The organism is Vibrio ichthyoenteri ATCC 700023 (assembly GCF_000222605.1).
Classification (GTDB): Bacteria; Pseudomonadota; Gammaproteobacteria; order Enterobacterales; family Vibrionaceae; genus Vibrio; species Vibrio ichthyoenteri.
The window spans coordinates 1-57,671 of sequence record NZ_AFWF01000149.1 but is presented as its reverse complement, the minus strand read 5'-3'; the positions used below and the strand labels follow the sequence as shown (position 1 = coordinate 57,671).

Below are 57,671 nucleotides of genomic sequence, written 5' to 3'. Positions count from 1 at the left end.
GGTAGATATCACCTCTGATCTGAGGGTTCTCTTGTTTAGTGGCGCTATCTAATGCGTCGAGTAAGTACTGGGTGCCTTGCTCATAATCACCAAGACCAATATAAGATTGGCCAAGACCTAGTTGAGCGTAGGTGATACCAATCAAGTGATTGTAGTCATCGACAATTTGCTTAGATCGTAACAAATGAACAATAGCCGTTTCATATTCACCTTTTTTGAACATTACTTTTCCCATGCTGTGGTGCGATTGGGCAAGCTGTAGCAAAGACATATTGTTGGTTCGCATGGTTAAAGCGATATCAATATATTGTTTTGCTTTGTCATAGTGACCTAGTGTTGAGAGTAATAATCCAGCATCGTTATAGACACCAGAGGAATCAACATAGTCAGGAATATCAGCTAAGAGTTTTTGATAGGTATCTAGTGCCGCTTGGTAATTTCCGAGAAATTCTTGGTTATTGGCGATGACTCTATGCGCCATGTATTTAGGTAAAATGGATGTTGTCGCATCTTGAATATGGGTATTAAGTGAAGAGCAGTAAACATTGGCTTGTTGATACTGAGCCTGTCGATTGAGTACTCGACATAGGTGATATTCAAAAATGATTTGGCCATCAAGGGACTTTTTGCGCTCTGCGTACTGAAGAAGCGAGATATAACGTTGGCTAGCGGCTGAAAAGTCTAGCTGCTCTTCATAATTTAACGCATCAATGAAATTCTTCTCATGTGCGGTAAATTCCGCATCGAAGAGTGTTTTCTTACTATGGTATGGTTGACCATTGAGGATCATAAAGCCATGTAATTTGCTGCTGACATAAAGTTTCTCTATACCGGGCTCAAGTCCATTGTAGCGATCTTGCAACAATGATAATGCTCGTGATTTATCACTTTTTAGCGCACTTGCGTAGGTTTCTTCCCATTGGGAGAGTGAGTCTTGAGCATTGGATGGCAGTGCAGTGAGCAAGGCGACAACACAAGAAAATTTGGCCAGATGTAGATTCATGAAATATGAGAGAGTTAATAGACGATGTATTCGAATCGCTATATTAGGCGAGCTTTTGTTAACGAACAATCGAATGACCAATTAGACCGTTAGTGAAGATAGTAAATGTGATTAAAGTCGCGCAGTGGTGTATCGAGGTTGATTTTTCTGTAATTTAAACACAAAAAAACGCCAGAGATGGCGTTTTTAATTTCATATCAAGGTGTTATAGGTATAACTTAGCTAGGTCGCTAGGCTCTAACTCTTTACCTTCTAATGTTGCATTCCAGTTGGTGCCTACAAGGACGCCATCTTCTGCAAGAGTGAGTAGCCAATCTTCAACAAAAATATCTAGTGGAATTTCTAGCACTTCAAAATCAGCCCACTCTTCAACGTTGTGTGTTTGAGCGTCTTCTTTCGTCGACCAGAAAGGCATAACTTCGCTTTCTTCAAACTCTGTTGAATCACAAGATAACCAACCTTCTTCGTTACGCAAGCCCCAAACAAGTTGAGTTGACTTTGTCTCTTCGACAAAAAGTGCCAAGTTTGCTTCGATATCAGCCGTTAATTTGCTCATAGTTGTACTCTCGTAGATAGAATTGCCGTAAGGTTAGCACTGCATGGCGTGGATACCAATAAAAAAGGGAGCAATTGCTCCCTAATTTGCTTAAATTGCCGTTATTTTGGCAACCGAGTGAAAATAGTCCACTCTTTCAATATATCGCCTTTATATCCGACGACATTGGCAACCACTTTGCGGTTGCGTGCATGGCTTATTTCGTCATCACCGAGGTCCTCAAGATGCGTTTCACCATAGCCCACAATCGTGACTCGATCCGCCGAGATCCCTAAAGATTCAATTTTCTTATCGACAGCAATGGCACGCTGCTTAGACAAAGCGAGATTATAATCAGCATTACCCACTTTACTTGCGTAACCTTGTATTTCTATTGATGTCTCAGGATATTGTTTTAAGAAATCGGCCATTTGACGAATTTGACCTTCAAACAATGGCGATATTTCGCTGGAGTCATTTTCAAACAGTATATGCAGGCCAAGCTCCTCGCTAGAGGTAATAATTAGACCACATCCATCGTTATCAATTTGGGTTTCGATTGGTGTTTCAGTGCATAAATCACGTGCGTTGATGACGCCATCACGATCGTCATCTTGCAGATCGGCAACTTGACTGGCACGCGGTGTTTCGATGTAGTCGTACTGATTGTCACGATTGACACAAGCAGTCAGACTTAAGCTAATGAGTGAGAAAGTCAGGATATTTTTCATCATATTAGTACTCTGCGGCTTGGTTCCATGCTGTTGGTGTATCGACGCGCAAGGCATCGAGCAATTTTCCAGTAGCGTTAAGGACGCGATATTTCGCGAACTGTTCTTGATACTTGGCATCTAAGTAGCCTTTACGGGCTTCAAACAATTCATTTTCGGTATTCAATACATCGAGTAAGGTACGTTTTCCGAGTTTATATTGCTTTTCGTAAGCGATAACCGTTTCAGATGCAGAATCAACATGATCTTCCAGAAATTCTTTTTGTTGAACGGTTAAGTCCAGCGCGCTCCAAGACAGACGCAATCCTTCTTCTACTGAGCGATAGGTTCTATCACGTAAATCTTTTGCTTTATTGAGTTGATAAGCGGCACTTTCAGTACGGTCGGCATCTGAACCGCCATTGAAAAGGTTGTAACGTAATCTCAGCATTGCTGAAAACTCTTCGCTATCACCGACGATACCACCCGCGTCATCTCGCCAAATTTGTGCCGCTTCCACTGAAAGCGTAGGGTAATTGACGCCTTTACTTTGCTCGTACTGGAATCTTGCTGAATCAACATCGACAAGCGCAATTTTGATAACTGGATGATATTGATTTGCCAATTCAAGAGCTTCACCCAAGGTATAGGGAAGTGCAGCTTCATCTGCTCGAGGGAAAACTAGGCCTTGTGGCGCTTGGCCAACGACACGTTTGAACTGTGTATGTATGTCAAACATGTTGTTTTGTGCGGCAATCAAATTTCCGTGCGCTTTGGCGATACGAGCTTCAACTTGGGAAAGATCAGCGGTAGAACCAATCCCAGACTCGACACGGCGTTTAATGTCAGAGTGGATGGATTTATGAACCGCTAAATTTGCTTCTGATAGTTTCAATACATCGTAAGCTTTGGTGGCATCAAGATAGATTTCAGAGACGTGCAGCGCCATGTCAGAGGCATCAGCCAGTAATTGAAAGCGCACAGATTCTGCATCCGCAGCCGTTCTATCCATATCGTTTAGGGTTGCGTTTCCATCCCACAACAGTTGCGTTAGGGTTAGCGTTGCTTCTTTGCGGGTCAATTCATCTTTAGTGCCTGACGCCAAATCAACATTTTCATAACCAATCCCGGCGTCTAAATCAATCTGAGGTAAATACGCACCGCCAGAAGCCTCAGCATCATAATATTTACTTTGGTATTCATTATATGCAGCTTTAATTTCAGGATTGCTAATTAAAGTGATTGAAACCGCCTGTTCTAATGTTTGACTATGAACATTCAAGCTTGCAGCAATCAAAAAACCGAGCGTGCTGAGTTGTGTTATTTTCACCATTATTCTCCTAGAAATGCTCCTTGGTGAAGGATACTACTCAAAAGTGGGTCTTAACTTTGAGAATAACCCGCCTATTGATATTCAAATTAACACTGAGATAGCTTGAGTGCCAACGTAAAAAAACAACATTTACACAACACACATCAAAATTATTACATTTGAGAAAGTGAGAATGGGATTTTAGGCAAAGATGATCTAATGCCAAAGAAATACGTGGCATGCGATACAAGTGATGAGATCCAAATTATCGCTTCGTTTGCATCAAATAGTCTCAATGATGGTAATTTGATGAAGTTTGTTGACATAGATCTTCTTTGACTGTGATTGAAATGTTAATTTTTTCTGCTGAGTGGGGTAAGGCCAGATTACTTTGCTCAGTATTCTTGCGACACAAATAACATTAATTTCAGTTGAGGCTTAATCTATGGGTATTGGTGGTTTTTTGTCATTAGCAAATTTGGCTAGTGGTCAAGTTCTAGTGATCGATATTAATGGTGACATTAGAGTTCTTAATAGCGGCGAGCAACCTCTACCCGGTGAACTAGTTCTTGACTTCCCGCTCGTTCAAAATAGTGCTGAACTCGAGGGGGTTAATGCACAGCAAGTGACGCCTGATGGGCTATTAAATGATGTGTCGCAGGATATTGCCGGTATTATTTCTGCCATTGAACAGGGAGAAGATCCAACATTGTCTGATCCTGATCTCGCGCCTGCCGCTGGCGGACCACAAGGTTCAAGTCTGGGCTTATCTGGCACTATTGGGCGAGATGGTAGTGAATTATTAGCCGAAACACAGTTTGTTACCCAAGGCTCTAGTCCACTCAACCTATCCCACACGCAGAGCCAAGGGCTTATTTCGTTGCTTAATTCGCCGTCAGATTCCTTGCCGATTATTACTCCAAGTGTGCCAACTACTCCCGGAACAGCGCCTATTGCGGTCGATGACCCCATCGGTTTTTCTTTAGTTCAAGGTGATATGTCTATCAGTTCTGATTCAAATCAAGGTTGGAATGAGGTGATTTTGACCGGTAGTTTTAACGGTGATGAAAGCAAGGTTAATATACTTGATGATGATCGTGTTGGTGTTATAGATGGTGCTCCATGGGCCGGGCCTACAGGGCAACTGCAGTACGATCGAGAGTCTGGTCAGTCTGAAAAGTTGAGTATTAAATTTGACCAACCTGCAACAGAAGGGCGCTTTGCTGTTACTAACCTCTATACCAACGAAGGTGAGGGTAAGGTTAACCATGAAAAAGGCACTTGGGTTGCTTATTTGAATGGAGTTGCGGTGGCCAGCGGTGTCATCGAAGCTGCGGATAATGGTGAAAAAACATTTGTTGATATTGATACTGATGGCTATGCCTTTGATGAGGTGATCTTTCAGGCGAATGAATACACCAATGGGTTAGTGGACGATATTCATAATGATTCATCAGATTTTTTCATTGCCGGGATAGAAGTCAGTTCAGACGATACTTATGCCACCAACCAAGGTGAAGAGTTAAGAATTCCAATTGCTGACATTTTAGCTAATGATAGTGACCTCGAAGGCGACACATTATCCATAACATTTGTTAATGCCGACGGTTCACGAGGATTGGTTCGTATCGAAGGTGATGAGATTGTTTTCCAGCCAAACACCAATACATACGGATCAACAACACTTGAATATCAGATTACAGATGGTAATGGAGGTTTTGACGAAGCCAATATTCAAATTCTCGTTAATCCTGCACCAAGCGATGCGCTTGTCGAGGGGGTGTTTCTGCGAGATTCTGATGGTATCGAACAGGACACCAATCAAGTACATGAAGGTGAATCGCTGATCTATACCGTGGTATTAGATAAACCCACTTTCGGCGAGACGACATTCGCCGCGGTTTTCACTGGTGTTGCCAATACCAGTGATGTGTCATTGGAAAATTTAACCTTTACCAACGGTGTAACCTTAATTACCGGCGCTTCTGATGGTGAGTTTCAATTTGTTGTGCCAGTAGGCGTAAAAGAGTTTGATGTTTATGTGCCGACTATCGTTGACAACGAAAATGAAGGCCCAGAAGAGCTTAATCTTACCGTTGGCTCGCTTGATGCAGATGGCATCTTAGTTGAACAAACGGGGACTGGAACCATTCTCGATAATACGGCCCCGACTTTTGATACTGACCCATTTGCTTATCAGTTGAGCCAAGGAGATATGCGTACGTCAGATAATGGTAAAGACGGCCCAACAGATAGTGAATTGCAGTGGCAGGATGTCACCCTTAATGCTCAGTATGGTGATAAATTAGCGAGTGTGAGTGTCAATAATGCTACCGGCCAAGTAGGGATTGAAGATGGGGCAGAAAAAGGTGGACCATTAGGACAAATTCAATATGACCGTGAAACCGGCATATCGGAAAACCTCAGTGTTAAGCTGGATGCTCCTGCGACATCAGGCAGTTTTACCATTTCGCGTTTGTTTGAAAATGAAGGTGCTGGGGACAATAATCATGAATCAGGAAGTTGGATTGCTTATCTCGGCGGCGTAGCAGTGGCGAGCGGCGCATTTGATGGGGCTGATTTAGGTCGTGGAAATCGTGGTGAATTTCAAATTGATACCAATGGTTATGCATTTGATGAAATCGTTTATTCTGCAACAGAATTTACTCAAGGTCTTCAGGGAGATACTTCAAACGATTCATCAGATTACTATCTAGCAGGTTTGGAAGTCGAAGCTAAAGATGGTTTCACCATTGTTCGCGGTAGCACCTTAACTATCCCTGTCGATCTATTGCTTGATAATGCACACGACTTGGAAGGGGACAAACTACACATTGGAGAAGTTTCAGTCCCTTACGAGGCTGGAGGGGTGAAAATTGTCGATGGCAATGTAGAGTTTTACTCTCGCTCCTCTTACAAAGGTGATACCGTCATTTCTGTTGAAATTGTTGATGAACATGGTGGCGTTACAGTAGCGGAAATACCAGTAAGCCTCAAAGGTTCTCCCCACGCCGCAGACGTTGTTTCAGAAGATATGACACCGGTGCTTGTTAATGACGATGAGCAGTTCCAATTTGATGTTGTCTTTGACAAAGTGACTTTAGAACCAACGTTGTACCAATTGAACTTTGCCTCGGTTATTGGGGTGATTGATCCACTTAGCGACCTGACATTTACTAATGGTGTGAAAGCCATTTCAGGAGAGAGCCCTACATTTGTTCTTGATGTCCCCGAAGGAATTAAAGAGTTTGATATTTATATTGACTCAACCAAGTTGCTAGCTGGTGGTGATGCGAACATTATCGCGGCTGATACATTAAGTGCCGGAAAAACGGCAACAGATGGAAATGATATTATTGTTGGCGAAGGTAGCGATGACCAATTAGATGGTCGTTCTGGTGACGATATTCTATTCGCTCGAGAAGGTGACGACGTATTGAATGGTGGCCAAGGCAAAGACATCTTAATTGGTGGTCTTGGTGCTGATATTTTGACCGGCGGTGATGAAGTCGACATCTTTAAATGGCTAGACTTTGACACCTCTAAAGGCAATGTTGATACCGTGACAGATTTTGAATTAGGTTCGGACAAGTTGGATGTGTCGGATTTATTAGAGGTTGATTCAGCTTTGCAAGATGTGTTGGATAATATCGTCATTGAGAAGGATATCGATCTGGATATAACGATTTCCGATGGAAATAGCAGCGAAATTAAGATTACGCTTGAAAATAATAGTAATCAATTTGACGCTATAGATTCTGGAACTGTGACTGGCGATAACTTGAAAGTATTAGTGGACTCATTGTTCATTAATTTACCTGAATAGAAAAATACATTGTTAAAAGGGCCAGAAGGCCCTTTTTTTATGCCTCAAATACCCCCTCGATTTATAAGTGATCTTCTGCCAAAGAACGATATTAATTTATTTAAATTGTCTTAATTTCGAGATGTTAAATTAGTTGATAATAGTGTGGTTAAGACGTTAAACAAGCCGCAGTATGACATTTAGCTCAAGGCATCAATCTCATTAGGACAAGCCTCGTTTTTATATCTGATTTATTGAACAACCAAAACAGATGACAAAATGAGCGTAAGAAGCAATCAAAGGACGGTAAAGTGATTAGTCAATCAGATCAGAATAACCACCAACTCAACACATCGGCAAAAACACCAATTAGTAATTCTCCTGTACAGCAAAGCGTGAATCAGGCGCCGATTGCGATTAACGACCCTGTAAGTTACACCTTAGTTCAAGGGAATATGACAACAGACTCTAAACTCAATGGAGTGGGTTGGGATGACGTGACACTTTCTGGGTTTTACAAAGGTGAGAGCGTTGAAGTTAATGCTGATGATGAGGATCGTCTTGGTGTCACTGAAGGAGCGCCATGGGCCGGCCCTTCAGGTCAAGTTCAATACGATCGCGTTGAAGGACAATCTGAAAAGCTGAGCATTAAATTCGATAAACCGGCAACGAGTGGCAAATTTGCAACGACAAACTTGTATGAGAATGAAGGCGAAGGGGTCCAAAACCATGAATTAGGGGTTTGGATTGCTTATTTAGATGGTAATCCAGTCGCCAGTGGTACGTTTGAAGGTACTTATAAAGGCGAGAAAAGTGTATTTGAAATAGATACTGACGGCAAAGCCTTTAACGAAATTGTTTTTCAAGCCACTGAATATAGTAATGGGGTTCAAGGTGACTCTACTAATGATTCATCAGACTTTTTTCTTGCGGGTATAGAGCTCTCTTCTGAAGGGGCTTATGCCGTAAATCAAGGCGATGTGCTGCGTATTCCTTTGAGTGAATTGTTGGCTAACGACTATGACTTTGACGGTGATTCACTCTCGATTACTTATGTAAACGGAGAGCAACATGGTGTCGCCACTATCGTGGGGGATATGGTCGAGTTTGACCTCGATGATCATTTTGTTGGTAACACCCAGTTTACTTACCAAATTGATGATGGAAATGGTGGTGTCGATTCAGCAAAAGTAAATGTGATTGTAAATCCTCTTCCTGAACCTGCTGAAGTGACGGGTATTACGGGGTCGGCTGTGGATGAAGGCCAAGTGCTTACGTACATGGTCGAGCTAGATAAAGTGACGTTGGAAGAATCAGTTTTTAACTATGCATTCACACCTGAAAACGGCGCTAGCATTTATGATGTTGATTTAACTAAAGTAACATTTTCACATGGTGTTACCGTTAACGAGTTTGGACAACTCGTTGTGCCAGCAGGCGTCCCGCAGTTTGAAGTTTTCTTACCTACTGTTGACGACATCGAATATGAATCGACAGAGAGCTTCCGTCTGAGTGTCGACAATGAATCTGCACTAGGTGACATTCTTGATAATGGTGATACAGCGATCATTGATTTGGTTTCGACTGGCGATCGAGTCGATACCGTCCATTATATGCAGGGGCATGACAAATATTTGTGGTCTGGCTCCGCGGCGGAAATTGGTCAAGCACCAATCTACCAATTGGGTGATTATGAACAGAGCGACGGCTTATTGATCGACGTCGGTGACGCTGGTGATGATGTATTTATGGGCGCAGGGAATGATTACATCAAACTGGGTGATAGCCATGCGCGTTTAGATGAAAATGCGCATTCTTTGGCAAACCAGTTGGATGCCCAAATTAAGATTGATAATTTCATGTCAGGCTCTGATGATGACCAATTATTAGCGCCTGCTTGGGGGGAGGATAGCGCTCTCAATACATCGACGGTAAGCAATGCCTATATTGATGTCGCTCATGCGGGGGGCGGCAACGATTTTGTCCATGGTGAAAACGGTGCAGATGCTATTTTTGGTGGTTCAGGTAATGACACCCTATTCGGTGGTGAAGGAATCGACGGACTGCGTGGTGGTTCAGGTGACGACATCCTTGATGGTGGTATTGGTACGGATATTCTGATTGGCGGTTCAGGTAATGATATCCTCACTGGTGGATTGGATGCCGACATCTTTAAATGGGTTGATCAAGGTAGTGACGCCCGTAACGATCAGGATGTAATCAAAGATTTTGAGTTGGGTGAAGATAAGCTGGATATCTCTGAGTTACTTGGCGATGTTGATTCAATGCAAGATTTACTTGATAACATTTCGATTGAAAAAATTTCGCGTGAAGATGTTGAAATTGTCATCAATAATGGCGCTGACGTCGATATTTCGATTACGTTGGAAGGTGTTGGTTCAGAGTTTGGTGGATACAATAAAGGGCCGCAAACCGGTGAAGCTATTGCACCTCTATTAGATAACCTATTTGTGAACTTACCTGATTAATGTTTAAAGTTAAGTTATGTAGTACTTAAACGATAAAAGGGCCTAATGGCCCTTTTTTTGGTTTCTTTGCAAGCGTTGCTCTTTGCTTAAAGGATTACAACACTTTACAAGCGAAGCCTTTAAGATAAAAACCTTCTGGATAAGCAGTATCCGTTGGGTGATCTGCCGCTTGTTCAAAACGTTCGACAAATTTCACTTGGCGACCTGCATCAATGGCAGCGTCCGCGATGATTTTTTGAAACAGACCTTGTTCCATCAAACCTGAACACGAGTAAGTTAGCAATGTGCCACCTGGATTTAGGATTTGCATCGCCAACATGTTGATGTCTTTATAGCCACGACACGCGCCATTAAGTTGCGCTTTGCTCTCTGCAAATTTTGGCGGGTCCATGATAACAACGTCAAACTTAGTACCTTGATCGCGGTACTCGCGCAGTAGTTTGAATACATCAGCGTTTAGAAAAACAGCGCGCTTCTTAGAGATATCAAACTCATTTAGCTCGGCATTGAACTTCGCAGTATCAAGTGCTGGTTGTGAAACGTCAGCGTTGATCACACGCTTGGCTCCACCTTTTAATGCATACAGACCGAAGCCGCCAGTGTAAGAGAAGCAGTTCAATACATCTTTGTTCTTAACGTATTTCATCGCTTGTTGACGACTGTCGCGCTGATCAAGATAGAAGCCAGTTTTATGGCCACCAATAATATCAACGCTGATCTTTACGCCGTTTTCTTCAATAACGACAGATTTAGGTGGTTCTTCACCATGAAGAACGCCCGTTGTTTCAGCAAGACCTTCTTTCTTACGCACAGCAACGTCTGAACGCTCGTAGATGTTGATGTCAGGGAATACTTCAAGTAATGCCGCAACCAATGTTTCTTTGTTGTATTCAGCACCAGCACTTAGCAACTGACAAACCAAGTAATTTTGGTATCGGTCGATAGTAATACCTGGCAAGCCATCAGATTCTGCGGCGATAAGACGGTAACCAGTTAGGCCATCACGTTCGATAATATCTTCGCGAAGCAGTTGCGCATCACGAATGCGTTTAACAAAAAACGCTTTGTCGATAGGGGTGTTCTCAAAGCTCCAGACGCGAGCACGAATTTGAGAGTTTGGAGAATATGCCGCTTTCGCAAGCCATTGGCCGTTGTCGGCAAACACATCTACCGTTTCACCAAGCTCAGGTGAACCTTCTACTTTGTTAATACCACGGGAAAACACCCATGGGTGCATGCGACGAAGCGATTTGTCGCGGCCTTTAACGAGGTAAATTGCTGGGGTCATGGGTTCACTCAATTGGTTGTTCACAAAGGGGGAGTATTGTCGGGGAAGCGCATGTGAAAAGCAAATAAAAGAGCCGCACTAGGCGGCTCTTTATTACGTCTGTTCACGTGGTTTTAGGCTTTTATACCCTTCAACATCTCTTCCATGGTGGCGCTTTGGTTGCGGAGTTGTTCAATATGCACTTGGGAGGCGTTGATCATTTCACTCACTGTACCAGATTGGTGTCTAATTTCATCAACACTGGCAGCAATGTTATCTGCCACAACGCCTTGCTCTTCAGCTGCCGTGGCGATTTGCGTTGAGCTATCAGAGATGGTTTGATTCTTATCGGCAAGTTCACCAATTTCAACGTTGACTTCAGTCATCAATTGTTGACCTTGATTGGCGCTTAATACCGTTGTTTCCATTAAGCGAGTCAGTGATTGGCTATTACGCTGCAGTGCCTCGATCATGGACTGAATTTCGACCGTGGCCTGTTGCGTGCGACCAGCCAAAGCTCGTACTTCATCAGCCACAACCGCAAAGCCTCAGCCTTGCTCACCTGCACGAGCCGCTTCAATCGCCGCGTTTAATGCTAACAGGTTGGTTTGCTGTGAAATACCGTTGATCGCCGTGACCACTTCGTCGATTTGAGCAGCATTGGCGTCAAGTTCTGCTACCGCTTCTGACGCAGATTGGATTTCTGAAGAAAGGCCAGAGATTGAGGTGAGTGTATTACGAACCTTCGTCTGTCCTAATTGAGCGACGCTGCGTGCCTCATCAGTGTTTGAGCTTGAGTCGTGGGCAAGCGTCGCCACTTCACGAATTGTGGAGGCCATTTGTTCGGTAGCGCTTGCAAGCGAATCGAGGTGCTCTTGTTGCGAAGCTGAAACCTGCGAGCTTTCTTGAGTCGCTTGGTTCAATTCAGAGCTAATTTGCTGCATCAATGCAATAGACTCTTGAATCGATAACACCATGTTTTGTTCGCGTTCTGCAACTTTATCAATAGTAATGGCGATTTCGCTAAACTCATCGCGAACTTTGAAAAAGTTCATACGATTGGTCAGTTCTCCATTGGCAAGGATATTCAGTGCCTTGTTCATAGTGTACATCGCACCACCAATAAAGGTCATGATGTAGTAGACAGATAAAGCCATAATCGTAAGTGTCGCGATGATGAGGCCAATTTGTATAGATGACAATGTCGACCATACATTTTGCTCATGGATTGCAATTAGACTGAACTCGCCGCCATTGACGGCAATTGAACCTTCGCCATATCCCATGGCAATCGTGTCAGAACCTGCAATGAGCTCTGCAACTTGAGTTTTATTGAGCTGGCCGGTTTCAATCAGATTACGAATCAATGTGATTTCATCATGATAAAGGTTATCAACCATTGATTGAGAGGCACTATCAAGAACTAAAGTTAAGATGAGTAGGGCTGCGATAGGCAGCAAAAAGAGGAGATAGAACTTTTCTTGGATCTTTAAATGAATGAGATATTTATCAATCCAACGAAATGGGATTTCTTTCATAATTATAATTCCTTCGATAGACGCAAGGGTAGAAATTGTAGGGAAAATAGAGCAAAAGCACTATACCATCACGCAGAAAAACGAGGTACTAAAATGATAGCTAAATGTATGAAATTTAAGGTGTGTGGCAGAGTTCAAGGTGTTGGATTTCGTTACAGTACCGCTTATCATGGTTTAAAGCTTGGTGTTACTGGATATGCAAAAAACTTGTATAACGGTGATGTTGAAGTGGTTGTTTGCGGTAATGAAGAGCAGATATCATCAATGGAGCAGTATCTACAGCAAGGCCCGAGAAGTGCTCGTGTGGATGAGTTATCGAAAGAAGAGGCAGATTTTAAGGCCTATAAGGGATTTGATATCCTGTAGCGAGGCTACAGGACAAAAATTACAAACATTTGGCGGGTTTAGGTAAACCAGCAAGCTTGGTTGCCTGCTTCGCCGGTCCCTCTTTGAAGAGTTTAAAGAGGTATTTACTGTTGCCTTTTTCTTCACCATGCGCTTTCGCCATGGCTTTGACCAACATTCTTACTGCCGGAGACGTGTTGAATTCAAGGTAAAACTCTCTGACAAAAAGTACCACTTCAAGATGCTCTGCAGTTAAGGTAATGCCTTCTTGCTCAGCAAGTACCTCAATCATTCCTTCTTCCCACTGGGTGTGATCCAATAGATAACCCTGAGCATCCGTCTCAATTTGTATGCCGTTATATTCGAACATTATAGAATTCCAGTCGACTAAATCAGAAATAGGGTAGCTCAGCTCTAGAGTTTGCTCAATAAAAAAGCCCGAGGGCAATATACCATCGGGCTTTTTTTAAACAACCGTGACTAATTAGTCGTCATTCATGATACCAAGAATGCTTAGTAGACTTGTGAACAGGTTAAGAATGTTCAGATACATAGAAATCGTTGCGCTAACATAGTTAGTTTCTTCGCCACGTACAATACGGCTAGTGTCGAACAAAATAAAGCCTGAGAATACGAGTGCTGACATGCAGCTGATCGCTAGTTGACCCATCGTTGAACCAACAAAAATGTTGATGATTGCAGCGACGATAACGATGATTAAACCCGCCATCAGGAAATTACGCATGAAAGAAAAGTCTTTCTTGCTCGTGATGGTGTAAGCCGACAAACCAAGGAAGACCATACCTGTCAAGCCTAGTGCTTGCGCGATGATTGATGGACCGTTCGCGATGGATGCGTAGTACGATAGCATTGGACCTAAAGCGCCGCCCATCAGAGTAGTAAAGACAAATGTCCAAACAATGCCCATTGATGAGTTAATGCTCTTTGGAATAACAAAAAACAGAATACCAATAGCAGCAACTTGCATCACGATGGCCATGATTGGCGAAATGCCCATTGCCATTGTTGCCATCGCAGCGATAGCACTTGTCACTAGCGTCATTGATAACAAGAAGTAGGTGTTCTTGAGTGTTTTGTTGATCTCAAGTGTATTGGTTGCACTTGTTGATCGGGTAAACATAGGGCTGTTCATAATCTTCCTCGATATGGGGTTTATGCTTATAGCTACATTTATGAGGGTGTTCGGAGAAAAGATCAAGCCTCAAGTGGGTAGCAATTAAAATAATAATAAAATTTAGATGCTTATGTACGATTCAAGTTGTAACACAATTTAACCAATCTCTCGTTTGATTGCGAGCAAACCCGTTTGTAGCACGCCATTTATAAGAGATAGGCCATCTTTATGGTTAAATTCCTCAGCAAAATGTTGCATTAAGGGCTCTGCAATCTAAATGTAGAATTTGGTTGTGACGTGCAACGAGCAATCGCTATCCATTTATAACTTCTGGGTTATTAAAGTGATCAATACACCAGAAAAATAGCTAAAGGCTCTAAGATGTGAGTCTTAGAGCCTTTGCTTGTGTTCGCTAAGCGGCGGTATGAACTTTCACCACGCCACAATTTATTGAATCAATGATGGAGTATTTGAGCTAAGAAGTTTTGCGTTCTGTCTGATTGCGGGTTTTCAAAGAAGTCGATGGGGTTGTTCTCTTCAATAATTTCACCGGCATCCATGAATATCACTCGATCTGCGACTTCTTTGGCAAATCCCATTTCGTGCGTGACACATAGCATCGTCATTCCTTCATCAGCAAGCTCAACCATGACATCCAAAACCTCACGAACCATTTCTGGGTCGAGCGCAGAAGTTGGCTCGTCAAACAGCATTACTTGCGGATTCATACACAACGAACGGGCGATCGCTACACGTTGTTGCTGACCCCCTGATAGTTGACCGGGATATTTATCGGCTTGATCGGGAATTTTGACCCGTTCAAGATACTGCATAGCCACTTTTTCCGCTTCCTCTTTAGGCATTTTCTTAACCCATATTGGCGCTAAAGTGCAGTTTTCCAATACGGTTAAATGGGGGAATAAGTTAAAGTGCTGAAAACACATACCGACCTCTCGACGCACTGCTTCGATATTTTTCAAGTCTTCAGTCAACTCAGTGCCGGAGACAAAAATATGACCTCGTTGGTGCTCTTCAAGGCGATTGATACAGCGAATCATAGTTGATTTTCCGGAACCAGATGGCCCACAGATAACGATTTTCTCGCCTTTTTTAACCGTTAAGTTGATGTTTTTTAGGACGTGAAATTCACCGTACCACTTGTTCATGTCGTCAATTTCGATCATGTAATCTTGTTGTTGCGTCATATTACTTCCTTATTCGCTATCGTTTGTGGCCGGTGTGCAGTTTGTTTTCGAGCCATATCGAATATCGAGACATGCCAAAACAAAATACCCAGAACACTAACGCGACAAAAACATAACTTTCCGTGGCAAAGCCCAACCACTCGGGGTCGGTGTTTGCGGCTTGGCCTATGCCTAGTACATCGAACATGCCGATGATTAACACCAAACTGGTGTCTTTAAAAAGACCAATAAACGTATTTACAATCGATGGAATGGTGATTTTCAATGCTTGCGGCAGGATGATCAGCCCCATTTTTTTCCAATAGGAAAGGCCTAGCGCATCGGCGGCTTCATATTGTCCTTTGGGTATCGCTTGCAATCCTCCGCGAACAACTTCTGCCATATACGCGGAGCTAAATAGAACCACCCCGACGAGTGCACGTATCAGTTTGTCTGTCTCGGAACCTTCAGCAAGAAATAATGGCAACATAACGGAAGCCATAAATAGCACCGTGATGAGCGGAACGCCACGCCACACTTCGATATAGACCGTACAGATACTGCGAATAATTGGCATTTCAGACCGACGCCCTAATGCAAGTGCGACACCAATAGGTAGCGATACCACAATGCCCACTAATGCGATGATGAGCGTGACAAGTAGGCCGCCCCATTTATGGGTATCAACGACCTCTAAACCAAAGACACCACCATAAAGTAGCCCAGCGGCAAGGAAAGGGTAAACGTTAACAAAAAACAACCAAATCCAAGTGCGTTTTGGGGTTCTTTCATAGGCTAGTAGAACGGTAAATATGGCTAAAGTTGCGTAAAATAATTTGGGACGCCAAAGTTCAGCTTGCGGATAAAATCCAAACATGAATTGGTCCCAGCGCACATTGATAAACACCCAACACGCGCCGACCCGAGAGCAATCATCACGAGAGCTTCCAAGCCAATCCGCGTCAATAAGCGCCCATTGAACGGCTGACCAAATCCCAACAAAAGCAAAATAACCAAGAACGATGGTCACTATTGAGTTGATTGGGCTGTTGAATAAGTTACGTCGTAACCAACCTATCACTCCAACGGTATTAGACGGTGGTGGAAGGTCTGGTTGAAATTGATGTGTACTCATATTATCTCTCCACCAAAGCGACTTTGCGGTTGTAAACATTCATCAGCGCAGAAGTAAGGAGGCTTAGGCTGAGATAAACCGCCATTGTCATCGCGATGATTTCTATCGCTTGACCGGTTTGGTTCAATGTCGTACCTGCAAAAACAGATACCAGATCTGGGTAGCCAATTGCCATCGCGAGCGAGGAGTTCTTGGTTAAATTGAGATATTGGCTAGTCAGTGGTGGAATGATAATCCGCAAAGCTTGTGGAATAACCACGAGTTTTAGGGTCTTAGAGCGAGGTAACCCTAGTGACATTGCAGCTTCTGTCTGTCCGTGGCTGACGGCATTGATACCGGAGCGCACAATTTCCGCAATAAATGAGGCGGTGTAGATACTCAGAGCAAGCAGCAGCGCGGCCAGTTCAGGAATGATGCTAATGCCACCACGGAAGTTGAACCCTTTCAGTTCCGGATATTCAGCTGAAATAGGAGAGCCACTTAAAAAATAAGCCGCGATAGGCAGCAATACACACAAACCAAGTACGATACGTACCATGGGGGTTTGACGCCCAGTTAGTTTCTGACGGTTCTTCGCCCAAGTATTGATCGCTATAGAAGCCACAATACCGATAACAAGGGTGATAAAGATGAACGACGATCCTGATTCAAAAATAGGGGCCGGGAAATAAAGACCGCGAACATTGAGGAAAATCGCATCGGCAAGATTTAAGCTCTGCCTAGGTGAAGGTAATGCTTGTAGAACGGCAAAATACCAAAAGAAGATCTGCAGTAATAGAGGAATATTACGAAAAACTTCAATATAAACGGCGGCTAAGCGGCTCACTAACCAGTTAGAAGAGAGTCGGGCAATGCCAATGGCAAAGCCAAGGATGGTTGCAAGGATCACACCAAGGAAAGAGACCATTGCCGTATTCAGAAGGCCGATAATAAAGGTGCGGCCATAAGAGTAGGTTTCGTCATATTCAATCAGAGTTAGGCCAATCCCAAAGCCTGCTTCTTGATTGAGAAAATCAAAACCGGTGGCGATACCACGTGATTCTAAGTTGCTTAATGCATTGTTAACTATGGTGTAAAAGAAAAAGCCTAGTGCGCCTACAGCGATAATCTGAAACACGACTGAGCGAAAGGTGGGATTATAAATAAGGCTGGTAGCGGAGTGATTTGCTTTTGGCGCCTCGATTTTCGTAGGTTTCATACAGCAGTAACCTCTAATCCATCGAATGTAATAAAAGGGCGGGAGACCCGCCCAATATAGTTATCGTTATAGTGACTATCGGATTGGTGGCGCGTACATGAAACCACCGGCATTCCATAGTGCGTTAACACCACGAGAGATTTGCAGTGGCGAGTCTTCACCTACAGAACGCTCAAAGCTTTCGCCATAGTTACCCACTTGCTTGATGATTTGGTATCCCCAGTCATCGTTCAAGCCAAGACCTTTACCTTTAGGTCCATCAACGCCTAAGATACGTTTAATGTTTGGATCAGACGATTTAAGCATTTCGTCAGCGTTTTCAGAGGAAATACCGTACTCTTCTGCGTTGATCATGGTATTTAGCGTCCATTTAGATACGTTAAACCATTTATCATCGCCTTGACGAACGACAGGGCCAAGAGGCTCTTTAGAGATAATGTCAGGCAGTACCACGGCAGAACTTGGGTCAGCCAAATTGAGGCGCAGTGCATATAGACCAGATTGGTCTGTAGTTAGGACGTCACAACGTCCCGCATCAAAACCTTTAGAGGTCTGAGCTGCGGTATCAAATACTACTGGGTTGTAGCTCATACCATTGTTACGGAAGTAGTCCGCAAGGTTCAGCTCTGTCGTTGTCCCTGATTGAACACAAACCGCTGCACCATCAAGTTCTTTGGCACTGGTAACCCCAAGGTCTTTTTTGACCATGAAGCCTTGACCATCATAGTAGTTCACGCCAACAAAATTGAGGCCTAGCGAAGTGTCTCGGTGTAGAGTCCAGGTTGTATTACGAGATAGAACGTCGATTTCACCTGACTGAAGAGCGGTAAAACGTTCTTTTGCCGTTAATGGTACATATTTAACTTTGGTTTTATCACCCAAAACCGCGGCGGCAAGTGCTTGGCAGTATTCAACATCAATACCTTCCCATTCGCCTTTAGAGTTAGGGTTTGAAAAGCCCGGAAGACCAGTACTTACACCGCAAGTGAGAAATCCTTGCTTTTTAACTTTATCAAGTGTGCTATCTGCTGCAAGTGCTTGAGTTGACAGTAGGGCGGTAGATGCAACTGCGACTGAAGCAAGAAGGGTTAGTTTTTTAGCCATGTTTATACTTCCTGTATGTTCCATGTTAATCAGGCAATGCCTGAAACAACGTAAAAAACGTCATGTATTGTTAACAGTCTTACTGATGATTGTAAAATTTCACAACATATCAAATCGACCAGTTATAAGCCTAGGTAAGGATCTGATGATTCTCAAATGTATAATTTAAATAGTATTTTGACTAAAATCACAAACTAAGACATCTATCATCATGGCCATATGTTAGATTTATGTAAATTATACTTAAGTATAATTTGACTGAAGTTGTTGGGTGTTTTGCGTCTAACTCGCAGTTGCAGTGTAAAATCAGTATGATAGATTCGATTTAGATTAAATTGTGCGATGTGAACTCACTCTATCTGCTTATTTAGACATATTGCTGGCTTATAGAAGACGAGAGCGTTCAACATTTTAGTGTCAGGGAGTCCGATGCAGTATTTTCCAATTTTTTTAGATTTGAAAGCAAAACCCGTACTGGTTGTGGGTGGTGGTGAAGTTGCCTGCCGTAAAGTAGATAGTTTGGTACGAGCTGGTGCGATGGTAACGATTGTGTCACCAGCGATTGATGGCTATCTAAAGAACTTAGTCGCGCAGAATGAATGTCATTGGATTCAAAATTTCTATTCGAAAGATCAGCTAAGTTCTCGTTATGTCCAAGTCTGGGCTACCACGGACAATCCGACTCTTAATCATCAAGTTCATTATGACGCTAAGCAATTAGGTCTATTAGTCAACGTGGTTGATGATCAGCCGTATTGTGATTTCATTACTCCTTCGATGATCAATCGTGGCCGAATTCAAGTTGCGATTTCTAGTGGCGGGGCATCGCCAGTATTGGTGCGAAACATTCGTCAGAAGCTCGAAGCACAATTACCGCAGAATTTGAATGTCCAAGCAGATTTTGCCGCGTCTAAACGCAATGATATTAAGCAGGCCTTACCGGATGTTGAATCAAGACGAAAATTTTGGGAGCGTTTCTTTGACCTACCGGAAGTTGAGGTGGCGACCTCTTACCAAGCGTTGGAGCTATGTTATCGAAAGTTGATAGATCAACCCGTAACAGATGTAGGTCAGGTTTCTTGGATTGAATTTGGTGATGATGTTGAGTTGCTGTCTCTTAAAGCTCTGCGTTTGATGCAGCAAGCTGAATTGGTTCTGTATGCGCAAGATTGTCCGTTTGTTTTTGTTGACTCAGTTCGACGTGATGCAGAGCGGGTGATGTTTGACAGTGAAGTCGCGCTATCGCCCATGTTGGCCAAAGCACAGCAAGATCAGCAACGCGTGGTCGTTCTTATTCCACAAGCTTCAACTAGATTTAGTTTGTTGATAAAGCAAGCCCTGCATTTGAAATTAGCCAGTCAATAAAAGAAAACCCGCCAATAGGCGGGTTTTTTATGACTTTTAACTTAAGCCTACGGCTAGCTTAGTCGCGGAAGTTCTCAAATTGGAACGGTTGACCAAGTTCTGCGCCACGGATGTGTGCAATAGCGGTTTGCAGATCGTCACGCTTTTTGCCAGTTACACGTACTTTTTCGCCTTGGATAGACGCTTGTACTTTCAACTTGGCGTCTTTCAGAGACTTCACCACTTTTTTTGCTGTTGGTGTGTCGATACCTTGCTTGAAGACGATAATTTGATGCCAACGACGACCTGTCGCTTCAGGCTCTTTTGATTCTAAAGCGCCCGCATCAATACCACGTTTAGCAAGGTGACCGCGAAGCATTTCGCGCATTTGCTTAAGCTGAAAATCACCATCAGCACTCAGTTTTACTGTTTCATCTTTTTGTAGCTCAAATTCAGCATCAACGTTTCTAAAATCAAAGCGAGTCGTTAGCTCTCGTGATGCGTTGTCTACCGCATTACGTAATTCAACGGTGTCAATCTCAGAAACAATATCAAAAGATGGCATGTAGATGTCCTCTAAGTAAATTTATGGGCGCGCTTTTACTGCGTTCGCCAATAGTTCCAACATGTTCGCTGTATCTTCCCAACTTAAGCATGGATCTGTAATAGACTGACCGTAGGTAAGGGCAGTCAGATCGTCCATTGGTTGGTTGCCTTCAACAATAAAACTTTCTGCCATAATACCGGCAATGAAAGTGCTACCAGATTTGATTTGTTCGCAGATGTCTTTAGCGACATCGATTTGTTTACGATGTTCTTTCTGGCAGTTTGCATGGCTGAAATCTACCACAAGTCGTTGTGGTAAATCGAATTCTTCTAACTGTTTGCAGGCCGCTTCGATGGATTTTGCATCAAAGTTCGTACCTTGCTCACCACCACGTAAAATGACGTGGCCAAATGGGTTGCCACTGGTGCGGTAAACCGTCATGCGGCCATTTTTATCTGGTGAATAGAAATAGTGCGACGCTTTTGAAGCGCGAATAGCATCAATAGCAATTTTGATATTACCGTTTGTGCCATTTTTGAAGCCGACAGGACAAGATAGCGCTGACGCCATTTCACGGTGGATTTGTGACTCTGTAGTACGAGCGCCAATGGCACCCCAAGTGATCAAATCTGAAATGTATTGCCCTGTTACCATATCAAGAAACTCAGTCGCAGTTGCTAAACCCAGTTTATTGATATCGAGTAATAGTTTACGTGCTTTGTGTAAGCCTGTCTCTAACGCATATGACCCATCAAGATTAGGATCGGTAATGAGACCTTTCCAACCTACAACAGTACGTGGTTTTTCAAAATACGTGCGCATAACAACAAAGAGTTCATCTTTGTATTGTTCTTGAATTGCAGCTAATCGATTAGCGTAATCAAGCGCCGCTTCGGTGTCATGAACGGAGCATGGACCAACAATAACAAGCAGGCGCTGCTTGTCTTGGCCGTTGAGAATACGTTCAATTTGGCGGCGAGAATGAGCTATGCGATCTGCAACGTCGTCCGTGATTGGGTAAGCGTTACTCAGCTCTACCGGAGCTGGCATTGGTCCCAATGGTTGGGTTCTTAGTTCGTCAGTTTTAAGTGGCATACCACAGCCTATTCTTTTTATTACGAAGCGGTAAAGATAACGGAAACGCAATAAGGAATAAACCTATTATACAAATTCTTAGGCTTTAACTTATTCCTAAGTAAATAAAGTAACCGTCACGGGGTGACAATGTAACCTTTAGGCGGTAGTAAGTCTCATAATTGTTAATGCAATGTTGACTTTGTTTGCTGTTGGCATTTAATGGTTAATATTGAAAACAGATCAGACCAGTAACTATGAGCCAAATTCTGACGCCATTGCGCAAAGCCAATTTGTATCTGAGAATGTTTGGATTATTTAAGGTGCCACTGATTTGGTACTGCCGACCCAAAATCATCCATTTGGACCAAAACAAAGTGGAGGTTGTGATCCCACTTAAAAAGCGCAATAAAAACCACTTAAATAGTATGTACTTTGGCGTACTGGCGGTTGGGGCTGATGTTGCTGGTGGTTTTATGGCGATGAGTAAGAGTCAAGCTCGTGGAGAGCGTATATCATTGGCATTTAAAGCGGTACAAGCAGAGTTTATCAAACGACCAGAAGCGGATGTGGTGTTTACTTGCCAAGATGGTGCGCTGATTGATGAAATGCTAGAACAAGCCATTGTGAGTGGAGAGCGCATTAATCGACCCGTTACGATTACCGCCACTTGCCCAACACTGCATGGTGATGAGCCAATGGCGATATTTCAATTGACGCTATCGATCAAAAAGAGCTCGATAAAAAAGCATCATAACTAAGGCAGTGGAATATTCGGGTCGACATCGATTTTTTCAATCGCGACGATTTTTGAACGATTCATGATAATCTTCCAGCGGTAATAACGTGGTTTCCCATCGTAGCGATTTTCACGTGCGATTAAGTTAATCAGGTGACGCTTTTCAACCGATTCTCGACTTACTTGCCCATTATTGAGTAGATAAACCTTATTTGAGCCTTTATCCATTAAACGGGTAAGAGGGCGCATGCTGATCATCATTGACTCGCGAGTTTCCTCGTAACCACTCATGAATTTAGATGTCGCCATTTCAACATGGGAGCGATAATGCAAAATTTGCTCTTCACGTTGGGCTGTACGTTTTTTACGTACGAATTGAATGCGATCAGGGAGTTTGGCTAACTGGGTATAATCCAGCCACTCCGTCTTTTGACCAACGGTTTTATTGGTGGTCGGGTCAATATAACGACGTCGCCACTTTGGTTTGCCTTTGCGGAACCAACGCCAAAGTACGTCGCGCAAGTCATCTTTGAATATTTCGCGTAACGCGTAGACAAACGACATTGCGATAATGAAAGAAGCAGTAATTTCTCCCCAGTAATCACGAGCCATGATCGCGGTGGTTGTCACGAACACCATTACAAAACCAGTCGCAATACCTTTCACCATGCGCTTCATGTTCTTACCAAGCGACATAGTACGTTCTTTAAGAACGATAGGGTGCTCGATGAGACGTCGCAATAGACGCATTTTATTGCTCATTCGCGTGACGTCGTCACGTGTGGTGGCGGAATTATAGTTGTTGAGTTTGCGGTGCGCTTTCTCTTTTTCAACAATAATAATCAAACGCTCTTTCAGCGTTTTGTATTCACCATCACGAGACATATGCGCAACCAAAGAGAGAAACTTTTGCTCGGTATACCAAGAGAGATAGTTATCAATATTGGCGTAGTAACGCTTTAAGTTTTCTTCATAAGGAATGGCGCGACGCAGTTTCTTTAGTATATCGATCGCCAATTCGATAACCGCATCGATTTCTTCATCCGTCACCGATTCTCGATCGTGCTTATTCAATTCATTAACCGCTTTATCGAGCGCTATAACATATTGATAGGCGAACAAACTTAAACTGACGCGGTATTGAGTGGAAGAGAGTCTACCACGCTTTGCCAAGCGGCTATGAACCAAAGGCAATAGTGTCTTATCACTATAATAAGCGCGTTTTTGGACGATCGATTCGTAGTAGAATTCGGTTTCTTTCAATACGTCAGGACTGAGTCCTAACTCGCCAGGGACGAAAAAATAGAGGTCAAGATCGGCCTTCTTGCTGGACGCCATCGAGTGGGAAATCTTGAGGGTGATGCCGTCTAGCTTATCAACGGTAATCAAGAGAAAGCTCCGAAAGGAAAAAAGTTCTAATTATCTGGCGCAAGCATATCAGAGTTTCGCTATAATCGCCCCAAATTAAGTGTTACAGAGAAAAAATACGATGATTAATGTAGGTCAAATAAACCACCTAGAAGTTGTCAAAAAAGCAGAGTTTGGTGTATTTCTAGATGCAGGTGAGTACGGCACCACTATGCTACCGAATCGCTTAGCGCCGGAAGGAATTGAAGTAGGTCAGTTTATTGATGCATTCTTGTATTTTGATTCTGATAACCATATCGCGGCAACCACAGAAACACCGATTGCTCAAGTAGGGCAATGGGGCTTGATGAAAATCCAAGGTGTCAACAGCACCGGTGCATTTGCAAGCTGGGGCGTAAAAGATAAAGATCTTTTAATCCCTTACAGCGAGCAGCGTGGCCGCTTGACAGAAGGTCAGTCAATCTTAGTGTATGTATACACAGATAAAGCCTCTGGCCGTATTGTGGGCACCACTAAATTCAACAAGTGGTTGGACAAAACACCGGCAAACTACGAATCAAATCAGCAGGTTGACCTTTTGATTGCTGAGCGCAGTGAGCTAGGTTACAAAGCGATTGTCAATGGCGAACACTGGGGCATGATTTTCAGCTCTGATGTATTCGGTAAACTGTTTGTTGGTAAGGAGCTTAAAGGCTACGTTAAAGCGGTTCGAGCGGATGGCAAAGTTGATTTGTCTTTACAAAAAATCGGCGTGGCTAAAATGGATGATTTAAGCACACGTATTATCGAGCTGCTTGAAAAGAAACAAGGCTTTTTGCCGTTAAACGACAAATCGACTCCGGAAGAGATTTTTGCTGCGTTTCGTACCAGTAAAGGCACTTTTAAGAAGACGATTGGTGGACTTTACAAACAAGGCAAGATTACGATTGAAAAAGAAGGTATTCGCCTGAGCTAAACCTTTCGTTTACAGCGCCCTAAAATAAGGCCCAGATCTTATCCTGATCCGGGCCTAGGGGAAGGGCTCTTTTATGAGCCTGTGCTAACTGTTTAAAATCTCTATTGATACATTTAATTGTAGTGCATTGTATTGCTTTAGCTAGTAGTCACTAGAATTTGCAACTAACTTCATCCCTTCTAGAATAGGTTTTTATCTCTGACGAGTTCGCGAGGTAGGCCGTTTTTCACTCTGTTGCCAACCCATTTTCCTAGGCCAATCACATCGTTAGCGTAAGTCACAATGACTTCACCTTTACCTGGTTGTACGTCCGGTCTAACATCGCGGCCCATAAACCATTCACGCGCATCGTCAATCGAAAGTGCTACGCTATTGGTTTCATTGCCCGATGCGAGCGTCGTCGCTACTTGGTGTTGCCAACGGTAACCTTTCTTATGCGCTTCTGCTATTTTAATCCCCATGCGTGAGAATTTAAATTCGCTCAGCATAGGTTCTAGAGCGGTAGGGAATAGCCATACATCGTTATCACGTAACCAAACCTGACTTTGCACTGGTAAATCAATATTCAGTGCATCGCGTAACTGCTCAGCAATCTCTTGCTGGATTTTGACATTGGCTTTAGTAAAAGGAAATTTACCAAGACGTTTTTTGACTTGTGGCGCGGTAGCAGAACCCAGTTTGCGAATTCGAGCAACAAAGAAGCCTTCACAATCGTAAACTTGAGGGAAAATGTGCAAGAACCCTTCATCCGTGAGCGCTTTTTCTGCCTCAGGAAACAGATCTTTTAAGCTATCAAACGCGACTAAATCCCCAAATGTCTCTTTAAGGTGATGACAGACTTGCTGGTTTTCTTCAACGCTTAGCGTGCAGGTTGAATACACCATCACACCGCCCGGTTTAAGTGCGTGGAAAGCACTCTCAATTAGATCTTTTTGTGTTTCGGCAATTGAAATGACCGAGGCTTTGTTCCAGTTTTTCATCGCATCGGCATCTTTGCGCACTGTGCCTTCGCCAGAGCAAGGTGCGTCAAGCAAAACTGCATCAAAATGTTCTGGTAGCCAACCACCAAAAACTCGGCCATCATAGTTGCTCAAGGCCGTATTTCTTACCCCACATCGCTCGATGTTGGCGTGCAATACTTTAACTCGACTTGCTGAAAACTCGTTCGCGATTAGAACGCCATCATTTTTCATGCAGGCTGCGACTTGCGTCGTTTTTGAGCCTGGCGCCGCGGCCATATCGAGTACCGCATCATAATTAGAGTCGCCCTTAAACAGCGCGGAAACGGGCATCATCGAGCTCGCTTCTTGAATGTAGAATAGCCCCGTCATGTGTTCAGCGGTATTTCCAAGCGGGACGAGTGATTCATCTGCTTCGATCCAGAAACCTTCATGGCACCATGGCACTGGAAATAACTGCCAACCTTTGCTTGCTGCACGTTGCTTAAATTCATCAACAGAGAGTTTTAAGGTGTTTACTCGAACGCTTTTGCGTAATGGGCGTTGGCAGGCTGCGACAAAGTCATCCATAGTCAGATGGCTTGGAAGGATCGCGGCCATCTCGTTAAGAAACTCTTCAGGAAGATATACGTTCTGATGCAATGTTCTATCTCGACGGGTAATAATTAGTGGGATTATAACCTGTACCCTATGCCTGCGCGAGCATGAGCAAGAGTTCAAGCTTGAATTGATGGAGTAGTGATGAAAAAAAACGCAGCGTCGGCTGCGTTTTAATCGTTTAGATTGATTTGATCATGGTTTCGGGATAGCGGTGCGCCATTGTTTCCAACCATCCTCCGGTACGGGATAGAGATAGAACGCTTGGCCTTCTTGCGCAATCGCTTGTAGCTGCTTTTGTTCTGGGGTTGCGAAGGTAATGCCTCCTCGAACCAAGCTATCAAATGTACCGGCCTTGATATTTGCTCCCGTGATCCCGATAGAGACATCCACTCCGGACGTATTCCAAAATACGCTGTTTTGACGCACAAGATAGGCGTATTTCGCGTCAATAGTGATTGTGGTGACGACGCGATCGGCGAATTCACCCAGCGCTACCTTGACCACATGCCCAACCTCCATTTCGCGATAAAGGACTGGGGTTCCTTCGGTCACAGAACCGCGAGTCTCGCTTTGTAGAGTAAAGCTTACACCATCAATAGATTGTGGTTTTTCATGCAGTTCGAATTGTTCTGCTTGAACGCCATTACCCACAACGACGTTAATCGATTGACTAAGAATACTCTCAAGGTTTTTGACACCGGCTAACCCAAGTTCAGCTTGCGGTAACCAAAAATAGGCGCCTTGACGGGCAACTTGCGAGGCATATTCCGGCAGTATGCGTGCTTTCAAAATAACATCATCTCGGTTGAAGTCAGGAACGACATCAACCACTTCACCTACCTTGATGCTGTTATATTTGATGGCGGTGCCGACTTTTACATTGCTGTTACCCGGAGCGTTAAGCGTAATCGCAAACCCTGATTTACGAGCGCTCTTAAAATCTTTGTAGAGTAGCCACTGTTCATCATGACGGTTCTCAACGCCAGGCAAAGAATCAAAGGCAATCCCACCTTTAATTAAGGTTTTGATTGGATCTGCTTTGATGCTTACGCCGGCTAAACTGGCGTCGACTTCGATACCAGAACGATTCCAGAATACGGTTTGTGACGTCAACAAATGTTTGTATTGGTTCTCAATGCTGACCGTGACACGTACATGGTCATTGTTGAGTTCAAAATTAGAGACACTACCGACCTGCAGGTTTCGGTAGAGGAGTGGGCTTCCTTTGGAAACCGCTGGTAATTCATCGGCGACCAAAACCATCTTATGTGAGCCAGATAAATTGTACTTAGCTAATTCCGCTAACGAACGGTTTTGATACAGCTTGTATTCACCATTGGCTTTTTGTTGTCCTTCGCTGACAAAACTAATCGAACCCGCCAGTAATTGTTTTGCTGGTGGCACGGTGATATTGAGACCAGATTCGGTCAGTTCCGCGCTAGCGCTACCAGTGACAAAAAATCGATTCTGAGTTTTGATCAGTTTTTCGTAACGTTTATCAACCAATACATCAAATCGCACTAGTTCTTGATCGAGTTGGACTCTGGTTACTTCGCCAACTGCGATACCACGATAAAGAACATTTGCGCCCTGATCCAAACCAAAAGAGTTTTCCGCAATAAGTTGAATCGCCACCGATTTTGCTTGTTGTTTATTAAACTCATTTTTACGAATGGCGGTAAATTCACGCGCTTTTAGGCCTTCTCCTGGCACGATAGTCAGGAAATTACCTTTAACCAAATTCCCTAAGTTTTCAACGCCAGTGAGCGATACTTCTGCTTCTTCGAGAATAAAACGACTACCATCGGTGAGCATATCAATGAATGCCGGTTGAATAGCGGCAGCGGCAACAATTTGTTCGCGGTCTTTGTCGAGTTGCAAGTCGGTGATCTGGCCAACTTCAAGTCCGCGGTACATGATTGGTGCTCCCGATGGGCTGATTTTATTGTCATCGGGCAGTACGATGTTGATGGGTATGCCTCGGCCTGCGGTTTTTAGATCGGGATAGAGCCTAAATTCTTGATTGTTTTTCACGGCTTCGCCACGATCGGGTGAATCAACGGCAATCGATCCACCAATTAATGCAGCTAAACTTTCTAAGCGAACATCTACGCCAGAGAAACCGATACTGGCGCCAATACCACTCACGTTCCAAAAGCGGCTTTCATCAGTAATGATAGAGCGGTATTCGTCTTTGATTGAGGCTTGAATGATAACGTTCTTGTTTTCTTGGTCGAGTTGATACGCATAGACTTCACCGATAGGAATTTTACGGTAAAGAATTTGTGAGCCAACCGAAATGCCGCCTAAGTCGCGAGATTTAAGTTTAATATTTAAACCTTCACTGGCAAAAAGGTCAGCAGGAGGCCCCTCTAACGCAACAAAATCGGTCTTGAATTTACCTTTTTCATCACTGGGCTGAATGGCAATGTAGTTACCTGATACCAAAGCATCGAGGCCGGAAATGCCCGATAGCGTGGCCGTTGGTTTTACCATCCAAAATCGAGTTTTATCAGTGAGTAGTTTGGTGGCTTCCGGATAAATGTCAGCTTCTACGTAAATGCTTTGTAAATCATCACTTAAATTGATCGATCGCACCATGCCCACTTCCAAGCCTTGATAGCGCACCGTGGTTCTCCCTGCAATCAGCCCTTGAGCGTCAGAGAAGTGGATTTTCACCTTCTGCCCGGCATCGTGGATAGCTTTAAAGACCAACCATCCGGCAAGCAACATGGTGATAATCGGCAAAATCCATAGGGGAGAAATCCCCTTATTGCGCTTCACATCGGGAGAATAAGAAGTTTGCGAAGACGTAGAATTACTCATTCAAAGACTCTTGTTGTTTAGGCTTGTTTTGCAAAGAATTATCGCGAGAGGTCTGTTTAGGAGCCCGTTCGCGATAATTGTCCCATATAAATCTCGGGTCGAAGCTCTCTGCGGCTAGCATGGTTAATACCACAACGAAACCGAAAGCGACAGCGCCATAACCCGGTGTAAAATCAAGTATTTGGCCTCGGTCAACTAAGGTCATCATGATAGAAATAACAAACAAATCCATCATTGACCATTTACCAATCCATTTCACCACGAAGTAAATCATCATTCGTTGACGATGAAAAATTTGCCGCTTAAATTTAATCGCGAGCAGGATATAAGTGAGGCTAAGAATTTTCGCCACTGGCACGACAATACTAGCGATAAAAATAATCGCAGCGATCCCGGTCATACCATTCTTAATCAACGCTGCCACACCCGAAAAGATAGTGTCTTCTAGGCGTTTACCGTTAGTCAGCAGCACAGAAATTGGCATTAAATTCGCCGGGAAAATGACTATCGACGCAGCCAATAGATAAGCGGCAGTCTTCTGCAGTGAATTGGGCTTGCGATGATGGAGTGGGCTTTCACAACGAATACAGACGCGGTTGTCTGGTTGAGAAAGATGGCAGTTGGAGCAATGTATGTCTTTGTGCTCAAACGTATAGCTGGCTTCTTGTTGGTAAGCTTCCCAATAACGTCTGATACTGACGCGGCTAATCAGCAGCACGGTGAAAAGCTGCAATAAGATCAGACCATAAAGGCCCGGACCAACGAAAATATCTGAGTAATCTTGCAGTTTGAAACAAGAGATAGCCACACTAATCAAGAATACATCAATCATTACCCAATGCTTTAAGTGTTGGATAAGCCAAAGGGAATATTTCAATAACTTGAAATGGTGTAACTTGAGTGCGCTATGAGCGAGAGCGACAGAGCCACACACCAATAAGGGGGCTATTGAGCTACAGAAGAACACCAGCAGAGAAAGAAAAATGAAACCTTCATTAAACAGGGAAAAAACGCCGGATGGCAGCGTAGCTGGGATCATTTGTCCAAAAAGACGAATGCTAATGAAATTAAAAAAATGCGACGGTATAAATAGCAGTAAACAAGTGACCGCAACGGCTAAGTTGCCAGATAGCGATGGTTGCCCGCCGCGATACAGTTGAGTATTGCAGCGAGGGCAGTAAGCGCTTTTGCCAAGTTTTACGTTGACCACATCGACAGGCAGTTCACAACCTTGACATAGTCGCACTTTGTTTGGCGAGCATTGATGGGCGATAGGGCTCATTCGAGCCCCCATAACAAGAAAACGATACGATTAGCCGTGAGACTGTATTGCGCCATAAAGGGTTTGATATAAGCCTTGTTGTTCAACTAACTCTCCATGCGTCCCAAACTGAGTCACTTGCCCATCTTCCAGTACGTAGATGAGGTCTGCTTGTTTTACTGCGGATAAGCGGTGCGCAACAATTAAGGTTGTGCGGCCACTCAAAAATTCTGTTAAAGCTCGGTGTAATGCCGCTTCAGTGGCGGTATCTAATGCCGATGTGGCTTCATCAAGAATGACGAATTTAGGATCGCTCAGCACCATACGTGCGATAGCTAAACGTTGACGTTGACCACCGGACAAACGTATACCATTTCGACCTACTTGAGTATCAAGTCCTTGGCTGAGCTGTGAGATCACATCTTGCATTTGAGCGATTTCAAGCGCCTGCCAAAGTTGGGTATCACTGTAATGACCACCAAGCGTCAGATTATGCCTTAAGCTGTCATTAAATAGTATAGGTTGCTGTAAAACCACGGCAATTTGATCACGAATTACATCAAAACTTATGTCATCGGTCGTTTGATGGTTAAATTTAATATGCCCTGAGTCCTGACGATAGACCCCGATAAGCAACTGGATAAGTGTCGATTTACCTCCGCCACTTGCTCCCACTAATGCCACTTTTTTCCCCGCTGGGATATGTAGCGACAAATTATTTAGTACTTTTGTCTCTTCATTATAGGAGAAGGTAACCTCTTCTATAGAGACATCGACTTCTTGCCCCTCAACGAATGGGTTGATTTTGCTAATAGGTCGGTATTCTTCTTCTAACTGCAACAGAGTATTAATACGGCCTAATGCTGCTTTCGCGCTGTACCAAGAGAACTGGATACCAAGGAGTTCTTGAACAGGGCCTAACATAAACCATAAATAGCCAAACACGGCGAAGATCTGACCAATGGTTAAATCACTAAATAGCACCATTAACATTGCAACGGCACGAAAGAGTTCAAAACCTAACAGGAATAGAAGAAAGGAGACGCGTCCCGCAGCTTCAGATTGCCATGCATATTTATCAGAATCTAAGCGCACTTGATTGGCTTGCAACTTAAGCTCAGTTAGAAATTCACGTTCTTTGTTTGCCGCGCGAAGTTGATAGATTCCATCTAAGGTTTCCACCAAGCGATTTTGAAATTGTTCAAATGACTGGTTCTCACGCTTTTTAAGGTGTTTAACTTTGCTACCTAATTTGCGTGAGAAGTAAATCACAATCGGATTGACCAGCAAAATAAACAAACCAAGGCGCCAATCTAACCATAGCAATACACCTGCTGTACCAAGCACCGTCAATAAACTAATGATGAATTTACTGAGCGTTGAACCAATGAAGAGATCGATGGTTTCAATGTCAGTCACCAAGTGGGCGTTGATGCCTCCACTGCCTTGGGTCTCGTATTGACGAATGCTGATCCGCCCAAGCTTATCGATCATCTTACTGCGCATTTGGTAAGTAATCGTTTTAGACACCAGAGTGAACTGTCGACTTTGTAAAATATTCAACGCTTGTCCAGCACTGCGCATAAGGACAATGAGAAACAGGGTAAAAAAGATGTAACCCGTTGGGGTTTGAATAGAGGCGGGCAGAACCGAATTCATCAGTGCCAAACCTTCGCCCGGTTGCTTAAGTAGCACTTCGTCGACCATTAAAGGCATTAGTAGTGGGATAGGTACACTGATCAGAGTGGCGATAATGGCGATAAGGTTCGCAACAAGCAGTTTTGACTTGTTCTTTTTTACTTGAGTTATCAGCCAAGAACGGCTAATAGTGTTAGCTTCTGCGGTCATTTAAGTGATAATGCTTATTATTAAGAGTTAAATCAATTGTACGTAGAATCGAAGTAGAAGTCTCATGTTTTCAAATGGAAAATCCTCTTGGTAGATAATATGAAAATAGAACATTACCAGCGACTGACCAAACAAGCGTTGGCATTATTAGAATCAGAAAGCAATTTTATTGCGAATTTGTCGAATTTGAGTGCTTTACTCAATATGGAATTGATTGACCTAAATTGGGTCGGCTTTTACTTAATGGAAGAAGGCGAATTGGTCCTAGGTCCGTTTCAAGGAAAACCGGCTTGTGTGCGCATTCCTTTAGGTAAAGGAGTGTGTGGGACGGCAGCGGCAACAAATACGGTTCAACGTGTTTATGATGTCCATGAATTTGCAGGACACATCGCTTGTGATGCCGCAAGTAACTCAGAGATTGTGATTCCTTTCTCAATTAATGGTAAAATAGCCGGAGTTTTAGATATCGATAGTCCAAATATTGGTCGATTCAGCGAAGAAGACGAGCAAGGTTTGACATTTTTGATGGCTGAAGTAGAAAACCTGCTCAATTCACACGCTATCAAGGCATAAATTAGCGTTAGAGTGTGGTTTTTCGCTTTCAGGTCACTATAATACCTGAAATATTTATCTTAATGATGCTCGCGGAACGTCCGCATGAACCAGGAACCCACATGGAAAACACTGAAAAGTTAAAAAACAGCAAAGAAATCATTGCATACGTTGCTGAATGTTTCCCTAAGTGCTTTACTTTAGAAGGTGAAGCAAAACCACTCAAAATTGGTATTTTTCAAGATCTTGCGGATCGTCTATCTGATGACCCGAAAGTAAGTAAAACTCAGCTTCGCGCAGCGTTAAGACAGTACACTTCATCATGGCGTTACCTGCACGGTGCTAAACCAGGTGCAGTACGCGTTGACCTAGACGGTAACCCTTGTGGTGAGCTAGACGAAGAGCACGTTGAACACGCTAAAGCAGCGTTAGCTGAAAGCAAAGCAAAAGTGCAAGCTCGTAAGAAAGAGCAAGCGCAAAAAGCTCGTGAAGAAGCTAAAGCGAAAGCAAAACCTGCAGGCAAGAAGCCTCAGCAAGCTCGTCGCCCACAAGCGAATAAAGCGCCAAAAGCTCAAGCACCTGTAGAAACACGTGCACTAAATGCTGACGAAGTACGCGTTGGTAATGATGTAAACGTGAACATGGGCAAAGGAAACATGGCAGCGACTATCGTTGAAATCAATAAGGAAGATGTGCGAGTTCAACTGTCTAACGGCCTGCAAATGGTTGTGAAAGCGGAGCACCTTCGCGCATAAAGGAGAGTCTCCTACGCATGAAATGCCGTTTAAATATTTCTCTGATTGCTGCTAGCTTATTGCTAGCAGCTAATCCAGCAGCTGCTCTCGAAGCGAATATCGAGATGACCGATTTACCTGTTCTTGTGCCTGAAGCTCAGCATAAGACGGCAAGTAAACGGGTAACGTCTCGATTTACACGCTCTCATTACAAACATTTCACTCTTAACGATGAATTCTCGCAAGAGATCTTTGATCGTTACTTAGAATTGCTCGACTACAACAAGAACATCTTTACTCAAGCGGATATTGATAAATTCTCTGCTTGGGATAAATCTCTCGATGATCAACTGAAATCTGGTGACAATCAGATTGCCTTCGATATATACAATCAATCGATCAAGCGCCGTTATGAGCGTTTTGACTACGCTTTGTCGTTGCTTGATAAAGAGATGGATTTTGATGTCGATGAATCGATTGAACTTGATCGTAGTGAAGCCATGTGGCCTAAATCGACGGCTGAGCTTGATGAGTTGTGGCGTAAGCGTGTTAAGTACGATGCTTTAAACCTGAAGTTAACAGGGAAAAGTTGGGATGAGATTAAAGAGGTTTTAGGCAAACGCTACAACAATGCGTTGAAACGCCTTAGCCAAACTCACAACGAAGATGCATTTCAGATCTACATGAATGCATTCGCTCGTGAAGTTGATCCACACACCAGTTATTTATCACCTCGCAATGCAGACCAGTTTCAACAAGAGATGAACTTATCTCTTGAAGGGATAGGTGCGGTACTGCAGATGACGGATGACTACACCATTATTCGTTCTTTAGTGGCTGGTGGTCCAGCGGCAAAAAGTAAACAAATTGGTGAAGGCGATCGTATCGTTAGCGTCGGACAAGACGGTGAAGATATGGTTGATGTGATCGGTTGGCGTCTTGATGACGTTGTTCAGTTAATCAAAGGGCCAAAAGGCACAACGGTTAAGCTGGAAGTCTTACCGGAAGGTAAAGATGCTAAGAGCCAAATCATCTCTATTGTTCGAGATAAAGTTCGCCTAGAAGATCGCGCTGTTAAATCTGAGATTATTGAGCAGGACGGAAAGAAAATTGGTGTGTTAGAAGTACCAAGTTTCTACGTCGGCCTTGCTAAAGATACTGACAAGTTACTTGTGGATCTGAAGGCGAAGAAGGTTGACGGTATCATTGTCGATCTGCGCAATAATGGTGGTGGTGCACTAACAGAAGCAACGGCATTATCTGGTTTGTTTATTACCAGTGGCCCGGTGGTTCAAGTGCGTGATAGTTATGGTCGAGTTAGTGTCAATAATGATACGGATGATGTGATCAGCTACCAAGGACCATTAATGGTTTTGGTTAACCGCTATAGCGCTTCAGCATCAGAGATTTTTGCGGCGGCAATGCAAGATTATGGTCGTGGTATCGTGGTTGGGGAAAACTCGTTTGGTAAGGGTACCGTCCAGCAACACCGCTCACTTAACCATATCTATGATTTGTTCGATAAAGAATTAGGCTACGTTCAGTACACAATCCAGAAATTCTACCGAATCGATGGTGGCAGTACTCAAAATAAAGGTGTTGTTCCAGACATTGCCTATCCAACACCTATCGACCCTGCAGAAACAGGTGAGAGCGTAGAGGATAATGCATTGCCTTGGGATAGTATCGACAAAGCGAATTATGAAAAGTTACAGCGTAACGAAAGCATCATCGCAACGTTGGATACCAAACACCAGGCTCGTATCGCTAATGATCTAGAGTTTGGTTTTATTGCACAAGATATTGAACGCTACAATGCTGAGAAAGAAGACAATGCACTTTCATTAAATAAGAAAGAGCGTCAACGAATCAGTGATGAAGCCGATGCTTTGCGTTTAACTCGTGTTAATGAACGCCAAGCTGCCGCTGGCTTAAAGCCTTATAAAACGTTGGATGACATTCCGAAGGATTATGAAGCTCCAGACGCATATTTAGACGAATCTGTCGCGATTATGGTTGATATGATCCAATAATCAACAGTATTAATATCAAAAGCGAGCATTAAGCTCGCTTTTTTTGTGTCTATAAATAACGTGATCTAGATCAAAAAACTTAGCTTTATCGAACAGTTGCACCTACGCTTAAAATAAAAGTAAGGGGAAGCGATATGAAGTTAATAGGGATTTTACTAGCATGTTTTAGTCTTACTGTTTGGAGTGCACCTGCAAAAGATGCGGATGCCTTGAGTTATTTTGATCATCCTTTTCTACTTGGTGATTGGTATTTGGTGAATCCAAATCCAGAAAAGTCACAAGAAAATTTTCTCGCCATAAAATTAACACTCGACTCTGAGTACAACTTCCAAATCGATATTCAAAAACGTGACTACAGTATTGAGCATTGGGAAGGCATGTACACCGCCAACGAAGATACTATTATTCTTGGTCTTCATACCGATCAACCTCAGGTGTATCAATATTCGGGAAATCACAATTTACTCAACCTTAATGGGGTTGTTTTCACCAAAGCTTTGTCTAATTCACTCGCGGGAATGTGGTCGAGTGAGCATCTTGCCGGCTACGATTTAGAAGAGAACGATGTAAACCGCATGGATTTAGTGCTGCAACCCGATTTTATTTTCCAGTTTAAAGTCAGTAATAAAGACGGCGATGAAGCTATTCACCAAGGTGTGTATTATACCGAAGGAGAGCATCTGGTATTGTTGTATGAGAATGGTGAACACAACACGCGTTATAAACTCAATCAAGATACCTTAACGATTGAAACCGAAGAAGGTGAAATGTTTGCAGTATTGAACCGAATCCGATAACTCTAAAGATTGGCTAACGAATAGACACTCTGTTGGCAAGACACCAAGATACTAGTAAAAAAACGAGGCAATTATAGAGAATGCCCGTTTTTTTGTTTTCAGAGTTGTAAGCTAACTAAACAAAAATATTCATTAGAAGGATTTAGTTATGGCTCATATTCCTCAAGCCAAATACCGCAAAGACTATCAGTCACCATCTCATACTATCACCGATATTGATCTAACTTTCGATCTGCATGATACCGCAACGATTGTTACGGCAGTGTCGCAAGTAAAACAATTAAAAGAGAGTGCGACTCTTGAGCTGGATGGCGATGCGCTGGTATTAAAGAGTTTAAAAGTTAATGGCCAACCTTGGAGCGAGTTTGAACAAGTTGAAGATGGATTGCATATCCACCAGCTACCAAGTGAATTTAGCTTAGAAATCGTGACTGAAGTTAATCCCGAAGCGAACACTTTATTAGAAGGTTTATATAAGTCAGGCGGAGCATACTGTACACAATGTGAAGCGGAAGGTTTCCGTCGTATTACTTTCTATCTTGATCGTCCTGATGTATTGGCAAAATACACCACCAAAGTCATTGCAGATAAAGCCAATTATCCTTATTTGTTGAGCAACGGTAATCGCCTTGCACAAGGTGAATTGGACAATGGTCGTCATTGGGTACAGTGGCAAGATCCACATCCTAAACCTTCTTATTTATTTGCGTTAGTTGCGGGTGACTTTGATGTATTGCGCGATCAATACCAAACTCAGTCAGGCCGTAACGTTGAGCTGGAAATTTTTGTTGATAAGGGAAATTTAGAACGTGCAAATCACGCGATGCTATCACTGATCAATTCCATGAAGTGGGATGAGGAACGTTTCAATCTCGAATACGATCTTGATATCTATATGATAGTTGCCGTTGATTTCTTCAACATGGGCGCGATGGAAAACAAAGGTTTAAACGTCTTCAACTCGAAATTTGTTTTAGCGAACGACCAAACAGCAACCGATACCGATTATCTTGGTATCGAAGCGGTGATCGGCCACGAGTACTTCCATAACTGGACAGGCAACCGAGTGACATGCCGTGATTGGTTCCAACTGAGTTTGAAAGAAGGCTTAACCGTTTTCCGTGACCAAGAATTCTCATCAGATTTAGGCTCGCGCGCCGTAAACCGTATTGGTAATGTGCGCATTATTCGCGGCCCACAGTTTGCTGAAGATGCGAGCCCAATGTCTCATCCTATTCGCCCAGAGCAAGTGATTGAGATGAACAACTTCTACACCTTAACGGTATATGAAAAGGGCAGCGAAGTGATTCGTATGTACCATACCTTATTGGGTGAAGAAGGATTCCAAAAAGGCATGAAGCTTTACTTTGAGCGCCACGATGGTACGGCCGCAACCTGTGAAGACTTTGTCTCAGCGATGGAAGATGCAACGGGTGTTGACCTGACTCAATTCCGCCTGTGGTACAGTCAATCGGGTACGCCAACGGTTCGCGTCTCTAGCCAGTATGATCAATCAGCCAAAACCTATGCGTTAACGATTGAACAATCAACGGAAGCGACACAAGATCAGAAAGAGAAGCAAGCACTGCATATTCCTTTTGATATAGAGTTATATACGCCACAAGGTGACGTTATAGAGTTACGCTGTAACGGTGAAAAAGTGCATCATGTATTGAATGTAACTCAAGACAAACAAACCTTTGTGTTTGAAAATGTATTGGAAAAACCTATTCCATCACTACTGCGAGAGTTTTCGGCGCCAGTTAAATTGGAATATGAGTACAGCGATGAAGAACTAACGTTCTTGATGGTCCATTCACGCAATGAGTTTGCTCGTTGGGATGCAGGGCAAATGCTGCTGGCAAAATACATTCGTCATAACGTGGAAGTTGTTCAACAAGGTGGTGAAGTTGAATTACCAGTGAGTGTGATTGATGCGTTCCGTGGCGTATTACTTAGCGAAACGTTAGAGCCTGCGTTTATTGCCGAAGTTCTTTCACTACCGAGCCACAATGAAGTATCAGGTTGGTATAAAACCGTTGATGTAGATGCTATCGCACAAGTGCTGAAAGCAATTAAACAACAATTGGCGGTCGAACTGCAAGATGAACTCAGCGCGATTTACTGTAGTTTGGCTCAAGCTCAATACACGATTGAACATGCAGCCATTGGCAAACGTGCATTACGTAATGTGGCATTGTCATATTTGGCAATGACCGAGCAAGGTAACAGCTTGGTTGAACAGCAATACGCGAATGCCAATAACATGACCGATACCATGGCGGCGATGAGCGCGGCTAACTCGGCGCAATTGGCTTGTCGCGAAACCTTAATGGCCGATTACAGTGCCAAATGGAAACATGATGGTTTGGTCATGGATAAATGGTTTGCGCTACAAGGCACCAATCCGGCAGATAACGTGCTTGATACGATTAAGCAGACGATGGAACATGAAGCGTTCAGTTTGAAAAATCCAAATCGTACACGCAGTTTAGTGGGTTCATTTTTGAATATGAACCCGGTTCATTTCCATGCTAAAGATGGCTCTGGATACCAGTTCGCAGGTGAGATTTTACGTGAGTTGAATAGCAGCAATCCACAAGTTGCATCACGATTGATTGACCCGCTGTTAAAACTCGGTAAATATGATCAGCAAAGACAGCGTATGATCCGCGCTGAGCTTGAACAACTCAAAGCGATGGATAATCTTGCCAAGGATTTGTTTGAGAAGGTGAGCAAAGCGCTCGACGCTTAAATTCCGTACTGTTTTTGATGTAAATTGAACAGTGCATAACCAAACAGTGCCACTTTTACGTGGTGCTGTTTATTTATACAGTTGTATGAATTATTACCATTTTCGATTAGATATTTCTTATCAAACTTACTTGGCCCATTACAATGGCGCTGCCCAATCTATTTTAGTTGTCACGGAGACCGGGTTACGCCTACAACTGCCGGCGACTCGGTTTAGGCCTTTTTTGACTCAATTGGGGCTTAAAGGTCGATTTAGGTTAACAACTGACCAAAATAACAAGTTTGTTAAGTTAGAAGTTCTGTGATGCGCTGATTTATTAGCAGTTTAAACAGAACTACAATCACATTATTAAACATTTCACCCACCTCGCAATACAAAACATTAACCTTCCCACAGCAATGTCGATACAATAAAACGGCATCAAACGCATAACGCACTATGCTTAAACTAGCTACGCTCAACTAGCGAGTTTTCAAACAGTAATGGTGCTTTACGACATCCCTACAAAATACAATTCTAATAGTGGAGTGTGATTATGACCGCGCGTGACACTTTAATGCCGGTGTTGCTTGAAAAAGTTTATCAACTAATTCAAGACAAACTCGAACTTGCTCAGCGACCTTTAGTAACCCAGCTTGCTCAACACCTTTTTAGCAATATTGCTCATGACGATTTGATTGAGCGAAACGAATCCGATCTTTATGGTGCGGTTGTCAGCCTATGGCATCATATTAATGACAAACAGGCGAATGAGTTTTCCGTCCGAGTATTCAATCCGACAGTCAGCCGTCAAGGTTGGAAATCGACTCATACCATCGTTGAGATCGTAGTGAAGGATAGCCCGTTTTTAGTCGACTCAGTTAAGATGGCATTGAACCGTCTTGATCTCGCTTCCCATCTTATGTTGCATGGTCCAACTCAAATACGTCATTCTGATGCCGGGGAAATCGTCGGCATCAATAGTGGTGAAGGCGAGATGTATTCTCTATTTCATATCGAAGTTGATCGTCTAAGCGATAAAGACGCAATGAGTTCGTTGAAAAACGAGCTTGTTTCTATATTGAGTGATACCGGGCTGGTTGTTGCAGACTGGAAAGCGATGGTCGACAAGCTAAAACACGTCACGGACCAAGTCGAAAAGCAGCAAGGCAAAATCGAGATCGAACGTGATCATTATGAGGAAACAGTTAAGTTTCTGCGTTGGCTAGGGGATCATAACTTTACCTTTATGGGGTATAAGGAATATGACCTGATCAATGAGAATGGTGAGATTGAGCTTTGCCCAACCAAAGACAAAGGTTTGGGATTGTTCTCTAATTCGCGTCGAGTGCGCAGCGTTAAGCTCTCTGACTTTCCAGATTCTGCTCGCTTAGAAGCGCAGAAAGCATTTTTACTGATCATTACCAAAGGCAATACGCCTTCACGCATTCACCGTCCTGCTTATACCGACTACATTGGCATTAAGAAATTTGATAAAGATGGCAAAGTGATTGGCGAACATCGCTTTACCGGTCTTTATACTTCGGCCGTTTATAATCAGAGTGTTGCTGGTATTCCACTGATCAGAGAAAAGGTCGAACGTATCCTTGCCGCCAGTAACTATCGCCAAGGTTCATACTCCTATAAAGCTTTGCACAATATATTAGAAAACTACCCGCGTGATGAATTACTGCAAGCGCGCGAAGAAGAACTACTCGAAGTGGGTATGGGCGTGGTGCAAATGCAAGACCGCGACATGCTGCGCTTGTTTGTTCGCCGCGATCCGTTTGGTCGTTTCTTTAGTTGCATGGTGTATGTGGCGAAAGATCGTTATAACACTGAGTTGCGTAGTCAGACTCAACGTATCTTCAAACAGTATTTTGGCTGCGAACAGGAAGTGGAATTCACCACTTATTTTTCTGAAAGCCCACTTGCTAGAACCCACTATATCGTTCGTGTAGATAACAACAATATGGATATTGATGTCAAAACGGTAGAACAGAATTTAATGGAAGCGTCTTCAACTTGGGATGACCGTTTATCTGAAGCGATCATCGCTAATTTTGGGGAGAGTAAAGGACTGCCGCTTTCCAAAGATTATATGCGAGCATTTCCACGCTCGTACAAAGAAGATGTTATGCCGGGATCATCAGTCGCGGATATAGAGCGTTTAGAGTCGCTTAGTGACGAACATAAATTGGGCATGCTATTTTACCGCCCGCAAGAGTTAGCCAAAGATTCTAAAGCAGTACGCTTGAAACTCTATCATCGAGATGAACCTATCCATCTTTCAGATGTAATGCCGATGTTGGAGAACCTTGGTTTGCGCGTGATAGGAGAGTCACCTTATGAAGTGAGAAAAGCCAACGGTCAAGTTTATTGGATTTTAGATTTTTCCATGTTGCATAAGAGTGATAAGAGCGTTGATCTAAGCGAAGCTCGTGATCGCTTCCAACAAGCTTTCTCTGCTGTATGGCATGGCGACTTAGAAAGCGATGGCTTTAATCACTTGGTACTTGGCGCTTCACTCACGGGAAGAGAAATCTCAATTCTTCGCGCCTATGCACGCTATATGCGTCAGGTCGGTTTTCCATTCAGTCAACAATACATAGAAGATACCCTGACTCATCATCCGGATCTTGCCAGTGATCTAGTGAAGCTATTTAAAAAACGTTTTGATCCAAAAGCGAAAAATAGCGACAAAGGCCAAGCCGATATTATTAGTAAGATCACTGAGAAGCTTGATTTAGTCGAAAGCCTAGATGACGATCGTATTATCCGTCGCTACATGGAAATGATCACCGCAACACTGCGCACCAACTACTACCAATTGGATGATAACAAGCAATCGAAACCTTGGTTAGCCTTGAAACTGAAACCAAGAGATATTCCTGAAATTCCACAGCCTGTGCCGGCATTTGAGATCTTCGTTTACGCGCCAGATATTGAAGGTGTGCATTTACGAGGCGGAAAAGTGGCACGTGGTGGTTTACGTTGGTCTGATAGACAAGAAGATTTCCGTACCGAAATTCTTGGCTTAGTGAAAGCCCAACAAGTTAAAAATACCGTTATTGTGCCTGTGGGTGCAAAAGGTGGTTTTGTTTGTAAGCGTCAACCGAATTTGACTTCTCGTGATGAGATCTTTGCTGAAGGGCAACGTTGTTATAAACGTTTTATTCGAGCGCTGTTGGATGTGTCGGATAACATCATTGAAGGCGAAGTGATTCCGCCGGTCAATGTTGTTCGCCATGATGAAGATGATCCCTATTTGGTGGTCGCAGCGGATAAGGGGACGGCGACGTTCTCAGATCTTGCGAATTCAGTGTCAGCTGAATATAACTTCTGGTTAGGTGATGCCTTCGCTTCAGGTGGCTCAAACGGCTATGACCATAAAGCGATGGGCATTACGGCCAAAGGTGGTTGGGAATCAGTAAAGCGTCATTTCCGCGAAATGGGCATCAACTGTCAAACCACCGATTTCACAGCTATTGGCATTGGTGATATGGCAGGTGATGTGTTTGGTAATGGTATGCTGTTATCGAAACACACCCAAATGGTTGCTGCGTTTAACCATATGCATATTTTTATTGACCCAACGCCAGATGCAGCCGAAAGTTGGCAAGAGCGTGAACGTTTGTTCAATCTGCCACGCTCAAGCTGGGAAGATTACAATCTTAAGCTTATTTCAAAGGGCGGCGGTATTTTCTCTCGTCGTGCTAAATCGATCAGCTTAACCCCTGAAATTCAAAAATTGCTTGGGACTAAAAAGGCTTCATTAGCGCCAAACGATCTGATTAAGATGATCTTAACCATGAAGGTCGATCTTTTATGGAATGGCGGGATCGGTACTTATGTCAAATCCAGCAGTGAGACTCATACGGATGTCGGAGATCGCGCCAATGATATGTTGCGCATCAACGGTCGAGATTTACGAGCCAAAATTATCGGTGAGGGCGGTAACCTAGGTATGACGCAGTTGGGACGTATTGAATATGCTCTGGCTGGTGGACGGGTGAATACGGATTTCGTCGATAATGTCGGTGGTGTTGATTGCTCGGACAATGAAGTCAACATTAAGATCTTCTTGAATGGTTTGGTTGCCAACGGAGATATGACGATCAAACAGCGCAATACGATCTTGGAATCGATGGAAGAAGAAGTTGGTGAGATTGTTTTAGATGATGCTTACTGCCAAGCTGAAACGATTTCAGTCACGGAGCATCAAGGCGTATCGTTGGTTAAAGAGCAGATCCGTTTTATCCATACTTTAGAAAAAGCAGGCCATTTGGATCGTGCCCTTGAGTATATTCCCGATGATGAAACGCTATTAGAACGTGAAAAACAGGGATTTGCCTTAACTCGCCCTGAGCTTTCCGTCTTGATAGCTTATGGCAAGATGGTACTCAAGGAAGAATTGGTGCACGAAGATATCGCCAATGATGAATATCATGCTCAACAACTGGTTCAATACTTCCCAACCAAGTTACGACGTAACTATTTAAACGCAATGAACAATCATCCATTACGCCGTGAGATCATAGCTACGTGTCTTGCTAATCAGATGGTGAATGAGATGGGATGTAATTTCGTCACTCGCTTGCAAGAAGAGACGGGGGCAAATGTGGTTGATATTGCCAATGCTTACGCCGCTTCCAGAGAGATATATGGTTTAGAACAAGTTCTTAAACAGCTGCGGGAATTAGATAACACCGCATCGACCTCTGCGCAGTATGAAATGATGTTTTATGTTCGACGTACGCTACGCCGTTTATCACGTTGGCTAATTAGAAATCGTAGTGGCAAACAATCGGTCACAGCGCTGATTAACTTATATCAAGCGGATGTAGAAAAAGTCAAAGCGACTCTTGATACTTTATTGGTTGAAAATGAAGTGAAAGAACATAATGACATTGCCGACCTGTGGATTAAGCAGGGCATTAGTGCTGAACTTGCAAATTATGTTGCCCGTTTATCGAGCTTATACTCAGTACTGGATATATCAACAGTATCTCGTGAAAAAGGCATTTCAATCGAGCAAACGGCAAAACTTTATTTCAACTTGGGTGATAGATTGTCTTTGCATTGGTTCTTAAAGCAGATCAATGGCCAAGCGGTTGATAATCATTGGCAAGCTCTCGCGCGCGCTGCGTTTAGAGAAGATCTTGATTGGCAGCAACGTCAGTTGACGGGACAAGTTTTAAGTTGTGGCTGTCATCCCCAAGATCTCGATGAGATTCAAGCGTTAGAAGATTGGATTTCAACCAATGAAACCTCTTTACATCGTTGGGAGAACATTTTGAACGAGTTTAAAGTGGGTTCAGTGCATGAATTTGCAAAATTCTCGGTCGCATTGCGGGAATTAGTGCTTTTAAATTTGAATTGTTCTTCAAATGAGTAAATAATAAGTCCCCGTTTATACGGGGCTTTTTTCTTTCGGAGGCACAATGCTTTACCGTCTAGCCAGGACTGGCTTTTTTCAACTTGATGCCGAAAAGGCACATGATCTTGCAATCGAAAACTTCAAACGTTTCAACGGCACTCCACTTGATCTTTTCTATCGTCAACAACTTCCACACCGTCCAGTAGAATGTATGGGACTGACTTTTCGCAACCCGGTGGGTTTAGCGGCAGGTCTGGATAAAAATGGCGAATGTATTGAAGCATTCGATGCAATGGGCTTTGGCTTCATTGAAGTTGGCACGGTAACACCGCGTCCACAATCTGGTAATGATAAACCTCGTCTTTTCCGTCTGCTTGATGCAGAAGGTATTATTAACCGTATGGGTTTTAATAACCTAGGCGTTGATAATCTGATTGAGAATGTTAAGAAAGCAAAGTTTGATTGCGTACTTGGCATTAACATCGGCAAGAACAAGGATACGCCAATTGAAAAGGGCACAGAAGATTACTTGATCTGTATGGAGAAGGTTTACCAATATGCAGGTTACATTGCGGTAAATATCTCATCACCAAATACTCCGGGACTTCGTTCTCTACAGTATGGTGAAGCATTAGATGAATTACTTTCTTCCCTAAAAGAGAAACAAGCTGAACTAGCGAAAGAGCATGATAAATATGTTCCGCTCGCATTAAAAATTGCACCTGACCTTAGTGATGATGAAATCAGCCAAATTTGTCAGTCATTAATTGCGAATGGTATTGATGGTGTGATAGCAACAAATACCACATTAGATCGTTCGATTGTTGAAGGTATGAAAAGTGCGAATGAAGCAGGGGGGCTAAGTGGTCGACCTGTACAATTACGCAGTACCGAAGTCGTTCGCCGTCTTCATCAAGAGCTAGGCGACAAACTACCGATTATCGGGGTTGGTGGTATTGACTCTTATGTTGCAGCCAAAGAGAAAATGATGACAGGTGCACAACTTGTGCAAGTTTATACTGGCTTCATTTACCATGGCCCAGGTCTGGTGAAAGAGATCGTTAAAAACATTTAGCGATTAGTGACGCCGTCACAATAAATTGTTGAATGTTATCAGTTCAATCGAAGAGGAAGTGAGAAATCATTTCCTCTTTTTTTTCTCTGTCTAAGCATACACTTTGGCTAAATGTTGGAAGGTAATTAAGCGTTTTACCTAAATTAACCCAAACATAGAGATTGGAATGATGCTTAAACCCAGTGACAAATGGACTTGGTACTATGATGATGCTGATCAGCACTTGATGCTCGATCTCGGCAATGAAATGGTATTCAAAACAAACCTTTCTCGTAAACTTATTGTTGAGTGTGCAGTAGGGGTCAATGAATTTTCAGTTGATGACGCCTCTGCTTACCAAACCTATAAAGAACAAATTTCTCATTTAGAGCTTTCAGAACCTAGGCAGGCACAGCTGGCATTGTACTGCGTCGCTGCTAAACGCTTCCATAAACCAGTTCAACCAAAAAGTTGGTTCTTTGACAGCTTATCAGACGGTTCTTGTATCCCAAGTGAAGGTGACTTCGTCAGGCTAGAAAATGGCCATGGTCATGGTGCCTTTATTGTGCTGGAAGTGGGTGAGTCTGCTAGTCTGTGTGCGTCAATTAATTTGGACGAATTTAACCTTAATGGTGTGAAATGCATTCAGTATGGCGAAGCGATTAAAGTCATGCATGACCGGATGCAAATCATTAATCATCAGTTTTTAACTCAGCCGATGAGGCTCGTGGGTTAACTTTTCTTAGAGATAGTCTGTCTCTTTATATTTAGTTTCGTTCCTTTAGTTTCATTTCCAGTCGGCCAAAGTGCCGACTTTTTTTATGCCTAACAAAACCAAAACCTTGGTAATTATTTTCAATAATAGGGGACATCACCGCAACATAGCCGTGATAAAGCTTCCAAATATTGAGCAAATTAGACGTTTTTTGTGCAGTGAATAATTACCTCAAACATCCGTCAAAAATGAATATTCCTCAATTAGGCACTTTCTGTAACTAAATTTCAGCCAAAACACACCTCTGGTATAGTCCAAAAATGCAGTGAATAAGCATTCACTTCTGCTGCGAGCGCCGAAATTTGGTGTATTGGATTTGTCTTTGGTTATTTATGATTAAAATCGGTGTTTCTAACCGTCGCTGGTGGATTGATGAGCGTCTGATGAAATTTGGGCGAGAAAAGTGCGAATCAATTAACGAAATGTGCGCTGTGTCGGGTATAATGCGGGGTCATTTCAAACAAACATTAGAACACTATGCATCAATATCTTGCGGTAACTTCAAACGGGTTAGAAAACCTGTTGGTAGAAGAACTAACAAAACTAGGCATAACCAATGCAAAACCAGTGCAGGCTGGGGTGAGATTCAAAGCAACCAACGAGCAGATCTACCGTTGTTGTTTGTGGAGTCGCCTTGCGTCGCGTTTTGTCCGTATTTTGTCTGAATTTACCTGTCAGGATGACATGGACTTGTACCTAGCTGCGTCTGCAGTGAACTGGGTAAACCATTTCCATAGCTCCAAAAAATTGGTGGTTGATTTCAACGGTACCAACAATGAAATCCGCAACAGCCAATACGGCGCAATGAAAGTAAAAGATGCGATAGTGGATTGCTTTACTAAGAAGAGCCTTCCAAGACCGTCGATCAGTAAAGATCTTGCGGATCTTCGTATTCACGTTCGTCTTCACAAAGATAAAGCGATTCTTGGTATCGATATGGTTGGGCGCGGTCTGCACCAACGTGGCTACCGTGAAGAAGCGGGTCGCGCACCTTTGCGTGAAACGTTAGCAGCGGCGGTTATCTTGCGTAGCGGCTGGAATGCCAGTAAGAACTTCCTCGACCCAATGTGTGGTTCAGGCACATTAGTTATCGAAGCGGCTATGATGGCTGCCAATATGGCGCCAGGTGTGCTCCGTAAGACTTGGGGTTTTGAATCATTAGAAGATTTCGATTCTGATATCTGGATGGAGCTTAAATCTGAAGCAAGCGTACAAGCTCGACGTGGCGTCAATAAACTTGACACTAAATTCTTCGGCTTTGATAACGATGAGCGCGTACTAAAAACCGCTCGCGACAACGCTCGTCGCGCAGGCGTTGCCGATATTGTAACGTTTGAGCTAGGCGATGCTGCACTGCTTAAGAAGCCTCAAGAGTTTGGTGAAGGTGTGATTGTGTGTAACCCACCTTACGGTGAGCGTTTGGGCACTCATCCTGGTCTGATTGCATTATATACAGCGTTTGGTGCTCAGCTTAAATCTGAGTTTGGCGGCTGCCAAGCATCGATTTTCTCTGGTTCTGATGAGTTGTTAAGCTGCCTACGTATGCGTGCAGATAAACAGTTCAAATTGAATAACGGTGCGTTACCGTGTCACCAAAAGAACTACCAAATCTCTGCTCGCGTGGTCGAAGCGGGTAGTGACAATGTCACTGAAACTGTGATTGCACCAGATTTTGCGAACCGTCTGAAAAAGAACATTGGCAAAATTGCGAAGTGGGCACGTAAAGAAGAGTTAGATTGCTACCGTATCTATGATGCCGATTTACCTGAATACAATGTAGCGATTGATGTTTATCTTGACCAACTGGTTATTCAAGAGTACGCGGCGCCAAAAGATGTTCCTGAAGAAAAAGCGAAACGTCGCCTGACGGATATCATTCGTGCATCAATCCAAGTGACTGGTACCAATGCGAACAAAGTGGTACTAAAAACGCGCGAGAAGCAGAAGGGTCGCTCACAGTATCAAAAACTGTCTCAGCAGTCTGAAAAGCTGCAAGTAAACGAGTACGGTGCGAAGCTTATCGTTAACCTACACGATTACCTTGATACCGGTTTGTTCTTGGATCACAAATTAACGCGTCGTCGCCTAGGTGAAATGGCAGCAGGTAAAGATTTACTTAACCTGTTTGCTTATACTGGTTCTGCGACGGTACACGCAGCGAACGGCGGTGCACGTTCAACCACCACGGTCGATATGTCTAATACCTACCTAGAGTGGGCGAAAGAGAACATGCAGCTAAACGGCCAAGGTGGTCGCCAGCATCAATATGTTCAAGCTGACTGTCTACAATGGTTAGAAAAAGCAACGACCAGTTACGATCTTATCTTCATTGATCCACCAACGTTCTCTAACTCAAAACGTATGGAACAATCGTTTGATGTTCAACGTGACCACATTCAGTTAATGAAAAACCTGAAGCGTTTGCTTAAGCCACAAGGCACGATCGTATTCTCGAATAACAAACGTCAGTTCAAAATGGATCTTGAACAGCTTGAAGAGCTTGGGCTAGAAGCGAAGAACATCTCATCGCAAACTCTACCTTTGGACTTCTCTCGTAATAAGCATATCCATAACTGCTGGCTTGTTACGCACAAAAACGTTTAACACTATAAGGGCAAGGGATTGATTACACTTTATAGTACAGACGGATGCCATCTCTGCGAGATGGCATTCGCGTTAACACAGCAACTGAAACTAGAAGTTGCTGTGGTTGATATAGCATTTGACGATGAGCTATTCTCTCGTTACGGGGTCACAATTCCCGTCCTCAATTATCAAGGCAATGAACTCAATTGGCCTTTCGATTCACCACAATTACAAAATTGGTTAGATAATAATGGCATTACTTACAATAAATAATGGCTCGCTAGCATTTGGCGACCACCCATTGCTCGATAAAGCAGATTTTGCTCTACAAGAAAACGAACGCGTCTGTCTTGTGGGTCGAAACGGTGCTGGTAAATCAACTCTGATGAAGGTGATTGCGGGCGATGTATTGATGGATGATGGCAAACTAACCATTACCCAAGATGTGGTTGTTTCACGCTTGGAACAAGATCCACCGCGTAACGAAGAAGGCACAGTATTCGATTACGTCTCTGGTGGCTTGGCTGAAGTGGGTGAGTTCTTAAAACAATACCATGATATTTTGGATTTGATCGCCGTTGATCCAAGCGAAAAGAACATTAATAAACTGTCTCGTGTTCAAGAGAAACTTGATCACTTAAACGCGTGGCGTTTTGAAGATCGTATCAACAACGTACTTGAGTCCTTGAAGCTTGATGCTCACACCAAACTAACGGATTTATCCGGCGGTTGGCAGCGCAAAGCGGCGCTAGCGCGTGCGCTGGTTCGTGACCCTGATGTATTACTTCTCGACGAACCAACCAACCACTTGGATGTAACGACAATTGAATGGTTGGAAAACTTCCTTAAAGACTTCCGTGGTTCGATTATCTTTATTTCTCACGACCGCGCGTTTATCAAATCGATGGCGACACGTATTATCGATCTTGACCGTGGTCAACTGGCATCATTTCCAGGTAACTACGATCAATATCTAGTCGATAAAGAAGAGATGTTGCGCGTGCAAGAGATGCAAAACGCCGAGTTTGATAAGAAGCTTGCTCAAGAAGAAGTGTGGATTCGCCAAGGTATCAAAGCCCGTCGTACTCGTAACGAAGGCCGCGTCCGCGCACTGAAAGCACTACGTGAAGAGCGTTCAAACCGACGTGAAGTGCAGGGCAAAGCTATTATTCAAATTGATGATGCAAGCCGTTCAGGCAAGATCGTTTTCGAAGCGGAAAACTTGCATTACGCCATTGAAGGTAAGCAGATCGTTTCGGATTTCTCTTTCAATATTATGCGTGGCGACCGTATTGCCCTTATTGGCGCAAACGGCTGTGGCAAAAGTACACTATTGAAGTTACTACTGGGTAATCTTGAAGCAGATTCAGGTCGTCTACACTGCGGTACTAAGCTGGAAGTGGCATACTTTGACCAATATCGTGAAATTCTTGACCCTGAAAAATCGGTGATTGATAACCTTGCTGACGGCAAACAAGAGGTGATGGTAAACGGCAAGCCTCGTCATGCTCTTAGCTATTTACAAGATTTCCTATTTGCACCGCATCGTGCTCGTACACCCGTTAAAGCCTTGTCAGGTGGTGAGAAAAACCGCTTATTATTGGCTCGTATCTTCCTAAAGCCGAACAACTTGCTGATTCTTGATGAGCCAACCAACGATTTAGATATCGAAACATTGGAACTTTTAGAAGATTTACTTGCCAACTATCAGGGGACTTTATTGTTAGTGAGTCACGATCGTCAGTTCGTCGACAATACAGTAATGACCAGTTGGATTTTTGAAGGCGAAGGTAAAATTGAAGAATTTGTCGGCGGCTACCATGATGCGCAGCAACAACGTTCACAAGTTTTGAAATCACGAACGCCTGAAAAACCAGCAAAAGCAAAGCCGGTAGTTGAGGCAAGTCTCAAATCCGCACCTGTAACGGCTAAGCCGAAGAAGTTATCCTATAAACTACAGCGCGAACTTGAAACTCTGCCAGCAACGCTTGAGCAGTTGGAAGAAGAGATTGAGCAGATGCAACAGACGGTGAACAGCAGTGACTTTTTCTCGCAGCCCGTTGAGCAAACTCAAACAGTATTAGATAAGCTCGCTGCATTAGAGCAGGAGCTTGAAGTTGCTTTCGAACGATGGGAAGAGCTCGAAGCAATGCAACAGGAAAGTTAAGATTTACATGAGAAGTAACGTATTTAAAATTTCAGCCATTGCCGCGACCATCGCGGCATCTTTTGGCGCACAAGCAGCTTTGTATAACGTCGTTGAGATTAACGAATCAGTAACAGACGCTTATGGATTGGGTGGGTATAAAACCGAGTATCATGGTACTTCCGTTGAATCTGTAACGGTTCCTGGTGGTAACCCACTTGGTTGTTTCGATAATACTTATTCTTGTCCGGATTCTAAAATTTCTGCTGAAACGCGCAATTGGCCAGCAGGCCTTAGTTACCGTGAAGAAGTCCCTTTCGCGATGGACAATGGTTTTGATTATTCTCCTTATGATCAAACAGAATTTGAAAATTACTGTGATGGCCAACTTGGCTACGCTATTTGTGATACTTGGGCACAAAAACAGTATGCGGGCTATGCCAAGGATGATGGTAGTGTACCAAATTCTCGAGCTTTCGTTGAAGGAAGTCCGTGGGTTTCGGACACAAATGCAGTTATTAATAGCATAGCGCCTACTGGCGAGCCGGTTGGTAATAAACGTGTTGGTACTTTACGTAATCAAGCATTTTCGAGCGTAATATTAACTGGTTTGGGGGCTAGTCCTGCGATTGTTGCGACTCATGCATGGAAAACGGATGGTGCTTATACAGTAGGAAGCGTTTCTAGAGAAAAAGGAAACGATGAAGGTACTTGGTTTTATTCTAAAGCTGTTATTTGGCATGGCTCATCTGCTTATGAGCTAAATTTTGCCAATGGCGGGGATGATATATCCGACAATCGGTTAAGCCAGGCAAGTATTCGTGACTTTTATATCAATGGCACTGAGTTTTATGGGGTTGGTTATAACACCTATTCAGATCAGCGTATGGATGCGACAGTTTTCAAGGGGGATACAGCGAACTTAGCTGGGTTATCGAGCACTCAAGTTTCAGGTGCTAACGGTGGCTCTGATTATATCTTCACCAACTCTGTTGTGTCGTCTATCAATAAAAATAAAATAGCCGTCGGTAGCGCTAAGCTTTCCAAGTCAAATCCTGCCAATGGTTCAGCGGCCAATCGACTATTTTATGTCAGTAATGTCGCAAGCCCATCAGCGACTTACTTTTCAGACGGTGTATTTGCTAATGACGCGGGTGGTACGATTGGTGCAATAAATAATTTCAATGAAGTTGTCGGTAGTGTCGATATGACCAGAGGTCGTGAAATCGACGGAACGCCAAGGCCGAAGCGAGGTTTTATCTACCCACTAAATGTGGACGGAACCGAGTCACGCCGTTCTCAAATCTTCCAAAACCGCTCATGGCTGCTTGACGACTTAACTAACGGTATCAACGCAAATAATGAATTTCGTATCATTGATGCAAGTGATATTAACGATGCCGGCATCATTTCAGCCACAGCACTGAAATGTGAAGGGGGCTATGATACAACTGAAATCGACTCTCTTTGTAAAGGTGGTGATATTGGTGTTGAGACTGTGGTTGCGGTAAAAATGATCCCGATTGCGAATGAATCTCAACGTTCAATCACCACTCGCGACTATCGTTCAAACAGTGAATCTGGCTCTGTTGAACGTCAGGGCGCTTCACTAGGTTGGCTTGCTCTTGGTCTGTTAACTCTGTTAGGTTTTCGCAGAAAAGCGTAGATAAAATTGTAAATGAGGGGCACAGGTTCACATATTTGGACCTGTGCTTTTTTTATACCTTGAGAAAGCCAGCTTTTTGATCGATTCTTTAATAGTGGCGTAACCGAAATGCCACACAAAGTTAGTAGTAGTACGTTAGACACACCGAAATTGTATGAGGACGACACTATGAAGAGACAAAAGCGTGACCGCCTAGAACGAGCGCAATCTCAAGGATACAAAGCTGGCCTAAATGGCCGTTCTACGGAAAACTGTCCGTATCAGCAGATGGATGCTCGCTCTTATTGGCTTGGTGGTTGGCGTGACGCCAGAGACGACAAAATGTCTGGCTTATATAAATAGACTCTCTCTTCTACATACAGAATAAGGAACTAAGCCCCGAAAGGGGCTTTATACATCACACCTAATGCACTATAACTAAATTTTTCGACAACAAAAAAACGACTCAATAGAGCCGTTTCAATAACATCGCTAGAATGCAGACGTATCTTGGAAAAGACCGACTTTTAAATCTTTAGCAACGTAGATTTCTTTACCATCTACCAGTACACGACCATCAGCAAGGCCCATTACCAGACGACGGTTAACAACGCGCTTCATATGGATCTCATAAGTTACTTTCTTCGCTGTTGGTAATATTTGGCCAGTAAATTTCACTTCGCCTACACCCAGTGCCCGACCTTTTCCTTTGCCGCCAACCCAACCAAGGTAAAAACCAACAAGTTGCCACATCGCATCCAAACCAAGACAACCCGGCATTACTGGGTCACCCGGGAAGTGGCAATCAAAGAACCACAAATCTGGAGTGATATCGAGCTCTGCTAAGATCAAGCCTTTACCAAAATCACCTTCGGTCTCAGACATCTTTGCGATGCGATCCATCATCAGCATATTTGGTGCTGGTAGTTGTGGATAGCCTTCACCAAATAGCGTTCCTTGACTAGACGCTAGAAGATCTTCGCGATTGTACGATTCACGTTTGTTTTGCATTATCAATTACTCCAATTTTTGATATCTGCATATTAGAGAACACGTGTACGCCAAACAAGTCCGATCAGTACTAAGCAAACCAGTTCTTTACACGTTCTAATAGCGAAATAGGGTGAACATCTCTTTCAAAGTTTTCAATACGTTGCGCAATCATGCTGATGACACTTTCTTCATCGTCACCGCGGAATGGTTTACCCATAATGATTGGAATAGCTTGGTCAACGGTTTCAACCGACCATATATGAAATTCATTATTCTTAATGCTATCGACTACATCTTTGTGAAGCGCTAGGTGTTTTAAATTAGTTTTAGGTAAAATAACCCCTTGGTTACCCGTAAAACCTTGGTGTTTACAGACATGGTAGAAACCTTCAATCTTCTCATTTAAGCCGCCAACCGCTTGCACTTTACCAAACTGATCGACTGCGCCGGTGACGGCAATCTGTTGATTGATTGGATACTCCGATAACGCACTCACAAATGAACACAATTCAGCAAGCGTTGCACTGTCACCATCAACTTCACAATAAGATTGCTCAAACACCACTGACGCTGAGTAAGGCAGGGGTTCTTCAAGTTTCAACGCACTGGCAACGAAAGCTTGCATAATCATCATGCCTTTCGCATGAAGATTACCGCCAAGTTCTGCTTTGCGCTCTACGTCAGAAATATCACCATCACCAAAGTGAATCACACAAGAAATACGCGCAGGCTCACCATACGATAGCGGGTGACCTGGAATATCAATTACTGTGAGACCGTTAACCTGGCCAACACATTCACCTTGTGTCTCAATAATGACTTGGCCATCGAGAATGTCAGAACGAGCACGTTCTGGTAGATAAGCTTCACGATAGTATTTGGATTCAAATGCGCGATCGATATCGGATTCGTCAAGTTGTTCAGTTGTCGTGTCTAGGCTTGCTTCATGGAAAAGAGCGAGGTACCACATGATATCAAGTGGCATGTATCGTTGATCTTCTGTAAAGCGGGCGCCTGCAGTCATTAAACGATGGATGGCATCGGAAGTGAGCGTAGGGAAGTTAAATTGATCAGCAATCCAATTTAGATGGCCCAAATAAGATTCGATGGTTTCAGTACTGAGGCCAATCTCGAGTTCAAGTTCACTATAAAGAGCTAAACCGGAATAAAGCTCAGGCTCTAAGTATTCGAAATCGGCGATTTGTGCTCGATCACCGGTAAGAATAATTTTGCAATTGGTTTGGTAGCTTGGCTCATTAATAGCCGGCTTGGTTGGGTTTGAGTTAATCGCCTGCGCATTATTTGCGAGCAAAGCAGCTCTCAAAGCGGGCCAGCTTGCTGGATTGGCTAACAGCGCATTGATTGGCAAAATCAAAAAGCCATCAGCGGCCTTTTCAAGTAAGCCTTGCTTGTGAACAATAATCTTACCGTCATGATCGGCAGTGTAGGACCCAAACAACGCTTTACAATCAAGTGATTCGGTTACCAAAACGGTTTTATTCGTTTTAGTTAATACAATTTTTTGGATTTGTTCGCGATAGAAAGAGTTATCTGGAACGTTGAGAACCAATAATCGATTTAAACCAGGTAACCGAGTGAACGTTGCTATGGTTTGTGACAGTCGAGGCTGCACTTGACCAAGGCTAATGAGAGGTAGAGAAGCCATGTTCTCGATGAAGACGTTATATTCACTATACTGTGGCGTGACGGCTTGCCAATTTTCTTGGATCATTCGGTACATTCAGTTACTTGGAAAGGAAACAAAGTATATAGAAAAAGGCGTTTAGGTTATAGCGATTACTCATATTATTGAGCTTACGCATTACAAGATCTGAGTCGATATTTATACACTTCGGGATTGAGTCTCTTAACGCTATGGGTTACGCTGTCACCCATAGCGTGATTGGATGATTAAAAATGAAATATCAACAACTTGAAAACTTAGAATGTGGCTGGAAATGGAAGTACCTCATCAAAAAATGGAAGGATGGGGACAAGATCACTCGCCACATAGATAGTAGTGAAGATAAACACGCTGTCGAAGAGTTACGTCAACTTGAACACGAACCGACAAAAGTGCTCGAGTGGATTGAAGAGAACATGGCTGTTGATCTCGACAATAAGCTAAAACAAGCCATTCGCGCGAAGAGAAAACGTCACTTCAATGCAGAACAGATCCACACTAAGAAAAAATCGATTGATTTAGATTATCGTGTGTGGGAAAAGTTATCTTATCGAGCTGGCGAACTAGGTTGTACATTATCAGATGCTATTGAATACCTTCTGTCTGAAGCATCGCGCAGCGAAAAAGCGTCACAAACAGTTTCAAGTTTGAAACAAGATCTAAGTAAATTACTGTCAGATTAGAGGAGTGTAGCCAATGGTATACGTCGTTATTCTTGCTGCTATTATCATTTTTTGGCTAGTCGCATTTGATCGACCAATACTTAAAGTCACGTTTAAATCGGGGCATATAGAGAAATCCAAAGGTCATTTTCCCGCTAAGTTTCATCATAATGTAGTAGAAATAGCGGAAAAGCTGCCATTTGATGGCGAACTGAAAGTTTACCGTCAACGCTCAGGCCACAAATTAACGTTTTCTAAATCAGTACCGAAAAAAGTACAACAAAGAATTCGCAATGTATTTCCTCATCAAGGCTTTGCACCAAAAGGGAACAAAAAAGCCTGATTTCGACTCAATACTGGCGTTTTTCACGACAAATCAATCAAGTGACGCACCATTAAAATCCATTGCGCTTAATTTTATGTTAAATATGGTGCGTAATTAACTTCATTTTAACTCTTCCAAACTCCCTGCCTATTGAACATCGCGATAGTAGTGCTTTCTCTTAAATACATCTGCCATTATCTATTTTGATTCTAATAGCAAAAACAACCAAACGTGACAACGTAATTCTTTTATCAACCTAGAACAAAAGGAATAATAACTCTGATTGTTTTACAAAAGCTCAATTACAAGATGAACTTAAATCAACTAACGTTTGACGTTATTGAATGACTAAAACCACTAAGTCGACAAACCATATCGCAGAATTACCATCAGCAACGATAACGGTCAGCCGCATAGAGCATCATGTGAGATAACAGTAATCTAACCATGCTTGTGAAAGCTCTTTTGATCGACTAACCAAACAAGTTGAGATTAGTGCATCCAGTGTGAATAGCGATACAACGTACGGATGAGATTGAGCATCGCGGATTCAAGGTAAGTGAATAACAAACAACGTTAAAATGTTTGAAATGGAAATGATCGACACGAACGATTAAACGACTAATCGTTTCCTAAAAACGCTCAACCACAAACAAGACAATAAGTTGGGCATGATTACCAAACAAAGTAAGCAAGATGCGTAAGGCATTAGCAACGTTGCACAAAGAAATGATGTCCTTAACATCTAAAGTAGCAATCCAAAGATTGCATTGCTGGGTTGTCATGCAGACCGCAACAATAATCCTAGTATGAAAGCTCACTGGGAAAGGATTGCCAAGAAGTTCAACGGACTAGGATTATCAAGCATATCAATGGCTAGCGGCGTATTAGTGTTGGTGTTTTACACCCCTAAAGAAGCGCTAGCTCAGTGCGCATTATGTAATTGGATTTATGTTGAAAGCGTGGTGGTCAGTACCATTGCGCCAGCACTGGCCACAGCCGGATGGCTCATTTAATATAAATTGTGTAATGCGACACTAAGCAACTAATTACCCTTGTTTTTTTATACAGAATCCCCATTTCTGATTATGACATTTAACAAAGGGAGAATAAAATTGTCGAATCAAAATGATTTAGAATTCACAGCTATTCTTAACAACTACTATGGTTCTAGCGAAACAGAAAAGCGCTGGAAAGAAACGTGTGCAGCATTGACTCTAATTAAACATACTTTTAATGCAGATTCAGGCAATACGCTTTCTAGCTTAGAAAGACACGTTTCCAAAGTTG

At 43.2% G+C, this 57,671-nt stretch carries 43 protein-coding genes and 1 pseudogene (1 of these 44 running past the window's edge); 23 read left to right on the top strand and 21 right to left on the bottom strand.

Going from position 1 to position 57,671, the window contains the following annotated elements:
- The 4 genes from RH85_RS10965 to RH85_RS10950 form a co-directional block, all read right to left on the bottom strand.
- On the bottom strand, positions 1–1,003 hold the 5' portion of the coding sequence (locus RH85_RS10965) for a GGDEF domain-containing protein (RefSeq protein WP_006712305.1). The gene continues 923 nt to the left of window position 1, outside the view; the window shows 1,003 of its 1,926 coding nt (coding positions 1–1,003); its start codon is at positions 1,001–1,003; the stop codon falls past the left edge of the window.
- Positions 1,004–1,208: 205 nt separating this feature from the next.
- Positions 1,209–1,559 carry a DUF2750 domain-containing protein gene (locus RH85_RS10960; RefSeq protein WP_005597481.1) on the bottom strand — a complete coding sequence of 117 codons (351 nt, stop codon included), beginning with the start codon at positions 1,557–1,559 and terminating at the stop codon, positions 1,209–1,211.
- A gap of 101 nt (positions 1,560–1,660) precedes the next feature.
- Positions 1,661–2,272 carry an OmpA family protein gene (locus RH85_RS10955; protein ID WP_006712304.1) on the bottom strand — a complete coding sequence of 204 codons (612 nt, stop codon included), beginning with the start codon at positions 2,270–2,272 and terminating at the stop codon, positions 1,661–1,663.
- 1 nt (position 2,273) lies between these two features.
- Positions 2,274–3,581, bottom strand: a complete 1,308-nt coding sequence (locus tag RH85_RS10950; RefSeq protein WP_039948963.1) for a TolC family outer membrane protein — start codon at positions 3,579–3,581, stop codon at positions 2,274–2,276.
- A 442-nt stretch (positions 3,582–4,023) separates the two neighbouring features.
- On the opposite strand from RH85_RS10950, the gene RH85_RS10945 reads away from it, so the two are divergent.
- Positions 4,024–7,386, top strand: coding sequence for a cadherin-like domain-containing protein (locus RH85_RS10945; RefSeq protein WP_241210391.1), 3,363 nt, complete (start codon positions 4,024–4,026; stop codon positions 7,384–7,386).
- A 290-nt stretch (positions 7,387–7,676) separates the two neighbouring features.
- The gene (locus RH85_RS10940) at positions 7,677–9,854 is read left to right on the top strand and encodes an Ig-like domain-containing protein (RefSeq protein ID WP_006712300.1); all 2,178 of its coding nucleotides are present in this window, start codon (positions 7,677–7,679) and stop codon (positions 9,852–9,854) included.
- A 94-nt stretch (positions 9,855–9,948) separates the two neighbouring features.
- Here the strand turns inward: RH85_RS10940 and RH85_RS10935 are convergent, their stop codons facing one another.
- A complete protein-coding gene (locus tag RH85_RS10935; protein ID WP_006712299.1) occupies positions 9,949–11,142 on the bottom strand; it encodes a class I SAM-dependent methyltransferase in 1,194 nt (397 codons plus the stop codon).
- A 113-nt stretch (positions 11,143–11,255) separates the two neighbouring features.
- Positions 11,256–12,659 (bottom strand): annotated as a pseudogene (locus tag RH85_RS10930) (methyl-accepting chemotaxis protein).
- A gap of 93 nt (positions 12,660–12,752) precedes the next feature.
- Here RH85_RS10930 and yccX point away from each other — a divergent pair.
- Entirely contained in the window at positions 12,753–13,025 is a 273-nt protein-coding gene (yccX, locus tag RH85_RS10925; RefSeq protein ID WP_006712298.1) for an acylphosphatase, read from the top strand.
- Between the two features lie 19 nt (positions 13,026–13,044).
- Here the strand turns inward: yccX and RH85_RS10920 are convergent, their stop codons facing one another.
- The 6 genes from RH85_RS10920 to RH85_RS10895 form a co-directional block, all read right to left on the bottom strand.
- Positions 13,045–13,374, bottom strand: coding sequence for a TusE/DsrC/DsvC family sulfur relay protein (locus tag RH85_RS10920; RefSeq protein WP_006712297.1), 330 nt, complete (start codon positions 13,372–13,374; stop codon positions 13,045–13,047).
- Positions 13,375–13,488: 114 nt separating this feature from the next.
- Entirely contained in the window at positions 13,489–14,157 is a 669-nt protein-coding gene (locus RH85_RS10915) for a Bax inhibitor-1 family protein (RefSeq protein WP_006712296.1), read from the bottom strand.
- 437 nt (positions 14,158–14,594) lie between these two features.
- The gene (locus RH85_RS10910; protein ID WP_006712294.1) at positions 14,595–15,344 is read right to left on the bottom strand and encodes an amino acid ABC transporter ATP-binding protein; all 750 of its coding nucleotides are present in this window, start codon (positions 15,342–15,344) and stop codon (positions 14,595–14,597) included.
- A 16-nt stretch (positions 15,345–15,360) separates the two neighbouring features.
- Positions 15,361–16,458, bottom strand: a complete 1,098-nt coding sequence (locus tag RH85_RS10905; protein WP_006712293.1) for an amino acid ABC transporter permease — start codon at positions 16,456–16,458, stop codon at positions 15,361–15,363.
- Between the two features lies 1 nt (position 16,459).
- Positions 16,460–17,656 (bottom strand): amino acid ABC transporter permease, encoded by a 1,197-nt coding sequence (locus tag RH85_RS10900; protein ID WP_006712292.1) that lies wholly within the window; start codon positions 17,654–17,656, stop codon positions 16,460–16,462.
- A 75-nt stretch (positions 17,657–17,731) separates the two neighbouring features.
- Positions 17,732–18,760, bottom strand: coding sequence for an amino acid ABC transporter substrate-binding protein (locus RH85_RS10895; protein WP_006712291.1), 1,029 nt, complete (start codon positions 18,758–18,760; stop codon positions 17,732–17,734).
- Positions 18,761–19,189: 429 nt separating this feature from the next.
- Here RH85_RS10895 and RH85_RS10890 point away from each other — a divergent pair, with 429 nt between their 5' ends.
- Entirely contained in the window at positions 19,190–20,125 is a 936-nt protein-coding gene (locus tag RH85_RS10890; protein ID WP_006712290.1) for a precorrin-2 dehydrogenase/sirohydrochlorin ferrochelatase family protein, read from the top strand.
- A gap of 58 nt (positions 20,126–20,183) precedes the next feature.
- On the opposite strand, the gene RH85_RS10885 is transcribed toward RH85_RS10890, so the two are convergent.
- Both RH85_RS10885 and RH85_RS10880 read right to left on the bottom strand, forming a co-directional pair.
- A complete protein-coding gene (locus RH85_RS10885; RefSeq protein WP_006712289.1) occupies positions 20,184–20,669 on the bottom strand; it encodes a YajQ family cyclic di-GMP-binding protein in 486 nt (161 codons plus the stop codon).
- A gap of 21 nt (positions 20,670–20,690) precedes the next feature.
- A complete protein-coding gene (locus RH85_RS10880; protein ID WP_006712288.1) occupies positions 20,691–21,746 on the bottom strand; it encodes a 3-deoxy-7-phosphoheptulonate synthase in 1,056 nt (351 codons plus the stop codon).
- A 245-nt stretch (positions 21,747–21,991) separates the two neighbouring features.
- On the opposite strand from RH85_RS10880, the gene RH85_RS10875 reads away from it, so the two are divergent.
- Positions 21,992–22,486, top strand: a complete 495-nt coding sequence (locus RH85_RS10875; protein WP_174269576.1) for a DUF4442 domain-containing protein — start codon at positions 21,992–21,994, stop codon at positions 22,484–22,486.
- Here RH85_RS10875 and RH85_RS10870 read toward each other — a convergent pair.
- Positions 22,483–23,853, bottom strand: coding sequence for a hypothetical protein (locus RH85_RS10870; RefSeq protein WP_006712286.1), 1,371 nt, complete (start codon positions 23,851–23,853; stop codon positions 22,483–22,485). The two genes, RH85_RS10875 and RH85_RS10870, sit on opposite strands and share 4 nt — an antisense overlap.
- Before the next feature lie 100 nt (positions 23,854–23,953).
- On the opposite strand from RH85_RS10870, the gene RH85_RS10865 reads away from it, so the two are divergent.
- Complete coding sequence (locus RH85_RS10865) at positions 23,954–24,787, top strand: CvfB family protein (protein ID WP_006712285.1); 834 nt, start codon at positions 23,954–23,956, stop codon at positions 24,785–24,787.
- Between the two features lie 179 nt (positions 24,788–24,966).
- Here the strand turns inward: RH85_RS10865 and rsmF are convergent, their stop codons facing one another.
- The 4 genes from rsmF to RH85_RS10845 form a co-directional block, all read right to left on the bottom strand.
- Positions 24,967–26,388 (bottom strand): 16S rRNA (cytosine(1407)-C(5))-methyltransferase RsmF, encoded by a 1,422-nt coding sequence (gene rsmF / locus RH85_RS10860; RefSeq protein WP_083824869.1) that lies wholly within the window; start codon positions 26,386–26,388, stop codon positions 24,967–24,969.
- 150 nt (positions 26,389–26,538) lie between these two features.
- Complete coding sequence (locus RH85_RS10855) at positions 26,539–29,172, bottom strand: PqiB family protein (protein ID WP_006712283.1); 2,634 nt, start codon at positions 29,170–29,172, stop codon at positions 26,539–26,541.
- Positions 29,165–30,454, bottom strand: coding sequence for a paraquat-inducible protein A (locus RH85_RS10850; RefSeq protein ID WP_006712282.1), 1,290 nt, complete (start codon positions 30,452–30,454; stop codon positions 29,165–29,167). Before RH85_RS10850 ends, RH85_RS10855 begins: the two co-directional genes overlap by 8 nt.
- Positions 30,455–30,484: 30 nt before the next feature.
- Positions 30,485–32,281 carry an ABC transporter ATP-binding protein gene (locus RH85_RS10845; protein ID WP_006712281.1) on the bottom strand — a complete coding sequence of 599 codons (1,797 nt, stop codon included), beginning with the start codon at positions 32,279–32,281 and terminating at the stop codon, positions 30,485–30,487.
- A gap of 99 nt (positions 32,282–32,380) precedes the next feature.
- Between RH85_RS10845 and RH85_RS10840 the strand changes: the two genes are divergently transcribed.
- The 14 genes from RH85_RS10840 (at position 32,381) to rmf (ending at position 53,080) form a co-directional block, all read left to right on the top strand.
- Positions 32,381–32,854, top strand: a complete 474-nt coding sequence (locus RH85_RS10840; protein WP_006712280.1) for a GAF domain-containing protein — start codon at positions 32,381–32,383, stop codon at positions 32,852–32,854.
- A 101-nt stretch (positions 32,855–32,955) separates the two neighbouring features.
- Complete coding sequence (gene proQ, locus RH85_RS10835; RefSeq protein ID WP_006712279.1) at positions 32,956–33,588, top strand: RNA chaperone ProQ; 633 nt, start codon at positions 32,956–32,958, stop codon at positions 33,586–33,588.
- A gap of 17 nt (positions 33,589–33,605) precedes the next feature.
- Positions 33,606–35,600, top strand: a complete 1,995-nt coding sequence (gene prc, locus RH85_RS10830; protein ID WP_006712278.1) for a carboxy terminal-processing peptidase — start codon at positions 33,606–33,608, stop codon at positions 35,598–35,600.
- A gap of 134 nt (positions 35,601–35,734) precedes the next feature.
- Positions 35,735–36,397: a hypothetical protein gene (locus RH85_RS10825; protein ID WP_006712277.1), complete on the top strand. Its 663-nt coding sequence runs from the start codon at positions 35,735–35,737 to the stop codon at positions 36,395–36,397.
- 148 nt (positions 36,398–36,545) lie between these two features.
- Positions 36,546–39,152, top strand: coding sequence for an aminopeptidase N (gene pepN, locus RH85_RS10820; RefSeq protein WP_006712276.1), 2,607 nt, complete (start codon positions 36,546–36,548; stop codon positions 39,150–39,152).
- Between the two features lie 85 nt (positions 39,153–39,237).
- Positions 39,238–39,456, top strand: a complete 219-nt coding sequence (locus tag RH85_RS22305; RefSeq protein WP_006712275.1) for a DUF2835 domain-containing protein — start codon at positions 39,238–39,240, stop codon at positions 39,454–39,456.
- A 231-nt stretch (positions 39,457–39,687) separates the two neighbouring features.
- Positions 39,688–44,529 carry an NAD-glutamate dehydrogenase gene (locus RH85_RS10815; RefSeq protein ID WP_006712274.1) on the top strand — a complete coding sequence of 1,614 codons (4,842 nt, stop codon included), beginning with the start codon at positions 39,688–39,690 and terminating at the stop codon, positions 44,527–44,529.
- Between the two features lie 46 nt (positions 44,530–44,575).
- A complete protein-coding gene (gene pyrD, locus RH85_RS10810) occupies positions 44,576–45,586 on the top strand; it encodes a quinone-dependent dihydroorotate dehydrogenase (RefSeq protein ID WP_006712273.1) in 1,011 nt (336 codons plus the stop codon).
- A 169-nt stretch (positions 45,587–45,755) separates the two neighbouring features.
- Positions 45,756–46,301: a cell division protein ZapC domain-containing protein gene (locus RH85_RS10805; RefSeq protein ID WP_039948965.1), complete on the top strand. Its 546-nt coding sequence runs from the start codon at positions 45,756–45,758 to the stop codon at positions 46,299–46,301.
- 516 nt (positions 46,302–46,817) lie between these two features.
- Positions 46,818–48,944 carry a bifunctional 23S rRNA (guanine(2069)-N(7))-methyltransferase RlmK/23S rRNA (guanine(2445)-N(2))-methyltransferase RlmL gene (gene rlmKL, locus RH85_RS10800; protein WP_006712271.1) on the top strand — a complete coding sequence of 709 codons (2,127 nt, stop codon included), beginning with the start codon at positions 46,818–46,820 and terminating at the stop codon, positions 48,942–48,944.
- An 18-nt stretch (positions 48,945–48,962) separates the two neighbouring features.
- Positions 48,963–49,199 (top strand): glutaredoxin family protein, encoded by a 237-nt coding sequence (locus tag RH85_RS10795; RefSeq protein ID WP_083824868.1) that lies wholly within the window; start codon positions 48,963–48,965, stop codon positions 49,197–49,199.
- Positions 49,177–51,093: an ABC transporter ATP-binding protein gene (locus tag RH85_RS10790; protein ID WP_006712269.1), complete on the top strand. Its 1,917-nt coding sequence runs from the start codon at positions 49,177–49,179 to the stop codon at positions 51,091–51,093. Before RH85_RS10795 ends, RH85_RS10790 begins: the two co-directional genes overlap by 23 nt.
- Positions 51,094–51,100: 7 nt before the next feature.
- Positions 51,101–52,738, top strand: a complete 1,638-nt coding sequence (locus RH85_RS10785) for a DUF3466 family protein (RefSeq protein ID WP_006712268.1) — start codon at positions 51,101–51,103, stop codon at positions 52,736–52,738.
- Between the two features lie 168 nt (positions 52,739–52,906).
- Positions 52,907–53,080 carry a ribosome modulation factor gene (gene rmf / locus RH85_RS10780; protein ID WP_005597413.1) on the top strand — a complete coding sequence of 58 codons (174 nt, stop codon included), beginning with the start codon at positions 52,907–52,909 and terminating at the stop codon, positions 53,078–53,080.
- A 129-nt stretch (positions 53,081–53,209) separates the two neighbouring features.
- On the opposite strand, the gene fabA is transcribed toward rmf, so the two are convergent.
- The gene (gene fabA, locus RH85_RS10775; protein ID WP_005597411.1) at positions 53,210–53,728 is read right to left on the bottom strand and encodes a bifunctional 3-hydroxydecanoyl-ACP dehydratase/trans-2-decenoyl-ACP isomerase; all 519 of its coding nucleotides are present in this window, start codon (positions 53,726–53,728) and stop codon (positions 53,210–53,212) included.
- 70 nt (positions 53,729–53,798) lie between these two features.
- The gene (locus tag RH85_RS10770; protein ID WP_174269575.1) at positions 53,799–55,442 is read right to left on the bottom strand and encodes a S16 family serine protease; all 1,644 of its coding nucleotides are present in this window, start codon (positions 55,440–55,442) and stop codon (positions 53,799–53,801) included.
- 185 nt (positions 55,443–55,627) lie between these two features.
- On the opposite strand from RH85_RS10770, the gene matP reads away from it, so the two are divergent.
- The 3 genes from matP to RH85_RS23455 all read left to right on the top strand — a co-directional run bounded on the left by matP (position 55,628) and on the right by RH85_RS23455 (position 57,397).
- Positions 55,628–56,077 carry a macrodomain Ter protein MatP gene (gene matP, locus RH85_RS10765; RefSeq protein WP_006712266.1) on the top strand — a complete coding sequence of 150 codons (450 nt, stop codon included), beginning with the start codon at positions 55,628–55,630 and terminating at the stop codon, positions 56,075–56,077.
- 13 nt (positions 56,078–56,090) lie between these two features.
- Positions 56,091–56,399 carry a DUF3634 family protein gene (locus RH85_RS10760; protein WP_006712265.1) on the top strand — a complete coding sequence of 103 codons (309 nt, stop codon included), beginning with the start codon at positions 56,091–56,093 and terminating at the stop codon, positions 56,397–56,399.
- A gap of 752 nt (positions 56,400–57,151) precedes the next feature.
- Entirely contained in the window at positions 57,152–57,397 is a 246-nt protein-coding gene (locus RH85_RS23455; RefSeq protein ID WP_420895802.1) for a DUF3693 domain-containing protein, read from the top strand.
- The last annotated feature ends 274 nt before the right edge of the window (positions 57,398–57,671 follow it).

What these genes read in the sequence shown, in the direction of transcription:
- RH85_RS10885 (WP_006712289.1), bottom strand. Translation starts at nt 20,669, where the DNA reads ATGCCATCTTTTGATATTGTTTCTGAGATTGACACCGTTGAATTACGT.
- RH85_RS10825 (WP_006712277.1), top strand. Translation starts at nt 35,735, where the DNA reads ATGAAGTTAATAGGGATTTTACTAGCATGTTTTAGTCTTACTGTTTGG.
- RH85_RS10890 (WP_006712290.1), top strand. Translation starts at nt 19,190, where the DNA reads ATGCAGTATTTTCCAATTTTTTTAGATTTGAAAGCAAAACCCGTACTG.
- RH85_RS10840 (WP_006712280.1), top strand. Translation starts at nt 32,381, where the DNA reads ATGAAAATAGAACATTACCAGCGACTGACCAAACAAGCGTTGGCATTA.
- RH85_RS10960 (WP_005597481.1), bottom strand. Translation starts at nt 1,559, where the DNA reads ATGAGCAAATTAACGGCTGATATCGAAGCAAACTTGGCACTTTTTGTC.
- RH85_RS10845 (WP_006712281.1), bottom strand. Translation starts at nt 32,281, where the DNA reads ATGACCGCAGAAGCTAACACTATTAGCCGTTCTTGGCTGATAACTCAA.
- RH85_RS10790 (WP_006712269.1), top strand. Translation starts at nt 49,177, where the DNA reads ATGGCATTACTTACAATAAATAATGGCTCGCTAGCATTTGGCGACCAC.
- RH85_RS10805 (WP_039948965.1), top strand. Translation starts at nt 45,756, where the DNA reads ATGCTTAAACCCAGTGACAAATGGACTTGGTACTATGATGATGCTGAT.
- RH85_RS10920 (WP_006712297.1), bottom strand. Translation starts at nt 13,374, where the DNA reads ATGTTCGAATATAACGGCATACAAATTGAGACGGATGCTCAGGGTTAT.
- rmf (WP_005597413.1), top strand. Translation starts at nt 52,907, where the DNA reads ATGAAGAGACAAAAGCGTGACCGCCTAGAACGAGCGCAATCTCAAGGA.
- RH85_RS10895 (WP_006712291.1), bottom strand. Translation starts at nt 18,760, where the DNA reads ATGGCTAAAAAACTAACCCTTCTTGCTTCAGTCGCAGTTGCATCTACC.
- fabA (WP_005597411.1), bottom strand. Translation starts at nt 53,728, where the DNA reads ATGCAAAACAAACGTGAATCGTACAATCGCGAAGATCTTCTAGCGTCT.
- RH85_RS10950 (WP_039948963.1), bottom strand. Translation starts at nt 3,581, where the DNA reads ATGGTGAAAATAACACAACTCAGCACGCTCGGTTTTTTGATTGCTGCA.
- RH85_RS10905 (WP_006712293.1), bottom strand. Translation starts at nt 16,458, where the DNA reads ATGAGTACACATCAATTTCAACCAGACCTTCCACCACCGTCTAATACC.
- pyrD (WP_006712273.1), top strand. Translation starts at nt 44,576, where the DNA reads ATGCTTTACCGTCTAGCCAGGACTGGCTTTTTTCAACTTGATGCCGAA.
- RH85_RS22305 (WP_006712275.1), top strand. Translation starts at nt 39,238, where the DNA reads ATGAATTATTACCATTTTCGATTAGATATTTCTTATCAAACTTACTTG.
- RH85_RS10900 (WP_006712292.1), bottom strand. Translation starts at nt 17,656, where the DNA reads ATGAAACCTACGAAAATCGAGGCGCCAAAAGCAAATCACTCCGCTACC.
- RH85_RS10850 (WP_006712282.1), bottom strand. Translation starts at nt 30,454, where the DNA reads ATGAGCCCTATCGCCCATCAATGCTCGCCAAACAAAGTGCGACTATGT.
- pepN (WP_006712276.1), top strand. Translation starts at nt 36,546, where the DNA reads ATGGCTCATATTCCTCAAGCCAAATACCGCAAAGACTATCAGTCACCA.
- RH85_RS10935 (WP_006712299.1), bottom strand. Translation starts at nt 11,142, where the DNA reads ATGACCCCAGCAATTTACCTCGTTAAAGGCCGCGACAAATCGCTTCGT.
- RH85_RS10855 (WP_006712283.1), bottom strand. Translation starts at nt 29,172, where the DNA reads ATGAGTAATTCTACGTCTTCGCAAACTTCTTATTCTCCCGATGTGAAG.
- RH85_RS10760 (WP_006712265.1), top strand. Translation starts at nt 56,091, where the DNA reads ATGGTATACGTCGTTATTCTTGCTGCTATTATCATTTTTTGGCTAGTC.
- RH85_RS10815 (WP_006712274.1), top strand. Translation starts at nt 39,688, where the DNA reads ATGACCGCGCGTGACACTTTAATGCCGGTGTTGCTTGAAAAAGTTTAT.
- matP (WP_006712266.1), top strand. Translation starts at nt 55,628, where the DNA reads ATGAAATATCAACAACTTGAAAACTTAGAATGTGGCTGGAAATGGAAG.
- RH85_RS10770 (WP_174269575.1), bottom strand. Translation starts at nt 55,442, where the DNA reads ATGATCCAAGAAAATTGGCAAGCCGTCACGCCACAGTATAGTGAATAT.
- proQ (WP_006712279.1), top strand. Translation starts at nt 32,956, where the DNA reads ATGGAAAACACTGAAAAGTTAAAAAACAGCAAAGAAATCATTGCATAC.
- prc (WP_006712278.1), top strand. Translation starts at nt 33,606, where the DNA reads ATGAAATGCCGTTTAAATATTTCTCTGATTGCTGCTAGCTTATTGCTA.
- RH85_RS10880 (WP_006712288.1), bottom strand. Translation starts at nt 21,746, where the DNA reads ATGCCACTTAAAACTGACGAACTAAGAACCCAACCATTGGGACCAATG.
- yccX (WP_006712298.1), top strand. Translation starts at nt 12,753, where the DNA reads ATGATAGCTAAATGTATGAAATTTAAGGTGTGTGGCAGAGTTCAAGGT.
- RH85_RS10785 (WP_006712268.1), top strand. Translation starts at nt 51,101, where the DNA reads ATGAGAAGTAACGTATTTAAAATTTCAGCCATTGCCGCGACCATCGCG.
- RH85_RS10865 (WP_006712285.1), top strand. Translation starts at nt 23,954, where the DNA reads ATGATTAATGTAGGTCAAATAAACCACCTAGAAGTTGTCAAAAAAGCA.
- rlmKL (WP_006712271.1), top strand. Translation starts at nt 46,818, where the DNA reads ATGCATCAATATCTTGCGGTAACTTCAAACGGGTTAGAAAACCTGTTG.
- RH85_RS10910 (WP_006712294.1), bottom strand. Translation starts at nt 15,344, where the DNA reads ATGACGCAACAACAAGATTACATGATCGAAATTGACGACATGAACAAG.
- RH85_RS10955 (WP_006712304.1), bottom strand. Translation starts at nt 2,272, where the DNA reads ATGATGAAAAATATCCTGACTTTCTCACTCATTAGCTTAAGTCTGACT.
- RH85_RS10915 (WP_006712296.1), bottom strand. Translation starts at nt 14,157, where the DNA reads ATGAACAGCCCTATGTTTACCCGATCAACAAGTGCAACCAATACACTT.